Consider the following 57,671-nt stretch of genomic DNA (forward strand, 5'->3'; position numbering starts at 1 on the left):
TGCAAAGCAATCAACAGCGTCATTGCGACTATGAAACAGCGTTTAATCATGCAAGTGGTCCCGGAATTTGATCGTGAGCCTAGCAGAAAGGCAACCACATTGAAACGACTGGCCCACCCATGGTGTTACGTGAGTCAGTAGTGCGCTGCCCTGAGTGGCGGGCGATTGCACCGACCAACCGCAGTTCGTCTATGTGGCCGCCGCCGGGGGGCGGCCGGGCCGGGATCAATATGGCCGGCGGCGACGTTATGTTCGATCTTCGCGCCATGCCGGTGGTCATGGCGATGCGGACCAATATGACCGTGCAGGAATTGGCTGAAGAGCTGTTTCCCTACTGACCATGGTGGAAGGGCTCAAGCTCTGCGCCCAGACTTTTACCACGGATGTGATTCAATTGTCCTGTTGCGCCGGGTAAGGCTGCGTTCCCGGCTCAGTCGGCATTCCTGATCAGGCGCGGCAGCCAGCGCAGATACGCCACCATGCCGAACAACTCGACCAGGGACTGGAACACAATGACAACGATAGCGGCACGCCAGGGCTCCGGCAGTGACAGGGCCAGTGGCAGCATAACGAAGGAGTTTCGGGTACCAAAGCTGAACGTGAGTGTGCGGCCGATAGTGGGTGTGAACCCGAATAGCTCACTGAGCCCCTTGCCGATAACAGCAGCGGCAACCAGATAAAGTACAAAGACCACGAGCGCGGACCACAGCAGGGCGCCATTGTCGATCACCAGGCTGACCTGGGAGCCGGCAATCAGAAACACCACCAGCGCCAGCAATGGCACGGGCAGCCACCCAAGCCAGTCCACCAGTGTTTGCGCTCGCTGGTGCTTTTCCGTCAGCCGTTCGGTTAACCAGGCCAGGATCAGCGGAGTGACAATCAGTCCGAAGAAGGCTGGCAGCAAGTGGCTGCCAACCGCCAGTTCAATGGCGATATTGCCCATGAAGAGCCAGATGTAAACAGGCAGCAAAATGAGCTGCACAATCAGCAGGATCGGCGCGGCCGCGATGGCCCGGGCACCGTCCCCGCCACCGAGATGGGTAAAACTGATAAACCAGTCCGTACAGGGTACCAGCAGTACCAGCAGCACGCCGAGACGAATAGCGGGATCATCCGGTAACAACCACAATAGAAGACCAACGACCACTGGTATCAGAATAAAATTGCCCGTCAGCAAAGCGGCCAGAAAGCGGCGATCATGAAATGCCGACCTGAGATGTATCAGTGGTACCTGAGTGAAAGTGGTGTACAGGAGAACGCCCAGTGCGGGCCAAAGTAGCGCTTCCCAATGACGGGTCTGCTCTGGTGACATCCAGCCGATGGCCATGCCGGCCAAGATGGCTAGGAGATAAAGCCAGACTTGATATCGTTCCAGTTGTTCGCGCATTTAAGGCTGTTCCCGCTGTTTTTCGAGAGCACGATAGTATCATTGGTGCGCAATGAACTCCCGACACTTGCCCTGAGCATTTCGGCAGGCTTATCGAGGGGGACTGAAAACTCTTTAGGTTGGGTCGGGGGAGATACGGTAAAATGGTTAGCGTCAGCGTTATACCTTTTTGCCGACAGTAGCGGGGATGGGCGTCTCCACAGGGTTGGTGGTTTTTTTACCCGGTTTGGCTGGTTCTGACCCTGTTGAGAGGGGCTGTCAGTAAAAAAATGAAATTATTTTCAAGGAATTTCTGAGTATGGTATTTTTCATGGCATTACCGATTATCAGTAAAATAAGCTATTGAAAATAAAAGATAAAAAATTCTTATTGATAATAGAGTGGGAGTAGGGGAAAAAGGCGGCCGTAGGCCGCCTTTTTTGTTGCTGGATGCAGTTTTTCCTTCCTGCTTGATCTAGTATTAATAGACTGAATTCAGGAAATTGCTTATGGAAAAGCGATTGATCGTATTGCTTATCGCGTTGATGGCTGCGGTTGTCTCTGGCTGTGTTGTTGTGCCGACTACGGACTCTTCATATGTATCTCCATGCCAAACCCTGAGTAACAGGATGGCACTGATGCCGATCAATGTGGCCAGCGCAACTGGCAGCCATGACAGCTCAACCGGTATGGGGTCCCTCCTGTTGTTGCCGGCTACGGCACTGGTATCGGGGGTTGTTGTCGGGGTTAATAATCTCTACAACATGGGGGAAGAGAGGATTTCCTGCAAAGCATGATGGTGATTGCTTGAAAAGTGTCCAGATTTGCTTAAAATACGCCCCCTTGCCGGCATTCAGGCCCTGTTTGTGCAGTTGCCTAGAGTGAGAGGAGTCTCTCAACCGGCCAGAATTCATTCCGTTTCAGTCAGTTGCGTACGCCGGCCAGATAAGGGCCGGGGTTGTTGTGCCCGTTGTGGTGGCATACAATGCGCGCCTATTTACTGAGGCGGTGAGGCTACTCGCCTCGTTTTCGATCACAGATTGGAGGTTCACGACATTAAGCGTGGAGGCAAAGGCCGCGAGCAGCGCGCCAATACAAATCAGCAAATCCAGGCAACCGAAGTTCGGTTGATTGATGTGGACGGTGAGCAGGTCGGTATCGTCAGCCTGCAGGATGCCTTGGAAAAGGCCACCTCTAAACAGCTGGATCTGGTGGAGATCTCCCCTGGTGCAGAACCGCCGGTTTGCCGAATCATGGATTACGGCAAGCATCTGTTCGAGGCAAAACAGAAGGCCAAAGAGGGGCGTAAGAAACAGCGCCAGACTCAGGTCAAGGAAATCAAATTCCGTCCCGGCACCGACATTGGTGACTATGAGGTGAAACTGCGTAACCTCATTCGTTTCCTTGAGGCCGGCGACAAAGCGAAAATCACCGTCCGTTTCCGCGGTCGGGAGATGGCTCACCAGGAACTGGGCCGGGAACTGCTCGCACGTATCGAGAAGGACCTGGAAGAGTACGGTTCTGTTGAGCAACGTCCGAACATGGAAGGGCGCCAGATGATCATGGTGCTCGGCCCGGGCAAAAAGAAGAAACAGTCCTGATCGACTGTTTAATTTATTCACCAACTTGAGAAGGTACCATGCCTAAAATCAAGACAAATCGTGGGGCTGCCAAGCGTTTCAAGAAAACCGCCTCCGGTTTCAAGCGCAAGCAGGCATTCAAAAACCACATTCTGACCAAAAAGTCTTCCAAGACTATTCGTAAACTGCGTCCGAAGCAGGAAGTCCACGAGAATGATGTGGCTCTTGTTAAACGCATGATGCCCTACGCATAACTTTTACGGATCTGGAGACTAAAAAATGGCACGAGTAAAACGTGGTGTGCAGGCCCGTCGTCGGCACAAGAAGATTCTCAAGCAGGCTAAAGGCTACTACGGTGCCCGCAGCCGTGTATTCCGTGTAGCGGTACAGGCCGTTACCAAAGCCGGTCAGTACGCCTACCGCGACCGTAAGGTTCGCAAGCGTCAGTTCCGTCGTCTGTGGATTGTGCGTATCAACGCCGCTGCGCGTCTGAACGGCCTCTCTTACAGCCGTCTGATCAATGGGCTGAAGAAAGCGTCCATTGATATCGACCGTAAAGTACTGGCGGACATCGCTGTCCGTGATCAGGCAACCTTTAGCGCTTTGGCCGAAAAAGCCAAAGCGAGTCTCACCGCCTGATCGACTGTTACGCAGCTGCGTAGTAGTGCATTCAACGGGGGAAGAGTTCGCGCTCTTCCCCCGTTTTTGTTGGTAAAAGAGACGCAACAAGCGACACGCTTCATGCAACACGGGGAGAGGGCCTGCAGTGTTGTATGAAGCGTGCTGCGTGAGGCGGAGGAATCTAAATGGAAAATCTCAATGCCCTGGTTGACGCTGCCTTGGCAGAGGTCGAGCAGGCTGGCGACATTCGGGCGCTGGACGATGTGCGGGTGAAGTACCTGGGCAAAAAAGGTGAAATCAGTGCCTTGATGAAGGGGCTGGGCAAGCTGAGCGCAGAAGAGCGCCCGCAGGCCGGCGCCGTCATCAATGAAGGCAAGCAGAAGGTTCAGGACGCTATTGCCGGGCGCAAAAGTGCCATGGAAGAAGCTGCCTTGAATGAACAGTTAGCTAGCGAAACCGTGGACGTGACCTTGCCGGGTCGAGGTGAAATGCCTGGAGGTCTGCACCCGGTAAATCGTATGCGTCGCCGCATTGAAGATTTCTTTTTGCGTCTGGGGTTTGATATTTCCGAAGGTCCGGAAGTGGAAGATGACTTCCACAATTTTGAGGCCTTGAATATCCCCGGCCACCACCCGGCACGGGCCATGCACGATACCTTCTATTTCGGTGATGGGCGCCTGCTGCGCACCCATACATCACCGGTACAGGTACGGGTGATGGAGCAGGGCAAGCCGCCGTTCCGGATTATTGCGCCGGGCCGGGTGTATCGCTGTGATTCAGATCTGACCCACACTCCCATGTTCCATCAGGTGGAAGGCCTGTTGGTGGACAAGGGTATTACCTTCGCCGATCTGCGTGGCACTGTGGCGGAATTCCTGCGCTTTACCTTTGAAGTGGAAGACTTGCCGGTCCGTTTTCGGCCCAGCTATTTCCCGTTCACCGAGCCCAGCGCGGAAGTGGATGTGGGCTGCGTGAGTTGTGGTGGCGATGGCTGCCGGGTGTGCTCGCACACCGGCTGGATCGAAATCATGGGCTGCGGCATGGTGCACCCGAAGGTACTGGAAGCGGGTGGCGTTGATGCGGAAGAGTACAGCGGCTTTGCCTTTGGTATGGGGATCGAGCGTATCGCCATGCTCCGTTATGGCGTGAACGACTTGCGGTTGTTTTTTGAAAACGACACCCGCTTTTTGTCCCAGTTCAGCTAACGTCTCCCGCGAACAAGTTAAAGGAATCACGACATGCGTTTTAACGAAGCCTGGTTGCGGGAGTGGGTAAACCCCGCCGTGGATACCGACACCCTGGTGCAGCAATTGACCATGGCCGGCCTGGAAGTGGACGGGGTGGAACCGGCCGCCCCGGATTTTACCGGCGTGGTGGTCGGGCAGGTGGAAAGCTGCGAACCGCATCCGGATGCCGACAAACTCAGCGTCTGTCAGGTGACCAATGGCGCTGACACGGTGCAGGTGGTGTGTGGTGCAGCCAATGTGCGTGTGGGCCTGAAGATGCCCTTCGCCCAGGTCGGTGCGGTGCTGCCCGGTGACTTCAAGATCAAGAAAGCCAAGCTGCGCGGCCAGGAATCCAATGGCATGCTGTGCGGCGCGTCGGAACTGGGCCTGGAAGACCTGATCGATGGCCTCATGGAACTGCCGGAAGACGCCCCGGTAGGCACCGATTTCCGCGACTACCTGAGCCTCGACGACACCATCATCGAAGTGGATCTGACCCCTAACCGGGCTGACTGCCTGAGCCTGCGTGGTATCGCCCGGGAAGTGGGCGTCATGAACCTGAGCCCGCTCACCGAGGCGGCCATCAGCAAGGTGGCGCCGGCCATTGATGATGCATTGAGCGTAACGCTGGCGGATAACGCCGGCTGCCCCCGCTACCTGGGCCGGGTCATCAAGGGAGTGAATGTTAACGCTGCCACCCCGCTGTGGATGGTGGAGCGCCTGCGCCGTGCGGGCCTGCGTACCATCGACCCCATCGTAGATGTAACCAACTATGTGTTGGTGGAACTGGGGCAGCCGCTGCATGCGTTCGATCTGGCCAAGCTCAGCGGTGGCATCACCGTACGTAAGGCCAAAGCGGATGAGGCGCTTACCACCCTGGATGATCAGGAGCTGACGCTACGGGACGATACCCTGGTAATTGCTGACGACAACACGGCGCTTGCGCTCGCTGGAGTAATGGGCGGCAAACCGTCATCCGTGACCACGGATACCCAGGATATTTTCCTGGAATGTGCCTTCTTCGCCCCCCTGGCGATTGCCGGCAAGGCTCGCTCTTATGGGCTGCATACCGACTCCTCCCACCGCTTCGAGCGCGGTGTGGATCCGCAACTGCAGAGCGATGCCATTGAGTACGCTACTGCCCTGATCCAGCAAATTGCAGGTGGCCAGGCTGGCCCTGTCACCGAAGCGGTGGACGAAGCGCAGCTGCCCAAGCAGGCCGAGCTGACATTGCGCGCTGAGCGGATCGAAGGCTTATTGGGCATGGGTTTGCCCGCCCAGCAGGTGGAAGACATTCTCGGCCGTCTGGGCATGGATATCTCCTCGAATGAAGACGGCTTGGGGTGGACCGTGTTGGCTCCCAGCTGGCGCTTCGACATGGCCATCGAGCAGGATTTGATCGAAGAGTTGGCGCGCATTTATGGCTACGAAAAGCTGCCTAGTCGGGTGCCGGCGGGTTCGCCTTCCGGTGAGACCGTGCCGGAACGGATCGTGGCCGTGCGTCGTCTGGCGGACACCTTGATGGATCGCGGCTACCAGGAAGCGATTACCTACACCTTTGTGGAGCCGGGTCTGCTGGCGAAAGTCGAGCCCCGCGTGAAGCCGCTGCCGTTGCTCAATCCCATTTCTGCAGATTTGGGCGTTATGCGCACCACGCTGCTGGCGGGCCTGTTCAGCACTGCGCGCCACAACCTGAACCGGCAGGCTGACCGCCTGCGTTTGTTCGAAACGGGCCTGCGTTTTGTGCCCACCGATTCGCCAGACGTGGAAGGCGGCCTGGAGCAGACGCCGATGATCGCTGGCCTGCTCTACGGCAGTGCCCAACCGCAGAACTGGGAAGGCAAGCGCCCGGTGGATTTCTTCGACCTGAAAGGGGACGTGGAAGCGTTGCTGGGGTTGTCCGATGCGCAGGCGTTCAGCTTTGAGCCTGCCGAGTACCCGGCGCTGCATCCAGGCCAGACTGCGGCATTGAAGCGTGATGGTGAGGTGGTGGGTTTCCTGGGGCGGATTCACCCGCGCCTGGCCGCTGATCTGGATCTGCCGGGTCAATTGTATGCTTTCGAACTGGCGCAGGCGCCGTTGCAACGAGGTTGTCTGCCCAGCTTTGAGGCCGTGTCTGACCAGCCGCGGATGCGCCGTGATCTGGCCTTTGTGGTAGAAGACAACGTCCCCGCAGGGGATCTGATCGCTGCGGTTCGCTCTGCCTGTGACGACCGTCTCACCGGGGTCAAGATTTTCGATATATATCAAGGCGATAGCATTGGTGAAAATCGTAAAAGCCTTGCTTTGGGCTTGACCTTCCAGGACCGTTCACGCACTCTTAAGGATCAAGAGGTGAATGACCTGGTGGATGCCGTAGTATCCCAGTTAAAACAACAGTTTAACGCCGCCTTAAGGGACTGAATTAAGGAAGGGTAGGGAGCTATTAATGGGAGCGCTGACCAAAGCGGATATGGCCGAGCGTTTGTTCGAAGAGTTAGGCCTGAACAAACGTGAAGCAAAAGAAATGGTGGAAATGTTCTTTGAAGAGATCCGTCATTCACTGGAAAACAATATCCCGGTGAAGCTCTCCGGCTTCGGCAATTTCGATCTCAGGGACAAGAGCGAACGACCAGGACGCAACCCGAAAACCGGTGAGGAAATCCCCATCACCGCCCGTCGGGTTGTTACCTTTCGTCCAGGACAAAAATTAAAACAACGGGTTGAGGCCTATGCTGGAACCAAGTCATAACGACGAATTGCCGGCGATTCCAGGAAAACGCTATTTCACCATTGGTGAAGTCAGCGACCTGTGTGACGTAAAACCGCACGTGCTGCGCTATTGGGAACAGGAATTTCCCCAGCTCAAGCCCGTGAAACGCCGTGGTAACCGTCGTTACTATCAGCGCCAGGACGTGCTGATGATCCGCCAGATCCGCAGCCTGCTGTACGATCAGGGCTTCACCATCGGCGGTGCCCGTCAACAGCTATCCGGCGGTGCCAACGCGGAGCAGGCCACCCAGTATCATCAGCTCATCAAGCAGATGATCGTGGAGATGGAAGAGGTTCTCGACGTGCTCAAGGCCTCCTGATCCAGACAGATAGCGACTTGTTGCTTGTCGACAAGCAAAAAAAGCCCCGGTAGCTCTGCTCCCGGGGCTTTTTTATGTCCTCCCGGACCAACTCATAATCCCTATCACTGTAGGAAACCATGCTTGGCATGGTGAACTGCCTCTCCACAAAACCCCATCTTCTGTAGAAACGTAGAGAAGTGGGGTAACGCCCGGGAGTGCAGCGAGTAAGAGGGCCTGTCGAGGCGCCTAACCTGCCAGCGACAAACCCGACAACCCCCCATCGCTTAAACCCTGAGCAACCAACACGTTACTGGTTCCATCCCCCAATCAAATCCGCTATTATGCTCGCCGCTTTGGTTGCTCTGTCTGCCAAGCACATCTCGGGGCGTAGCGCAGCCTGGTAGCGCACTTGCATGGGGTGCAAGGGGTCGGAGGTTCGAATCCTCCCGTCCCGACCAATCGAGATACAAAAAAGCCCGGCTGGAAACAGTCGGGCTTTTTTGTGCCTGGCGTTTGGGGGCGGATTATTTTTCCAGAGGGGTATGCGGTGCGCCGCTTGAGACGCAGCCGATCAGGGTTTCCCCTTCGCTTTATACGCCGCTTTGCGTGCCTTCTTCTTTGCCTCTTTTTCTTCTTCTTTCTTGCGCCGAATCTCCGCAACCTTCACATGCTCTTGCTCAGCCATGGCCGGGGTTTCCAGGGTGATGGGGCCCAGTTTGGCGCTGCGGTATTCGTTGATCAGCAGGGCGGCGGTGCGGTCGAAGTCCACGTGGCCGCCTTTGCCGATACAGCCACGTTGCTTGCCGATGGTTTCCAGGAAAGGTACGCCTTCATCCGGGAGAGCCTCCAGTTTGAAGCGCTCTTTCATTAACTCCGGGTAGGCCTGCATAAAGTATTCGGCGGCGAACAGGGCCACGTCGTCTTCCTGCATGGCGGTGGCTTTGATGGCGCCGGAGAGGGCCAGGCGATAGCCGCTGTCCGGGTTCTCGATTTTGGGCCAGAGGATGCCAGGGGTGTCGATGAGCACAAGGCCGTTGCGCAGGTCGATACGCTGTTGGCGCTGGGTCACTGCCGGTTCATTCCCCGCTTTGGCAATGATGCGGCTGGCCAGATTGTTGATCAGGGTGGATTTGCCCACGTTGGGTATCCCGGTGATCAGGGCGGTGACGCTGGTGGCTCGGTCCGTGCGTTTGCCAGCCATTTTCAGGGCGGTATCCACCAGTTTGCGGATTTGTTCCGGCTTTTCGGTGGTGATGGCCAGGGCGCGTACGCTTGGGTCCTGTTCCAGATGGGCGAGCCATTGTTCGGTAACGGCCGGGTCGGCCAGATCGCTTTTGCTAAGCAACTTGAGACAGGGCTTGTCGGCTCGGAATTGCTCGATGACCGGGTTGGCGCTGCTATAGGGCAGGCGGGCGTCTACCACTTCGATGATCAGGTCCACCTTGGGAAGAATGTCGCGGATTTCGCGGATGGCCTTGTTCATGTGGCCGGGGAACCAGTTGATGCTCATGGGCGCCGTATCGTGTTCATTGAATGTGGAGGGAGTATAAACCAGGTGGGCGGGAGAATGTTGAGGGTTGGCTGGGGGCATATTGGAAACAGATTTCCGGGGTTTTGACGGTTTTGGCCAGCCCGGTGACACGAATCGTCATTAGTGTCTCATATGGCCTCCCGTACACTGGCCTGATTGAGTCTATAAACAGTGGAGTGCGTCATGGATCTGCAGGTGCCGGAACAGGAAGCATCATTTCGGGATGAGGTGAGAACGTTCCTGGAGGAAAACCTCACCGATGAAATTCGAGAGGCAGGCAAGATGGTGACATCGGTGTTTTCACCGGTGAAAGAGGCCATGGCCTGGCAGACGATCCTGAACGACAAGGGCTGGGCGGCACCGCATTGGCCAAAAGAGTTTGGAGGCACCGGCTGGAGTGTGACCCAGCGGGCCATTTTCGCCGAAGAGCTGGTGCGTGCGGAAACGCCGCCACTGGTACCCATGGGCCTGCACATGTGCGGGCCCTGCCTGATTGGCTGCGGCACTCAAGAGCAGCAGAAGGAATACCTGCCAAAGATCCTCAGTGGTGAACATTTCTGGTGTCAGGGGTACTCCGAGCCCGGAGCCGGTTCCGATCTGGCATCACTGAAAACCTTTGCCGAGAAAGACGGTGATGACTACATCATCAATGGCACCAAGATCTGGACCACCTACGCCCACCATGCCAACAAGATGTTTGCGTTGGTGCGCACCCGTAAAGACGGCAAACCGCAACAGGGCATCACGTTTCTGTTGCTGGATATGGATCTGCCGGGCATTTCCATTGAGCCCATCGTGGGGCTGGATGAAGTCCCGGAGCAGTGCCAGGTATTCTTCGACAATGTCCGCGTACCGCAGAAGAACCGGGTCGGTGAAGAAAACGATGGCTGGACTGTCGCTAAATATCTGCTGACGTTCGAGCGTGGAGGTCAGGAGTATGCTCCCAGCCTTCATGTGCAGCTGGAGAAGATCAAGATGATGGCCTCCAGACAACAGACAGTGTTCGGTTCGTTGCAGGATGACCCGGTGTGGCAGTACAAGCTGGCTCAGCTGGAAGCGGATGTGCTGGCTCTGGAATTTACGGAAATGCGTATCAAGTCGGCGCTGTCAGCTGGCAAGGATCCTGGTGCACTGTCATCCATGACCAAGATACTGGGCACTGAATTGCTGCAGGCCATCACGGAGCTGCGCCTTGAAACTCTGGGGGCGCAGGCGACGATTTGGCAACCCCAGGCGCTGGTGCCCGGTGACGAGCAGCCGATTATCGGGCCGGAATATGCACTCACCGCCATGCCTCATTATCTCAATTCTCGAGCCTGCTCCATTTACGGCGGCTCCAACGAAGTCCAGCGCGGCATCATCGCCAAAGCTGTGCTGGGTTTGTAAACGTCCGCCAATAAAGGAGAGATCGTGATGAATTTTCAATTGAGTGAAGAGCAGCAGATGTTGGCGGACAGTGCCAAACGTTTTGTCCGTGACAACAGTAATGTGGAAACCCATCGGCAGAATAAAAAACTGATGCCTTTGAATGAAATGACCTGGCAGCAGCTTGCGGAGCTGGGCTGGCTGGCGGTGCCGTTTGAAGAGGAACACGGCGGCATGGGCATGGGGCCGTTGGAAACCATGGTGCTGTTGGAAGCCCTGGGCGAAGGTCTGATCATGTCGCCGTATATAGCCACTGTGGTGTTGGGCGGTGGTTTTCTGCGCCGGGCGGATGCTGGGACGCAAGCGAAAACCATTCCCGCCTTGATCGAAGGCCGCTTGCAGTTGGCGTTTGCCGCTGAAGAATACGAACGGGTTTTTAGCCTGGAAAATACGACGCTTCAGGGTGTAGTGAAAGGCGATGATGTGGTGCTGAATGGCACCAAGGCATCGGTCATGAATGGTGACCAGGCCGACTTGTTGGTGGTGCTGGCTCGCACCGCTGGGCAGCCGGGTGATCAGCAGGGCTTGTCCCTGTTCCTGGTGGATGCCAATGCCGAAGGAATTGAGCGTGTACCCCATCGCATGGTGGATGGTCGCCAGGGGGCGGAAATCCGCTTCGCTGACGTGAGCGTGTCTCAGGCTGAATGTATTGGTGAATTGAACAAGGGGTACGACGTGGCCAAGGCGGTTCTGCAGGAAGGCTTGCTGGCCTTGTCGGCGGAGAGCGTAGGGAGCATGTCCGTATTGCTTGATGATACGGTGGAATACACCAAGACGCGCAAACAGTTCGGCGTGTCTATCAGTAAGTTTCAGGTGTTGCAGTTCCGTATGACGGATATGTTCATCGCCATGGAGCAGACCCGCTCCCTGTTGCTGGCGTCGACACTGAAATACGTGGAAGGTCACGCTGATGCGGATAAGGCCGTGCATGCCATGAAGGCCCAGTTGGGCCGTGCCGGTCGCAAGATCGCTCAGGAAGCGATCCAGATCCATGGCGGTATGGGCATGACCGATGAGCTGGGCGTGGGCCATTTCGTGAAGCGTTTGACCGCAGCGGATGGACTGTTTGGTAACGCCGATGTGCATTTAAGGGAGATGGTAAAGCCTGCCTGAGTCGATGCCGCGGCCGGGGCCTGGCCGCCCCCGCCGTGTGTGATGATTGCGGGCCGGGGAGCCATAAGGTATATACCCCTGACGAGGGTGACGCTTAGGCTGCTCGTGTATCCGGTTTGAATCACAGGGGGTTGGAATGTCGCGCAAACACATCGCATCGGAGGCGCTGCTCAAGAATATTCAGGTTCCCCAGGGTGACAAAACCTACGAGAAAATTCTCGATGCCGGGCTGGCGCTGTTCGTGGAGTTCGGCTTGCGGCGCACCACCATGGAGGATGTGGCGACCCGGGCGGGCATTGGTCGGGCGACGGCCTATCGCCGTTTTGCGGACAAGGACCAGTTGATTCAGGTGGTGATTTTGCGTGAATGCCAGCAGCAACTGGCGATGATAGAGAGCGACCTGGAGAAAGTGGACGATGGTCTTGAGCGCGTTCTCGAGTCTTTTGTACTGGCGGTAACCCGAGCCCATCGGCACCCGTTGCTGAAGCGGTTGCTGACCTCGGAACCGGAAACCCTTTTACCGTTACTGACGCAACGGTTGTGGCAAATGATGGGATTCTTCCGCATCTATCTGGCCGGGCTGTTGCAAGTGGAGCAAGACAACGGCGCCATACGGCAACAGCCCATGGAGCCCATGGCCGAGCTGATGTTGCGGCTTATGCAATCCATGGTGCTGTCCCCTGATGGCATATTAAACCCGGCCGATGCGGCCAGCGTTCGTCAGGTAGCAGAAGACTACCTGCGCCCGCTTCTGGCACCTTGATAACCTTCCTGACCCTCTTTTTAACCCCATTCTTCCTGACTCAAAGTAACGGGTAATTGATCCTTTTGTTCTAAACATAATGCGGAAAGCTGTATGCATGGGTTGCTTTTCGGTCTGTGTGAGACGTATTTTTTTATTTGTCTCATTGCCAGTGATCGAATGCTTCATGACACAGACCGCCGAACAAACAGAACGACGCCTGGACCTTCAACCTTTAGGGCCTGATTCCCTGACCTGGCAGGATTTCGGTTCCTGGCGTTTTCATTTGATGCTGCCACAGGCTTTTGTGCTGCAGGTGGCGCACCCGATTATTGATGCGGGTGTGGGGGAACACTCCGTCTATAAAACGGACCCCTGGGGCCGCGCCAAACGGTCCACGGAATTGTTGTGGCCCATCGTGTATGCGCGCCCCCAGCGTGCGATCGAGATGGGTGTGAAACTGTACGACCTGCATCGCTCCATCAAGGGCGTCGACAAGCACGGCAAAAAATACTTCGCACTGGACCCGGAGGCCTACAGCTGGGTGCACATCACCGGTTACGACGCCACCCTTCGCATGCATGAGCTTTACGGCACGTCGCCCACCACCCGGCAGCGCCACGCGATGTTTGCCGAATGGCGGCAACTGGGAAAACTGATGGGCATCCGTGACAAGGACCTGCCCGCCACGGAGAGCGAATACTGGGATTACTTCCATGGCATGATCCGCGACAAGCTTGAGTGGGGAGCGGTGGTGCAGGATCTCATGCGCCCCGAGCATTATCTGGAAATCCCCAAGCCCCCAAACAGCAAGATACCCGATACCGCCTGGCGCATGATCCTCGCCGTGATGGGGCGCTTTATGCGATTCAATTTGCGCGCAACGCTGCCCGATGCGTTCCGCGAAACCTTCCATATTCCCTGGACGACTAATGACGAGCGCCTTTTCCGTCTGTGGTGTGGCACTTATCGCACCATGCATGCCCTGACACCGAAAAAGTGGCGATTGATTCCACTGGCCCGCAAAGCCTACACGGATGCGCAGCGCCACCCTGAAGCCTATAACAGCAATAACTGAAGGTGCTTTTTATGAAGTCGGATACTCGCCCCTGGTTGTCTACCTATGAATCGATGGGCTATGACTGGCACACCCTGCCAGAGCTGCCCGAGAAAACCCTGTCGGACTATGTGCGAGGGTATGCGGAGCAGTTTCCGGATCGCGAAGCGCTGGTGTTTCTGGGGCATGCCATGAGCTACCGGCAACTGGATGAGATGGCCGATCGCATGGCGGCGTTGTTTGTCGCGCAGGGCGCCAAAGCGGGCGACGTTCTGGGCCTGCAGATGCCAAACACCCCGCAATATGTGGTGGCCTTTATTGCGGCGGCGCGTCTGGGCATGGTCAGTACCAGCATCTCGCCTTTAATGACTCCGCCGGAAATTATTCACCAGGCCAGCGATGCCAGAGTAAAAATCCTGATGACGCTGATGCCGTTCTGGCAGACCTCCATTCCACCGGTATTGGGCAAGGTTGAAAGCCTGAGCACGGTGATTGTGTCCGGCCCCATGGACCTGGTCTCCGGTCAGGGGGAAAGCGTGGAGGAATCCCGGGACGGTGTGAATGTCATGTCGCTACATGATCACCTGCCGTCCAGTGTGGATCTGGTCGACACGAAGGTAGCCATGGATGAAGTGCTGTATCTGCAGTACACCGGTGGCACCACTGGTATGCCGAAAGGGGCCCGGCTCAGTTCGTTCAACCTGTTCATTAATAACCTGCAGGCCAATGTGTTCTACGGTTACCGCACCGGTGAAGAAACCGTCGCCTCGGCGTTTCCGTTGTTTCATATCGGTGGCGCCGCTGTGCTGTTTAACGCGCTGCGCACCGCCTCGACGTTTTTGTTGATTCCCGATCCCCGGGATATCGACCACTTTGTGGCAGAAATGCAGGCACGTACGCCAACAGTGCTGGCCGCCGTGCCGGCCCTGTATCAGATGCTGTGTGGCAATGAGACGTTCAAATCGCTGGATTTCAGCGGCTTGCGCATGGCCATTTCCGGTGCCGCACCGTTTGCCAAGGAAGAAGTACAGAAACTGGAAAGCGTGGTCGGTGCCGGCAAGTTTTGCGAAGTGTACGGCATGACCGAAACCAGCCCGGTGATCACGCTGAATCCGGCATCACACTTCAAGGAAGCCCACGTGGGGATTCCGCTGCCGGGCACGGATGTGCGCATCGTGGATGCTGAAGACGGCACACGCCCCATGCCACAGGGCGAAGCCGGGGAGATCATCGCTTCCGGCCCGCAGGTGATGCAGGGGTATCTGGCGATGCCGGAAGCGAGCCGGAAAGCGCTGCGGGTGATGGATGGTCAGACGTGGATGCACACCGGTGACATTGGCGTCATGGATGAAGATGGTTTTATTCGCGTCTGTGACCGCAGCAAGGACATGTTGATCGTCGGCGGCTACAAGGTGTTTTCCGTGGAAGTGGAAAGCAAGGTGCAGAGTCTGCCATGGGTTGCCATGTGCGCAGTTGTCGGTCGCCCGGATCATGACCGGCCGGGTAATGATGTGGTGCAGCTGTATATCCAGCGGATGCCGGACAATCAGGCGTCCGAGTCAGACCTTAAAGCCGAGTTGTCTACGTTCTACAAAGCCAACATGTCACCTTACAAGGTACCCAGAGAGGTGTTCTTTATTGATGCCATTCCTCTTACCTCCGTGGGCAAGATTGACAAGAAAGCCTTGCGACAAACCGCATAAAAGCAGCCCGAATACCAACAACAATCAGGTGAATGATGATGATCTCCTTGCTGCCTCAACAGGGTAAAAAAATGCTGTTGGTCCTGCTGCTTGGCCTGCAGGGCTGCTCTTCTCTGCAAGAATCAAACTATGTACCCACCTCTCCGGAAACACTGAATGAGTGGATGGTAGAAGGTCAGTTTGTGTTGCGTGCGGATGGCATAAAAAGCAAAAGCTATTTTTACTTCAAGCAGCTGGGAGAAAATTACCAGCTGGCCGTGTTGATGGATGATCCAGTGGGTGCCCCTAAGGCGGTGATCAGCGGCAATGTCTATGCGCCGCAAGAGGAAACGCTGGATGTGATCGGTGGGGCGAGCGCCAAGAAAGTGGCTGAGCACCTGCATGCCCAGCTCCAGGCGGGAGATCTGTCCTATTGGGTGCGGGGGCTGCCTGCCACCGCCAATGCGGTGATCTATCAGGAGAATCTATACCTGCCGGAGTCCATCGAAGAAAACGGGTGGAAGATTGCTTACCAGGATTACATGTCCGTGCAGGGTGGCTATCGCTTGCCTGCAGATATGGAAATGAAATCTGAGGGCGCGTCTCTGGATCTGGAACTGGTGCGAGCGGAAACCGGGTTTCTCACCAGCCCCTGTGATCAGGCCATAGCCGATGATCAGGAAACGGATAGCCCTGACGGTGCCTATGACTATGCCAGCGATGATGCGGTGAAGCGGTTAGTGCCGGAGGATGGCAGCGCGCCGTTGCCGCTGTGGATTGATGAAGTGGCCTTCTGCAAACAGCTGGCCAAGATCCATAACAACAAAATGCCGAATCCCCGCGAGGGGCTTTTCGGCCCGGATTCCATGATGTGGAAACTGGATGGCTTGAGTGCACCACCGGCCTTTGGGGCCGGTCGTGCACTTTTGCTGCAGGTAGCGCACCCCTGGATAACAGCGGGCATTGATCAACACTCGGAAGTGCGTAATGACCCCATGGGGCGTGCCCGTCGTACTTTCTATCATATCTCCAGCATGGTGTTTGGCAGCATGCCCCAGGCGATGGCCTCGGCTAACCAGGTGCGAGACATCCATGAGGAAATCGAGGGTGAAATGACCGAAGAGGCCGGCGCCTTCCATCGGGGCTCCGAATACCGGGCTAACGAAATCAACGCCATGATCTGGGTGCATGCAACACTGTGGGAAACCATCGTTCACATGTACGAAAAGCTGGAAGATGATCTGACCCCGGATGAGAAAAACCAGTTCTATGAAGAAACCAAACTGTTTGCCATGTTATTCGGGATTCCGGAAAGCGCCTTGCCTGCGGACTGGGATGCATTCATGGATTATAACCGTGCCATGTGGGCAAGCCCGCAGCTGACGGTGACTCCCAATGCCATGCAATTGAAGGAAGACCTGTTTGACGCCAAATCTATCTGGATGATCGCGCCACTCTGGGGGCAGAAAATCATCACCGCCGCCGAATTGCCACCGCGTATTCGGGATCAGTACGACATGAAGTATGGCTGGTGGCAGAAATTCAACTATGGCTGGATTCGTGGCGCCACCTGGACCGCCCAGGTGCTAATGCCGAAGAGTATGGAGCATCACCCGATTTATCATGAGGCACAGGCGCGCCTGGAAGGTGAACGGCTGGGCGGTTATAACCAGTGGTTGATTGAAGCCTTCTTCGATAAGGAGCGGCTGGTCAATTGAAGAGGCGCGGCATCAATCTGGTGATGACGGCGCTGTGGCTGGTCATGAGTGCGCAGGCATTGGCGATCAGCGGCTATGACGAAACCGAGTTTATGACGGTGGATGCGTTTTTATCCCAGGTCTATGGCGAGCCATTGCCGGGGATGTCTCTGTTGCCGTTACGTGGCAACTTGCGTGACCAGGTAGAGGCCGCATTGGGGCACCGGTATCGCGGCCTGCGATTGCGTTACTGGCGACAGGGGAATGTGACAACCTGGGTGATTGACGAAAAAAGCAAAGACATGCCGATGACGCTGGCCGTGGCCGTGGGGCCTACCGGCATTACTCACCTGAACGTGCTGGTGTATCGCGAACCTCGGGGCGGGGAAGTGCACCAGGCGTTTTTTCGTCAGCAATTTATCGGGATGACCCTGCAGGATGACCTGAGCCTGTCCCGTGAGGTGGATGGCGTTACCGGCGCCACCCTGTCGGTGGATGCCGTTAGCCGCGTGGCGGTCATGGCCCTGCTGCTCCATCAACACGTTATGGCCTTACAGGCAGAACCGGCCGCAGACTGAATCCCAGGCTTTCCAAACCCGCCCTGACGTCTCACTATCGAACCATTGACGCTGCCGGCCCTCTAACGTTTATGGTTCGATTCTCCTCGCGCATGCTTCGCCGCTGGGCATATGGCTTGTTGTTACTGCTGGCCACCGTGCTGCTACTGATTCTGGTGGCGGTAGGCTGGGCCTATGGTGCAGGCGTGCGCGTCAGTGAACCGGGTTGGCAGCAAGGCCTGACACTGGGGCAGTGGCGCCTGATACGCGACGACTGTGTGGCTGCCCGTGGCACCGACCTGACGCTCCAGGGCGTCTGGCCGCTCAAGGTCAAGCAGCGGGTGCTTGCCGTCTACAATTGCGGTGCCGGGAACGCCCCGGGGGCTTCCGGATCCCCCGACGGACTTCCCTGGACGCCACCCTTTGATCTGCAAGTTGCCGAACTGGACCTGTCAGCATTGATTACCTCCCTTCCCGTCATGGCGATGCAGCTTCACCAACAGGAGCAGTATTGGCAGCTGCAAGTGTCTGCACCGCAGGCGGCGCTCCAGGCGCAATACCAAGGTGCCGAGGGGCAATGGACTTTCAACAGTGAAGGGGCGCTAAGCGTGTTGTTGCCGGATTGGCAGGGCCACTGGCAACTGCATGGCGAAGGCAGCTGGCAAGGAGAGCCAGGCGGTGACATACAGCTGGAGATGCACTCGGCCGGACCGATAACGCAATCGCAACGGGCGGACCTGGCCGCGCAAGCCCACTTTCAGGGCGCCGACTGGCATATAGTCGCGGATCTGGTCCAGCCATTGGTGCTGAATAATGACTGGAAACTGACCGCCGCAGAGCCCCTTGCGGTGGCGGGCAACGGCCTCGCGCTGACGAACGCCAGGGGTAAGCTGCAACTGGCAGGCCCGCCGGGCACGATGACATTGCAGGCTCATAATGATCCCGGCGCAACCAACCCGGCAGGGCTTGAACAGGGCGGGGGGACGTTGCTGTTGCAGGGTGACAGCCTGGGCGGCCAGGTGGACTTTCATTGGCAGGATCGCATGCTGGTGCTTGAGCCGGCGTCGCTGACCTTGCCGCAAAATCTCACCGCGCAGTGGCAGGAGCCACTGCAGATACCCATGGCCCCCTCCGGCCGGGCCGATCTGCCGCTGCGGTTGGGTTACGACGGCTTGAACGTGAAAACCGGTGCCAGCCAGATTCAGTGGCAACGGGCAGGGGCTGAAGACGCGAGTCAGCTCGATTGGCAGTGGGCCGGCGATCTGTCGCTGCAGGGCCTGTGGCAGGGCTACCAATGGCAAGGCGAGTGGCAGGGCGCTGTCGGCAGTCATGGGTTGGAGGGTGAGCCCATCAAGCTCATCGCGCGGCAAGGGAGCGATCGTCTGAGCTTTCTGATGCCGGTCAATACCTTGCAGCAGGCGCCGTATGGTGCCGAGGCCAGGGTGAGCGGCAAGATCTCCGGTTATCCGCTGGACGGCACCCTGGCTTTTGCCCAGTCCGGCGCCGGCTGGGCCGGAACGCTCCAGGCCAGCACCACCTTGCCGCAGTTCGAGCGTGGCGGGCAGGTGGCGATAAAGGCCCCCTGGTCGTTGGCAGATGGCACGATCAGCGTGGCGGCAGGCAGTCAGGCGTCAATCATCGAAGGGCTTATCGGGCAGGCCCTGATCCGGCCGATATCGCTGCGTGCATCGGGGCCGTTGCAGATCAATGAACAGGGTATCACCGGCACCGTGGCCATTCATGGCGGTGGTTTGCTGGCCGCCCGCTGGCGACTGCCGCCGATATCAGGAACGGCGACGATGACAGGCAAGCGGGTGCAGGGCCGGCTAACCGTCAGTGAGTGGCAAAGCGAATTGCGGGCCAATGGGGCGCTTGAGAATAACGGTGGTGCGAGCGGCACCTTGAGCATGCGTAGCGCGCTGGTGCCTGCCATGGGGGTGGGCCTGGACGCCACTCCACGGCAAGGTCAGCTGGAAGGCAAAGGCCGCTGGCAATGGCGGCAGACGCTTAAAGCTTCCGGGGATATCACCCTTACCGGTGCGGATCTGGACTGGGGCAGCGTGACGGCCCGTGGTGCTGCCGGGGTGCTTCATGTTGAATACGATAACGGTGAATACGATAACGGCCAAGTGCAGCTCAGCAGCACCGGCCCCGTGACGGTGGACACCCTGGATATCGGCACGCCGATCACTGATCTGGCTCTCACCGTGAAGAGTGACCTGTCACAATGGCAATTTACCGATATCCGGGCCGATCTGCTGGGCGGTTATTTACGATCCCCGGCACTGGACTGGCCTTCGGCCCGCCCGCAGCCGGTGGTGATCAGCCGTATTGATCTCGCCGAAGTGGCCGCATTGCAAAACCCGCCACCGGTGTCCCTGTCCGGGCGAATCGGCGGCTATGTCCCCTTGCAGTTGGGAGCGGATTTTCTGGTCATTGAACAGGGGCGATTAGCCAACGAAGAGCCCCTGTCGTTGATCATTCCTGCCTCGTCCAGCGTGCAGGCCATGGCGGACTCCAATCAGGCGGTGAAATTGGCGCTGGACAGCCTTAGCACCCTGTTGATCAGCGACTTCCAGGCGCGCATGGCCATGGATAAAGTGGGTTGGCTGGATGCGGCGATCACCATTAAAGGGATAAACCCGCAAAGAAAAAGTCTGCCGGTAGTGTTTAACTACACACACCGGGAAAACGTGTTGGCGTTGATGCGTAGCTTGCGCATTGGCGATGAAATCACTGAACAACTGCGCACGGAGAATCGACAATGAAAAAACTCGGGCTGGGTACGGTGTTGCTGGCCGGTTGGCTGTTGGCGGCTTGTACGCCCACAGTGGCCCTGAAAGCGCCGGAAGATCCCATCACTATTAACCTGAATGTGAAAATTGATCATGAAATCCGTTTGAAAGTGGAAAAGGATATCGATCAGTTGTTCAGTGAAGACAGCGACCTGTTTTAAGGAGTGGGTATGAAAATGTTGAAATCTGCATTGGCCATGGTGGCGCTGCTGTTCAGTATGGGCGCGTTTGCGCTGGATCTGGACGCTGCGAAAAGCCAGGGTCTGGTCGGTGAACAGACGGATGGTTACCTGGGCGTAGTGAAAGCGACACCGGCGGCGGTGGAGCTGGCAGCGGATATTAATCAGAAACGTCGGGCCGCTTACGAGCGCATTGCCAAACAAAACGGTATCACGCTGGAGCAGGTGGCCAGGTTGGCGGGCCAAAAAGCGATTGATAAAACCGAAGCCGGGCAGTACGTGAAGACGCCGGGTGGCCAGTGGGTTGAAAAATAATTGTATAAAAAAAGTTTTTCTACCAAAGCATTGGGATGAAAGTTCCAGGTAATATTTTCGTACTAGATTAATGTAAACCGTTGATAGTAGAGGGGTTAAATTTCGGTAAATTCAGAGGTCGAGCGCCTCTTTGTGGCTGCTTGTTTTCCTTTCCAGTGTTTAAATTCCCTAAGAAATTCGGGAACAACTGGAAAGGAATCTGCCATGAAAACCTTTTTGCGTATGACCGCTGCGGTGCCTCTGCTGATCAGCCCCTTTGCATTCGCTGGGGAAAATGTGCCTGACCAATACGGGTACATCGGTGGGCATGCCAGCTACTATACTTTTTATGACAATGACGTCATCGGTAATGGTGGTGATGGCCTGGACGATGTGCCGTTTTATGGCGCTCAGCTGGGTTGGCGTTTCGCTCCAAACTGGTCCGTGCAGGGTTGGTACGAAGAAGTCGACGGTGACGCGGAGAGTAAATACAACTCCGGTCGTCGTCTGGACATGAAAAATTATTACGTTAGTGGCCGTTACCACTTTGATGACCATGGCCTGCTGGGTTTCGAACCCTATGCCGGTATCAATGTGGGCGAGCAGCTGATTGAAAGCCTGAATAACCCCAACAGTGACGATAACGACGAGCTGATGACCGGTGTGGAATTGGGTGTGCAGCGTGCGTTCTTCAAACACGTGATTCTGGACTTGGGTACCCGTCAGGCATATAGCCAGGACCGCGAATACTGGGAAGGCCAGGTCTATGCCGGGGTTAATCTGGCGTTTGGTATCAGCGATGACGACGGTGGCAGCAATGACGACGAAGTAGTGGCTGCTACCCCCGCGGAAGTCGTGACCGGCGACAGCGATGGCGATGGTGTTAACGATGACAAGGACCGCTGCCCGAACACCGCTTCCGGTGCAGTAGTGGATGCGGACGGCTGTCAGGTTTACGAGTCAATGCAGAATCGTGAAACCTCGGTGATCTACTTTGGTTTTGATCGCGACACCATTCAGGGTCAGTTCAGCGATGAAATCAAAGGTGTGGCGGATCGCCTGAATGCGGGCGAGCAAGGGCGCATCCGTGTGGAAGGCCATGCTGACAGCACAGGCCCGGCCGATTACAACCAGGGGCTGTCTGAGCGTCGTGCCCAGTCAGTGAAAGATCGCCTCATGAAAGACTTCTCGGTTGGTGCTGACAAGATCACTACCGAAGGTTTCGGTGAGAGCAAGCCGGTGGGCGACAACAGCACTGCTGACGGTCGTGCCAAGAACCGCCGCGCAGACATCATCGTGGAAACCGAAGAGAAAGAAGCGCAGTTCAAATAAGCGCGAGATGGTGAAACAAAAAACGGGATGCTTCGGCATCCCGTTTCTTTTATGCCGCTCTGCGGCTGCAACGCGCGTCACGCAACAGGCAACACGCTATGCGCCTGCTGTGCTTTTCAATTTTGAATTTTATATTTTCAACTCAACCGCTCTGCCAACCCCGACGCCCGCCAGGTCCGTTTCTTCACTGCACTGTCCAGCACTGCCGGTTTGCCGAATTCCAGCAAGGTGAAGCGATCGCGTGCACGGGTCACCGCGGTGTAGATCAGTTCCCGGGTGAGGAGCGGATGGGAAGCGTCTGGCAGCACCAACAGGGTATGCCTGAATTCCGAGCCCTGTGACTTGTGCACCGTCATGGCATAGACGGTTTCCACGCCGTCCAGGCGACTGGGTAGGACCCACTTGATACGACCGTCTGGCAACTGGAATGCCACTCTCAGCAGCAACTCCGGTTTCCCTGATTTTTCCTCAAGCAAGGGTAGCGTCAGCCCCACATCGCCGTTCATCAAGCCCAGCTGGTAATCGTTGCGGGTCATCATTACCGGGCGGCCGGGGTACCAATCCCGTTCCGGCGCCAGCTCCTGTTGTTGCAGGTGGCGGGTGATGCGCTGGTTGAGCTGTTCCACACCAAAGGGCCCGCTGCGCAGACCGCTGAGTAACTGTTGATGAGTAAGTTGCCTGAGCAGCCCCGCAGCCCAGTCATCGAAGTCCTGCCGTTGCCCGGGAGGTGTGGCTACGGCGTTAAACAGCGCGCGCAATCCACCGTGATCACCGCTGCCGTTCAGCAGCAAGGTTTCCAGCTGTTGGCTATCGCTGCTCAGGGGTCGGCGATGCAGGCTGTCCGGGTACTGCTGAAACGTCTTGCGCACCTGCGGCAGATTGTCTTCGTTCACAGCTCGGGCCAGTGCGCCGATCCCCGGGCTGTCTTTGGAGCGCCAGTTGGTCCGCAGCATGGCAGTTTGTTGGGCCAGGGCGTTGCCGGGTTGCTGATCTGTTTCACGGTAGTCGCTGATGTCGGCATCGCAGGTGCTGCTAATGAAATCGATGGTGTCCTGTTGATAACGGCCTTCGTGGGCATGTCGACACAAGTCCCCCATCACCGCGCCGGCCTCCACGCTGGCAAGCTGGTCCTTGTCACCCAGCAGGATCAGCCGCGTATGTGGGCCCAGGGCTTCCAGCAGACTGGCCATCATGTCCATGTCGATCATGCTGGCCTCGTCCACCACTACCAGGTCAGCGTGTAGCGGATTGTCAGCATGGTGACGGAAGTGACGGCTGTCCGGGCGGGTGCCGAGCAGGCGGTGCAGGGTGGTGACTTCCGTGGGGATGGCGTCGCGTACGGTAGTGTCCACATCGAGTTGTTCTACCTGTTCGCTGATGGATTCGGTAAGCCTCGCTGCGGCCTTGCCGGTGGGGGCGGCGAGGCGAATGCGCAGCCGCTGGTTGTCTGCCATGGCCAGGCTTTGCAGCAGACCCAGCAGGCGAACCACGGTGGTGGTTTTGCCGGTACCGGGGCCGCCGGTGATGATGCCGATACCGCTGCGGCTGGCCAGGGCGCAAGCTATCTGCTGCCAGTCGGTTTGGCCGTTGGTGCTCGGGAATAATCGGGCCAGGGCGTCGCGCAGGCGCTCGGCGGGTAACGGGTTGGTTGTGGCCAGTCGTTGGTCGATGGCTTCGGCGACGGCCACTTCCCGGGCCCAGTTACGGCGCAGGTAAAGGCGGCTGCCGTTAAGCACCAGTGGTGTGCTGCCGTTCTGGCTTACCAGCGGACTTTGCTGTAAATCATGGAGCCAATCGTCCGGCTTGCCGGGCAGCAGGGAGACCAGTTCCGGCGGCGGGCTGGTGCCCCACAGCTGAGTGGCCAGCTCCCGATTTTTCAGGTCCAGACACAGGTGGCCGCTGGCTTGTTGATTGCTGGTAAAGGCGGCAAGTAGCAGGACGGGATAACTTGCCTGCGGACATTGCTGTTTAAGAAAGCGGGCAATGGCCACGTCCAGATCGCGGAGCAAATGGTTGTCACGCAGCAGAAGCAGGGCATCTTCCCAAGTGAGGGCGGAGAACAGGTCAGTTTGCATGAACTCTCCTGGCGATTGGCCGATTGAGAGGCCGGATAGCAATGCGCTTCGTAGCGTCACCCTCTCCCTGTCCCTCTCCCCTCAAGGGAGAGGGGACCCTCCAGAAGGGGGCATGGTTAGCTCCCCTCTCCCTTGAGGGGAGAGGGGTTGGGGGAGAGGGTGAGACGCTCCATGCGTTGAGATGTTTTGTCATCGCGCTCATTCGTTCCCTCCAAACATCTCATCCAACGCTTCAATCAACCCTGTCGCCGGTCTATCGAACACGGTGCCTGCCGCCGGACCCTGTAAACCACGCAGGAACACATAAACCGCACCGCCCAGGTGTTGGTCAGGATCATAATCAGGCAGGCGACTTTTCAGCAGGCGGTGCAGGGCCAGCAGGTAGAGTACGTATTGCACTTCGTAGCGTTTTTCCAGCACGGCGTCGGTCATGGCCTCCAGGGTGTAGGCGCTGTCATCCACGCCCAGCCAGTTGGATTTGTAGTCAAGCACGTAATACTTGCCGTCGTGTTCGAACACCAGGTCGATAAAGCCCTTGAGCATGCCGTTGAGGGTATCCGCTTCCAGTCGCGGGCGCGGATGCTGTGGATGAATGTGCTGGCGGATCAGCGTGTCCATCTCGGCCACTTTCACCTGGTGGGCGGGGAACAGGAATTCCAGTTCTGGCACATAGGTGTGCAGGGTATTAAGGGCGATCTCAGCGTGTTTCAGCGGCAAGGGCGTGGTCACCGCCTGTTTCCACCAGTGCCGGATCACCTCCATATAATCTTGCCAGCCACGGGCCTGCAATCTTTCTTCCACGCTGATTTCAAACTCGACGGGGTCGGCCAGGGTTTGTGTGAAGCGCTGGTTGGCGGCCTGCTCGAGCACATCATGGAGCAGGGTGCCCGGGGCGGCGCCACGAGGGAACGCGTGGATGGTATCGGGCAGCGGTTCGGCGTCATCGATAACGGTTTCGTCCTGTTGCTCGGCCAGTTGATCGCCGCGTGGGTCCGCCGGGGCCAGGGTTTCCTGTACCTGTTTGAGTGCGCTATAGCTGGCAATCCACCAGGGTTGCCGTTGTCGGGCCACAGGCGTCAGAGGTGCGCGCAGGGTCCGCGATTTGGCTTTGGGTTGATAGCATTCCGCGTTGCTGTCTGGCGCGTCGATAATGGTAATCGCATCATGGACCATCGGTGTCAGCGCGGCACTCAGGCCGTTGTTGGCCACGCCGCTGCCGAACAGCAAACGGCCGATGGCGCTTTTCTCCAGCTGGTTCTGTTTGCCGCGGCCCTTGATGTAGGGCGCGATTCCCAGGGTGCAGGTGTGGCAAGCGCGGGTCAGGGCCACGTAGAGCAGACGCATGTCTTCAGCGAGTCGTTCGTGGTCCGCCTTGTTTTCTATCGTCTCGTCGGGTTCCAGCGACACATTGAGATGATCGTTTTCGTGGTAGCGCAGCGGCGGCTTGTTCTTGTCCGCGGGGCGGAAGCTGCAGATAAAGGGCAGGTATACCAGCGGGTACTCCAGCCCTTTGGATTTGTGGATGGTGATGACCTTGACCCGGTCGTCATCACTTTCCAGGCGCAGGATGCTTTCCTTGCTGCTGCTACGACCTTCCTCAACGGTACTTTCGACAACGTCCTCCAGATAGCGGATCAATGACTGTTCGCCATCCAGCTGGGTGGCGGCCTGTTGCAACAGTTCCGCCAGATGCAGCAGGTTGGTCAGGGCCCGTTCGCCGTCCAGGCTCTGGCTGAGCCGGGCGGGCACATGAAAATCCATCAACAGGCTGCGCAGCATGGGTAGCACGCCCTGGGCCTGCCATTGCTGGCGATAGCCGTGAAACTGCTCCACGGTTTCTTCCCAGCGCACTTCATCCTGATTGAGAGCATCCAGTTCCGCGTAGGCCAGGTCCAACACCGCACAGGCCAGGGCGCTGCGTACCCGGGTGTCGGATTCCGGGCTGGCGCAGGCATGCAGGATCAGCAGCAGGTCATGGGCTTCGGGCTGGGCAAACACGGAATCCTGATCGGATAGATAAACGCTGCGTACCTGACGCTCCATCAGTGCATCACGGATGGCTTTGGCTTCGGTGCGGTCGCGGACCAGGATGGCAATATCGTTGGGGTGCAGGGGGCGGAAGCTGTCGGCTTTCTGAAAGCCGGTGACACCTTTTACGGCCCCGTTAAGCAGATGGGCAATTTCGCTGGCACAGCGCGCCGCCTGCTCATCCCGGTACTGACCGGCGCTCACGGGTTTTTCTTGCTCGTCCACCCACAGGGTAATGCCGGATTGTTCTTTCTTGTCGACCAGAAGAACATCCTTGCGGCCATTGGCCTTTACTGCTTCAAAGGGGATGGCGTTGTCCATCATGAACACATCGCCGAAAGTGCTCTGGCTGTAGCGGAATAGATGGTTCACCGCCTCTACCATGGTGCTGGAAGAGCGGAAATTGGTATCCAGAGTGTAGTGGTTACCTTCTGTGGCCCGGCGGGCTTTCAGGTAAGTAAAAACATCGGCGCCGCGGAAGGCGTAGATGGCCTGCTTGGGGTCGCCGATCATGAACCAGCCAGTGTCTTGCTGCCCTTCGTAAAGCGCGGAAAAAATGCCGTACTGGGTGGGATCGGTATCCTGGAATTCGTCGATCAGTGCCACCGGAAACTGATCGCGGATGACTTGGGCCAGTCGCTCACCGTTGCCGCCTTTCAAGGCATCGTGCAGGCGGCTGAGCATGTCGTCGAATCCCATGGTGGCGGTCTGGCGACGGACCTGGTCCACGCGCCGGTCGATCCAGGCGGCGGCATGGGCGAGCAGGTCGGTACGGGGCAGAGAGGTGTTTGCCCGGCCTTCCATAACCGTATCGAGCTGTTGGCAGAAAACAAAATCCGAACGGTGATCTTGGCCGGCCTTGGTGAGTTTCATGCCCTCATGGGAAAACTTGGCCAGTATGTCATAGGCTTTGCCGTTGAGTCGTTCGCCGTTGGCGTAGCGCTGCAGGGTCTGCAGCATGCCTGGCAGGCTGGTGGTGCGGTAGCTGTTGCCGTTCAGCCACTTGTTGTCGCGAGCGGCGCGCACCCATTCGAGAAAGTCCGGCAGTTCGTCCGCCAGTTGCTGGCGTGCCTGCTGGTCCTTGTTCGCTTGCGGGCCGGTTTGTGCGAGCCAGTGTGTGACGCTTTGCGGTAACGCCTGCGGGTCGGCTTCTTTCAAACCGAGCAAAGGACGACAGGCTTCCAGCAGGGCGTCCGGGTTGCCCAGATTGTCGCTTTGCAGGGCATTGGCGGCGCTCACCGGGAAGGCGGCAATCACAGAGCGCCAGTAATCCCGTGCGGCCATTTGTTGTTCATCGCTGGCGTCTTCTTGCAGCTCCAGACTGAACAGGCTGCCGGAATCGAAGGCGTGCTGTTTGAGCATACGGTTGCAGAAACCGTGAATGGTGTAGATGGCGGCTTCATCCATCCACTGGGCAGCGGCATCCAGGCGCTGGGCACAGCGGGCCCGGTCCTCCGGATCGCTGTAGTCGTTGAGCAGTTCTGCCAGTACGGCATCGTCGGCTTGCGCTGCGGTATTGGCAAAGAGTCGGGCGGCATCAGCCAGGCGATCGCGGATTCGTTCGCGCAGCTCTTCCGTGGCGGCTTCGGTAAAGGTCACCACCAGAATTTCTGGCGGTAGAAGCGGGCGTGAGAACGCATTATCGTCGCCGTGGTCATTACCGTGACCCAGCACCAGACGCAGATACAGCGCAGCCAGGGTAAAGGTCTTGCCGGTGCCGGCACTGGCTTCGATCAGCCGGGTGCCGTGCAGCGGGAACGTGATCGGGAGCGGACGTTCAATGTTCATGCGTCATCTCCCGGCTCGCGCCATTGGGCGTGCTGATAGAGCGGGGCATAGAGTTGCTCAGTCCAGTAGGCGAAGGCGTTGGCATCGCCATGGGTAGCGGCCATCAAGGTGTCAAAGTCTGTCCAGGCGCGGGCAATGGCCGGCTCTTTTTCCTGTTCGCCGGTGTGCATGAAGCCGGATTCGAATGCCTTGCGTGCTTCGCTTTCTCCTCGTTCCTTTTCTTCGCCTTTAAGCCAGGCAAAAGCGGTGGCACAGGCAATGGGCAGCGGTTCGCACAGGGCTTGCTGCCAGGCATACCCGAGCTGATCCAGACATTGCTGGGCGTCACTGCGATTCAGGTGCGGCAAGGTAAAGAGGCCGTCCTGGCCCTGAATATGGGTAGTGAGCGGCTGCCCGACGGCGCAGGCGGCCAGGTGCAGCACCCAGTCCCGGGTGAGTTTGTCGAAGCGGCCATTGAGCTTGCCGGTGTGCAGCACCAGCCGTTGGGCGTTGGCCGCGGGGCCGCGCAAATCGGTGAGCCAGTCTTCGATCTGCAGTGGGCCGGTGTTGAGGCGGATTTCCTGTTGCGGTTGCGGTGCGCCGCACTCGGCCAGCAGGGAAAAGTAGTGTTCCAGTGGCTGCGACAGGGGCATCAGCAGGCTGTCACGGCTGCCCTCGTCAAAGGGCGCCAGGGGCAGGTCGCCGCTGCCGGCCAGCCGATCCATGGCCTCCGTCATGGCGTCGCCGGCATGCTCGGGGCCGGCGCGCAGGGCTTCAGTGAGCAACTGGTCCTGTAACTGGAAACGCTGCAGGCCGTCGAAGGAAAAGGGTTCGCTGTCGTCCAGTACCTGCCGCTGTTGTTTCAGGCGAGCCTTCAGGCGTTGCTCGAAAAAATGCGCCACGGGCTGCTTGAGAAAACGGCCGAGAGCGGCACAGCTAATCGGTTCATCGTTTTCCAGTGGCGGCAGGGGCTGGTCGTTGCTGACAGCAGGCGCTTGTCCATCGTGGAGGGCTCGCCATTCGTTGGCGTAGGTGTGTAATGAATCGCTGTGAGGCAAGCCGGAATCGTTGGCCAACTCCTGGTCGGCATGGAAAAAATAGCGGGCGCTGAACGGTTGCAGCGGATGGGCCATGGTGAGGGCCTCCACGGGGTCGCCCTGCTCGGTGTGCCAGCGCTGGTTGATGTGGTCGCGCAGTTGCGCCACTAACACTGAGGGCGGGCGTTCGCTGTTGTCGCGCACGTTGCGACCGGTCCAACTGATGTAGAAGCTGTCGCGGGCGCTGAGCATGGCTTCGAGAAACAGGTAACGGTCGTCGTCGCGTCGGGAACGATCGCCGGGGCGGTAGTTGCCCCATTGGCGCATTAAATCGAAATCCATGGGTTGCTGTTGGCGCGGGTAGTCGCCGTCTTTCATGCCCAGCAGGCAGACATGGCGAAAGGGAATGGCGCGCATGGGCATCAGGGTGCAGACGTTGATGCGCCCGGCCATAAAACGTTGCGACAGGCTTTCTGCATTCAGGGCATCGAGTAACGGTCGGCGTGCCACGGTGAGCGGCAGAGGGCTGTCGAAGTCGGCTTCGGCGCAGGCGGCCAGCCAGTCGTTGAGAGCATCGCGCAGGCCCGCATCCAGGGCCTGGTCCGCTTCGTCCACGGGAGCGAACAGGTCATCCAGCAGTTGGATAAAGCGTTGTTGCCACTCCCTGGCGCTGGCGTCCTGACGGCTTTGTTGCCAGTGCTGTTCCAGGGTGTCGAGCAGGCGAGACAGGCGTCCGGCCAGTTCCGCGCCCAGCCCGGCCACTTCGTCCAGGGGCTCAATGCCCATCCAGGCCGGGCCGTCGCCGAGCAGGTAGCCTGCCAGCATCCGCTTCAGGCCGAAGGCCCAGCTGTTCTGTTCGAAACCGGGTACGTCCAGGGTGTTACGCTGCTGGCTGTTCAGGCCCCAGCGAATGCGGGCCTGGTCAATCCAGCGGGCCAGTTGTGGCAGGTCGCCTTCGTCGATGCCGAAGCGTTCGCGCACTGCGGGCACATCCAGCAAGTCGAGAATATCGGTGGCGGTGAAGCGCCACTGGGGCAGATGCAGCAGGGACTCCACCGCCTGCGCCAGGGGTGAGGCGGCGCCAGCGCTGCGGTCGCTGAGGGTGTAGGGCAGATAGCGCGGATCGTCCCGTTCCAGACGACCGAAAACCGCATCAATGTGCGGCGCGTAAGCTTCGATGTCGGGCACCATCACGATCACGTCCCGGGGCTGCAGGCTCGGGTCGTTGCTGAACCGGTCCAGCAATTCATCCTGCAGAATTTCCACTTCCCGCTGGGCGCTGTGGCCGATACGGAACTGGAGAGAATCGTCCATTTCCAGAGGCGGACGCCGGTCCGGTGTCGGTAGGGGTTCCAGATCGAGGATGTCCTGTTGCAGCTGCTGCAACAAAGTGTGCGGTTCGCGGTTTTCAAACAGGTCGATCTGGTTCTGGAAGGCGCTGCGATAACTGTCTGGATCGTCGTGGTCGTAGAGCAGACCGATAAAGTCCCGGCCCTGTTTGCCCCAGGCGGCCAGCAGTGGATTGACGCGATTTTCCGGCAGGGCGGTCAGGTGGCGTTTGCGGTTGTCCAGCTGGCGCCGCAGCAGTTGTTTGTCTTCGACGATATCTGCCCAGTAATGCTGACAGGGGTTCTGTACCAGCATCAGGATCTGGCAGTGCTGGCTGAGCGCGGCCAACGCTTCCAGAGCCTGCTGGGGCAGGGCGCTGATGCCGAAGATGATCAGGCGTCGCGGCAGGCCGGGCGGTGGCATGCCCTGTTCCTGATGTTGAGTCAGTGCGGCCATGAAATCCCGGTGGATGGCGCTGCGGCTGAGGCCCTGTTTGCTGTCATCCATGTCTGCCAGCAGGGCGCGCCACAGGTGTGCCTGCCAGAGCTGGCTGGTGGGAAACTCATCAAAGGCGTCGCGATCCTGGGCCTTGCGCAGACGGTCGTTGCCGCTTTCCCAGTCCGCCAGCCAGTCTGCCCGATACACCTGATAGGCATCGAACAGATCTGCCAGTCGCTCGGCCAGCTGATGGCGTTTGCGGCCATCCACATCGTCGGCGAGAAAATGCCGCAGGGGGCCGAAGTGCTCGTTGTTGAGCAAGGCAGGCAGTAGCCGGTACAGGCGCCAAAGCAAACGGGACTTGTCGAACGGTGACGTACGTGGGACCTGGTCTTCACCGAGCACGGTGCGGTAGGCCCCCCACAGGAAACGGGCGGGCATCTGGAACTGGAAACCGGCGCTGATACCCAGGGCATCCGCCAGTTGCAGTTTCAGCCACTGGGCCATGCCGTTGGACTGTACCAGAAAGGTTTCCGTTTCCAGTGGCGGCAGTGGCTCACGTTGCAGCCAGTCCGCCACCAGCTCGGTAAGGGTTTCCAGACGGTTGCCGTGCAGCACCATCAGCCCGTTTTGCATGGAGATTCCTTGCGCGAAATTGCGTTTGTGCGAAAGGGTCTAGCCTAAGGGAGAAGCGCTTGCCGTGCTACAACAGCTAGCCATATCTGGTGCAAAGGATGGGAGGGGCTGAACGAGGGGTGTAGCCAGATTTTGTTGTGGGGAAATAGTTGGGTGGTAGAAGCGAGTAACGAGTTTCGAGTCTCGAAAAGCAAAAACCATTCTTCGGTTGAAGGTTTTGACTTTCGCAACTCGCTCCTCGTCACTCGCTACTGAATCGCTACAGCACACTCATCCACCAGTTGAGGCGTTCCCGCTTCGGGGGCGGTGCGGGTTTTTCCTGCTGCTCTTTGGCGGTCTGGCTTTCGGTTTCACTGGCCTGGCTGGGCTGAATGCCGAAGGTAGGGTACAGCGAAGCCACCAGCAGAGCGGCCATGGTGCGATTGAATGTGAGCAGGCGCTGTCCTTCCTGGAGCCAGTTTTTCAGCACCACACCGAACAGGTTCCAGCTACTGATCAGGGGCAGCCCCACAATCAGGAAGGCACCGGCAACGATGGCGACGCTGACGGTAAAATCGCCGGGGCGGGTAAAGGTGGCGACACCGGTGAGGATCATCATCCATGCCTTGGGGTTTACCCACTGAAACAGGGCCGCCTGCATAAAGGTCAGCGGTTTGGCGTTATAGCGATCGTCATTCAACGAGCGGGCGCGTACGAGCTGCCAGGCCAGATAGAGTAGATACAGGGCGCCGCTGATTCGCAGGGCTGTAACGGCTTGGGGAAAACGGATTAGCAGTTGCCCAAGCCCCAACGCTACGCACAAGAGAATCACCTGGCAGCCGATGGCGATGCCCAGAATGTGCGGCAAGGAGCGACGAAAACCGGCATTGGCACCGGAGGCCATAAGCATCAGGTTATTGGGGCCAGGGGTGCCGGTCATGATAGTGACAAAGCCGATCAGAGCGACTAGCTGTTCCGTTGGCATGACGACGTTCCTTTTCTGAAGCTGGTTCAATAGGGTAGGTGGACAACGTTGGCCATTACAGATATAAGAAAAAAATATTGAGGCGGTACAGATTAGATGAACAGCAATCTGTGCCGCTTGTTATGCTAAAAACTGTATCGGATATTTATCTCATGACGTTGTATCAAAGCCTGGCTGACCGGTTGCAGGTCCTGATTCGTGATCAGGTATATCCGGTGGGCAGCCGTTTGCCCGGTGTGCGGGTGCTGGCGGAACAGCAACAGGTCAGTGTGTCCACGGCGGTGAATGCCTGCCGGGAACTGGAGCAGCGCGGTGTGTTGGAAGCCCGCCCCCGGTCCGGGTATTACGTACGCCAGCCGCCGGTGGTGCGTGAGCCTCCCCGGGTGACCACGGCAAGCCGGCGGCCGCGCCGGATTACCGGTCAGGAGCGGGTGCTGCAGATACTACAGAATGTGAATAATCCTTCAGTGGTGAACCTGGGAGCGGCGGTGCCGGCGCCGGAATATATGCCGGTGGCAGCCATGGAAAGGGTGTTTCACAGCGTATTGCGGGAGGAGCGTCGCCGCTGCGTGGGCTACGCCTTTCCTCCCGGGGCCCCGGAACTGTGTACCCAGGTTGCCCGTCGGCTGGCGGGATTGCAGTGCGAGGTCAGCCCGGAAGATGTGTTGATTACCAATAGTTGCCAGGAATCTGTAGCCATTGCGCTCAAGCTGACCACCCAGCCTGGCGACACCGTGGCGATTGAATCGCCCACTTATTATGGGCTGTTACAGGTGATCGACTCGCTGGGTCTGAAGGCATTGGAAATTCCTACTGATCCCGAGGAGGGGATTTCCCTGGAGGCCCTGACCCTGGCGCTGGAACGCTGGAAAGTTTCGGCCTGTGTGGTGGTGTCGAATTTTTCCAACCCGCTCGGGGTGCGGCTTTCCGATACGCGTAAACAAGCGCTGCTGGCACTGTTGTCGAAGCACAAGGTGCCGCTGGTGGAGGATGATATCTACGGGGATTTGCCGTTGAGCGGGCCGCGGCCGCGGCCAGTGAAAAGCTGGGACCGTACGGGCTTGGTGTATTACTGCTCGTCCTCGTCGAAAACCCTGTCTGCGGGGTTGCGGGTGGGGTGGTTGGTGACGCCGGAGCGTCATCGGGAAAAGGCCCAGTATCTGCAATTTATCAATACGGTATCGGTGGCCACGCCATCACAGCTGGTGCTGGCACGCTATCTGGAGCGTGGCCATTACGACAGGTTTCTGCGCCAGCTGTGCGGTGAGCACGCCCGGGGTGTGGCAAGAATGACTGAGCGGGTGACGCAGTTGTTTCCGCAACAGACCCGGGTGAGCCGGCCTGCGGGTGGGTTCGTGTTGTGGGTGGAGTTGCCGGGGGAAGTGGACACCACCGAACTGATGGAAAAAGCGCTGGAAGCCGGGGTGAGTTTTGCGCCGGGTTCGCTGTTTTCCGCCTCCGGAAAATTCGCCAACTGTTTGCGACTGAATTGCGCGGTGAAATGGGACAACCGGGTGGAGCAGGCGCTGGTGACGCTGTCGCGGTTATTGTAGCGGCGGAATTGAACGCTACTTTGTCGTTACAAGTTACGAGCAGCGAGAAGATAAAACCGGTTTTGCATTTCGCTTCTCGTAACTCGCAACTCGGGTTTTCATGCCTTCGGCGATGCCGCCTGGGTTTGGCTTACATCATCACCGAGCCAAGCACTTCACGGTTACCATCCTGAAGCTTGATGACCTGGCCGTCCTGTTTGATCAGGGTGTAGCTTTGCTGGGCGGCCATCACGGTGATGGAGCCGTCCGCGTTGTAGGTCAGTTCGGCTTTATTGCCCAGCCCGTCGGTCACGGTTTCGGTGGTGCCAGCCACCTTGGCCCCTTCCTTGCTGATCGGGTTGGTGCCAGTCCAGAACTCGATGGAGTTAAAAATAATGATATCGCCAAGCAAAGACAGGCCGTAAACGGGAATCCACCAGAAGGCAAAGGAAATACCCTGATTGACGTATTTGTTGTTGGTGGCGTCGGCGTTCCAGTCCTGCACGGTATCGAACAGGGCATTCTGGCCAAGACAGCCGGTCAGCAGAGCGGCAGCAGATGCACTGGCGAGAATTTTCTTCATCGGACTCTCCTTGGGTTGGGTGAATTCATTATTGCTGCCATTCAGCGGTAAGAGGAAGGGGGGGGCAATGAATAGTGAATAATTAATAGTTAATAACGACGCGATTTAAGTGTCGTGTTGTTTGAAACGCAAGAGGCCGCGCCCGAATATCCGGCGCGGCCTCTTGCGTTTCAAAATCAACAACGCGCTCTCGCACCGTTATTAACTATTCACTATTAATTATTAATTGGCGTTATTCGCTTTCCATTTCTGCCAGCTCGTCTTCGAAGAAAAACGTGTCTTCACCGAAGGCCGGCTCCAGGTGATTCAGCCAGGTGGCTTCCTCGTTGTACTTGGCGAAGAAAGGCCGTTGCACCCAGTCGTGGTTGCGGCCCTGAATAAAGCGCAGGGCGAACACTTTCTCGCCGTTGATTTCGGTAACGCCCTGGATTTCCACCTTGCCCGGGTGGCTGGACATGCTCGGGCCGCGCGCGGTGCGGGCGATGCCGGATACCTGTTTCATGGCATCGCGATAGATCTCCCAGGCCTTGGCAAGCGGTACTTCAAAGTAATGCCGGGCGCCGGTGTCGCGCTCCACAAACATGTAATAAGGAATGATGCCCAGCTCGACCTGGGTCTGCCACAGGCGTGCCCAGTCGTCGGCGTTGTCGTTGATGTGCGCCAGCAGCGGGCCCTGGGCGCGAATTACTGCGCCGGTTGCACGTACCCGTTTTACCGCTTCACGGGCGATGTCGGTTTCCAGTTCCTGCCAGTGGTTGTAGTGCGCCATCAGCGCCAGGTGTTTGCCGCTGGCGATCACTTCCTCGAACAGGTCGAGCAGGTCTTTGGCGTCGGCGTCGGAGACCACACGCTGGGGCCAGAAGGTGAGGGCCTTGGAACCGATACGGATGGTGCGGATCTGTTCCAGTTCCAGCAGCGGTTCGATATGCGCCCGCAGGTTTTTGGTTTTCATTACCAGCGGGTCGCCGCCGGTGATCAGCACATCGGAAATTTCCGGGTGGGCCTGAATGTACTTCTTCAGTTGCCCGGCTTCCTTGGTGGCAATTTTCAGGTCGTTGTCACCGATGAACTGGGCCCAGCGGAAACAGAAGGTGCAGTAGCTGTGGCAGACCTGGCCCTGGCTGGGAAAAAACAGCACGGTTTCATTGTACTTGTGCTGAATACCTTCAATCTTTTCGCCATCCACTTCCGGGATGTTGTGTTCCATTTGCCCGGCGGGATGCGGGTTCAGCGCTTCGCGGACTTCGGCGATGGAGGCCTTGATGACGGCTTTGTCGCCTCCGCGCATGGCCTCGGCGACCTTGTCGAAGTGTTCCGGTGCCAGCATGCCTTTCTGGGGAAAGGTGAGCTGGTAGATGGGATCATTGGGAACCTTGTCCCAGTTGATCAGCTCATTGATGACGTATTCATTGACCCGAAACGGCAGCACATTCGCGACCACGTCCATGGCAAAGCGGGTCTCGTCGTCCAGGCGCTTGAGTGGCTCGATCTTGTCGAGCTGGCGCGCCGTGTAGACCTTGAACCGGCGGGGTTCGTCGTAGGCTTGTTCGGCAGATTGAGCCAGCTTGTCGGTGCTCTCACGGGTGTCCTGGTGCAGCGGAATAACCGTATTGGTTTCGGGCATGGTATCGCTCCTCATCATGCGCCGGCATGACGATAACGCCGTCAACACCGGTACACTGGTTGCCTAAACCAGCGGAATTAGTCGTTACTACTGATGGCCAGCGGCGGCTGGCGCTGAGTCGGGCTTGTCTGGCCCGTTTAACGTGCGTCGGCAAGGCGACGCAGAGGACTTGGAACGAATCGCCCCCCAGCCTGATCGGGGAGGAGAGTGGTCATTTGCTGCACGCTGTTTAATAGACGCGAGCCGACCGGTGTTCCAAAAGAGAGCGTATTCTAGGGAAGCGGCGCGCAAAGCGCAAAGCGCAACGGATGCTGGCCTCGCCGGTTATGCTATCGTTGAGCGGATACCTGTTTCAGAGACGGAACTGAATGCCTTTGGATGTCACTTACTGGACCGCTGAAATTGACGCCTTACTGACGATGCTGGACCCCTATTGGCCCTATGCGGCGGCGGCCATCAGTATTGGGTTGGCGGTGACGGTGACGGTGCATGTCGCTCAGAATAAGCGCGATGCCCGTGCGGCGGCGGCCTGGACCGGGCTTGTCTGGCTGGTGCCGGTGCTGGGGGCGCTGCTCTATTACATCCTGGGCGTCAATCGGATTCGCCGGCGGGCACGCCAGCTGACCGGTGGCCTGATTGACAGCAATGATGGCTGGCGCGTTGCGGCCGAGCCTGAACCGGACCTGAAGCATCTGAAAATCCTCAGTCGCCTGGTGGGGCGGCTGACCCACTTGCCGCTCACCGACGGCAACCGCATTACCCTGCTGGATGCCCCCGGCGCTTACCAGGCCATGTTAGACGCCATCGACAATGCCAATGAAAGCATTTATCTGGCCACCTATATTTTCGGCAACGATGCCGCCGGTAAACCGCTGGCTGATGCGCTCTCTGCGGCGGTGGCGCGGGGAGTGAAGGTGCGGGTGCTGGTGGACGGTGTCGGCGCTCTGTATTCCCTGCCGTCAGTGGTCTGGCGGCTGCGCCGTGGCAAGGTGCCGGTGGAGCGTTTTCTGTATTCCCTGGCTCCCTGGCGCATGCCGTACCTGAATCTGCGCAATCATCGTAAATTCATGGTGGTGGACCGCCGTTATGGCTTTACCGGTGGCATGAACATTCGCGCCGGCTATATACAACAACCGCCGAAGATTACCGACCTGCATGCTGGCATCGAAGGGCCGGTGGTGGGGCAGTTATTGCGCAGCTTTGCCGCAGACTGGTATTTCACCAGTGGCGAGTTGCTGGACACCAGTTACCGCGGCCCGGCCTGGCTGGGCGATGTGCAGTCCCGGGGCATCAGTGCCGGCCCGGATGCGGATTTCGACAAGCGTCGCATGACGCTGCTGGCGGCCATTGGCAGCGCGGAATCCCGTATTCGCATCGTCACCCCGTATTTCGTGCCCGATCTGACCTTGCTGGCCACACTGCAACTGGCGCTGCTGAAAGGGGTGCGGGTACAGATTGTCATCCCGCGCAAGAACAACCTGCGCCTGGTGCACTGGGCCAGTCTGCATGCCCTGCGCTGGCTGGTTGCCGAAGGGGCTGAGCTCTATCTGTCGCCGCCGCCATTTGATCACAGCAAAGTGATGACAGTAGATCAGCACTGGGTCATGTTGGGGTCGGGTAACTGGGATGCGCGCAGCCTGCGGCTGAATTTCGAGTTTGATCTGGAGTGCTACGGGGAGGCGCTGGCGGAGCAGATTGATGAAGCGCTGGATGAGAGGATTGCGCTTTCGCAGCGGCTGGATCAAGCCGGCTTTCGGCAAATGGCGCCCTGGCGACGGGTGCGCAATGCGCTGGCGCATATGATGGAGCCTTATCTGTAGGCACGCAGACAGGGTGTGGGGCTGGGGGGGAAATCGTTATAGCAAAATGCCATTATTTGTGTGGTCTTGATCACGGTCTCCCGGTTTTAAGGGATACATCACCTGAACTCTTGGTTATAAAGTAGCCGATTAAACAGGGTGTTTAATCGCCACCAAATATTGAACATTGCGTTACAGCGTGGATGTTGCGCGCAACACTGTCAGGACAATCATGATAAAAAAACTGACAACACTGCTATTGCTGGTGCTGATAGCTATGCCGGCCCTGGCCAGCGACGGGGAATGGGTGCTGGTGACCGACCGGGACGGCATTCAGGTATTTCGCCAGGATGACGTGGACTCACGCCTGAAAACCTTCCGGGGCGTGGCGGATCTGCAGGTGAACGACTTCAACGCCATCGGTGCCTTGCTGGATGATTACGACGCGGTGGCGTCGTTTATGCACATGGTGTCGGAAATCCGTGACCTGAAACGTAACTCGCCCTATCAACGGGACGTTTACGTGACGACACGCCTGCCGTGGCCGGTGAAAGACCGTGATGCCCCCCTGCGGGTAACCTTTTATCAGGAGCCGGTTACGCTGGATTTGGTGATGCCCTTTGCGTTGCACGCAGCGGCTTACCCGGAGCAGTCGCACTATGTGCGCATGCCGCAAATGGAAGGGTATTACCGGTTTTCCCCGGGCGAGGTGGGCAAGGTGCAGGTGACTATCGAAGTGGTGCTGGATCCAGGTGGGGCCTTGCCGGCCTGGCTGGCCAACATCATTCTGAGGGATATACCGTATTTTTCCCTGCGGCGTTTGCAGCGGGTGATCAATCAACCCCGCTTCCAGGGAATCGCCCACGGTTACTACCAGACGCCAGGCGCCTGGCAGCAAGCCGGTGAGGCTCGCGAGGTGGCCGATGCCTCCCGCGAAGCCAAGGCTAGCGCTTCAGGGGTGAGCCCGGCCCCATCAGAGCCCAGATAATCAGGCCGATCAGCGGCACAATCAGCACCAGTAGCACCCACAGCACCTTGGCGCCGGTCTCTGCGGACGATTGGATAATCATTACGATGGCGTAAATCGCCACGGCCAGTTGTAACAGTCCCAGTAATTTCATCGAAATTCCCTTTTTATCCGACGTGAGTCCTTAATCTAGAGGACTTGTGGGAAAGGGTAAATCACCGGGGTGTAAAACCCGGTCAACTTTCCTGGCGATGGGGATGCTGGCGGCGTGCCCCGGCCAGCATCAAGCCGCTATAGAGCAGAGCCACCACTGCCAGCCCGGCCCCCAGCAGAACAACGCCCCACCAGCCCTGGTGATCGTAGGCAGCGGCAGACGCCAGTGAACCGGAGGCGCCCCCCAGGAAATACACAAACATGTAGCCGGAGTTGAGTCGGTTGCGGGCGTTTTCATCCAGTGAAAACACCATGTTCATATTGGTGATGTGCACGGCCTGAAGCGCCAGATCCAGCAGCACGATCCCGGCGAGCAGTGCAATAAGCGAGGTGCCGCCCAGCCCCAGTAACCCCCAGGACAGCAGCAGAATCACGATACCAATGATTGTCAGCCGTTGGCCGTGGCCACGGTCGGCCAGCACGCCGGCGTGGCGGGCCGACAGGGCGCCCGCTGCACCGGCCAGGCCAAACAGGCCGATAGTGGCATCGTTGAAGCCCCAGGGTTCGGCGGACAACAGGAAGGCCAGGGATGTCCACAGCACGCTGAACATGGCAAAGCCCAGAAAGCCGAGTACGGAGCGCTGGCGATACATCTTGTACCGCAGAAACAGCCCTGCGATGGAGGTAATCAGCTGGCCATAGTGCAGCGAGGCGGGCTGGTGGTAGCGGGGCAGCAAGCGCCACAGGGCCAGCGTATTGAGCAACATCAACGCAGCGGCCACCCAGTAAACGGTATGCCAATCACCCAGAGAGGACAGTGCGCCCGCCACGGTACGTGCCAGCAGAATGCCCAGTAACAGGCCACTCATGACCGTGCCGACGACTTTGCCGCGGGTTTCCAGTGGCGCCAGCGTGGCGGCAAACGGCACCAGCACTTGTGCCACTACAGAAAACGCTCCGGTGATGGCGGTGCCGGCCAGCAGCATCGGCAGAGAGCGTGCGCTGGCGCTGATCAGCAACCCGACCATGGCCAGCAGCATCATGATAACAATCAAGCGGCGCCGCTCGACCAGATCACCCAGTGGCACCAGTAGAATCAGCCCCACGGCGTAGCTGGCCTGGGCGGTGGTGACAATAATGCCGGCTTTGGCGTAGCTCAGGCTGAGCTGGTCCGCGATGGTGTGCAGCAAAGGTTGGGCGTAATAGTTGCTGGCGACCACCAACCCGGTGGTGGTCGCCATCAGTAACACCAGCAGCGGACTGAGAGGGGAAGAGGAGGGCGTATCGTGGGTCATGCTGAATCCTGGTATCGGTGCGCGGCGACAGTGTCTGGCAAAGAAGGGCGTTGAGCCAGAGCAATAAGCTGATTGGATTGATGCAAAAAAACGATGCAGGAAAAACGGAAAGGTGGTGCCCCGGAGACGATTCGAACGTCCGACCTAGCGCTTAGGAGGCGCTTGCTCTATCCAACTGAGCTACCGGGGCTTTGCAGGGGGCCAATTGTAAGGACTTTTAGTCGTGGTGCCAGTCTTGAGCAATCAAGAGGTTATTTTATGGACTTTGCTGGAGCTCTGGCGTTTGTAGTTGGGCGCATCAGAGGTAGCCGTAATCCGACATTCCGGTGTTGGACTAGGCTGTTGCGCGGTGCATTTTATCTACGGGGCTGGAGGTTCTGACTGTCTTGTTAGCCGCTTTCACGTAACGTTTGCGACAAGCCTGCATCCAATTGATAGCATTAAGGAAATGGAAACAGGTGAAGTATGCAGGACACCCACGATTTATTGGTGCGCAGCAGCACGGATTTTCCGCCGCTGCGTCGCCATGCCACTTCCGTGTTGCAGGTCAACCTGGGTTACCTGTGCAACCTGAGTTGTGTGCACTGCCATGTGAATGCTGGCCCCACCCGCACCGAGCTGATGGACAAGGCCACCATCGACCTGATTCTTCAGGTGATCCGCAAGCGGGACATCAAGGTGATCGACCTGACCGGCGGAGCGCCGGAGATGAATCCCCACTTTCGCTACCTGGTGCGTGAATGTCATGCACTGGGTGTGGAAGTCATCGACCGCTGTAATCTGACCATTCTGCTCGAGCCGGGTTACGAAGATTTGCCGCAGTTTTTGGCTGATCACGACGTGCATGTGGTGGCCTCCCTGCCGTGCTATTCCGAAGAAAACGTGAACAAGCAACGGGGCAAGGGCGTGTTTCAGGGCAGCCTTGAAGCCATTCGCCGCCTGAACGAGAAAGGCTACGGGGACGACAAGGTGCTGGACCTTGTCTATAACCCCACCGGCGCATCGTTACCGCCTCCACAGGCTGCCCTGGAAGCTGATTACAAGCGTGAATTGATGACGCATTTCGGTTTGCGCTTCAATCATCTGCTGACGATTACCAACATGCCTATCAGTCGTTTTGGTGCGGTGTTGCTGGCCCATGATCAGTTCAACGATTACATGCAGCTGCTGCGCGACAGCTACAATCGCGAGACCTTACCCGCTTTGATGTGCCGCTCCATGGTGAGCGTGGACTATCAGGGGTACCTCTACGATTGTGATTTCAACCAGATGCTGGACATGCCACAAGGTCACCATGAGGGCCATCAGCATTTGTCGAGCTTGCTGAAAGACGACATTGAGGGCGAGCCGATTTATGTGGCCGATCACTGCTTTGGTTGCACGGCGGGCGCAGGAAGCAGCTGTGGTGGCTCGCTGGAATGAGCCGGGTGAGTGTCATCGTGCCGGTGCTTAATGAGGCGGATACCCTGGCCGAGTCGCTGGCGCGGCTACGAGCGGCACTCGCCGACGGCGATGAATTGATAGTGGTAGATGGCGGCAGTACCGACCACAGTATCGACATTGCCCGTGAAGCCGCCGATACGGTACTCACCAGTGATCAGGGGCGTAGCCTTCAGATGAATACCGGCGCGGTATGCGCACGGGGTGTGTGGCTCTGGTTCATCCATGCGGATACGGTGCTCCATGCCCGCCATCGCGAGGCGCTGGGTAGCCTGGCCGGTCGCACCCTGTGGGGGCGTTTTGACGTTCGGCTGAGCCAGTCCCGGCCGCTGTTTCGTGTTATCGCGTTCATGATGAACTGGCGTTCGCGCCTGACCGGAATCGCCACCGGTGATCAAGCCCTGTTTGTACGCCGCGATGTGTTTCGTGAGCAGGGCGGCTTTCCCGAGCAGCCATTGATGGAAGATATTGCCCTGTCGCGAACCTTGCGCGCTCTGGCGCGCCCGGCCTGTCTGCGCCCGCCGGTGATCACCAGTAGCCGGCGCTGGGAACACAAAGGGCCATGGCGCACCATTTGGCTGATGTGGTCCCTGCGCTTTCGTTACTGGCGCGGGGCCAGCCCGGAAGCGTTGCACCGGGAGTATTACCGGGGGGATGCCGGGTGAACGACACCCCCTTGCTGATTATTTTCGCCCGCGCCCTGCATGCCGGTCAGGTGAAAACCCGCCTGATCCCCGCTTTCGGGGCCGAGGGCGCTCTGCAGATTTATCGGCAGCTACTGTGGCAGACGCTTGCTGCCGCAGAGGCGTTTCCTGGTGATGTGCAGCTGTGGCTCGACAAGCCGGATGCACAGTTGCAGCAGGAGGCAGCGGCGCGGGGCTGGTCCAGTTTTTTGCAGGAAGGCGAGGATCTGGGGCAACGCATGGCTGGGGCGTTATCACAGGGATTGTGCCACGCTCCCCGGGTTTTGCTCATCGGCAGCGATTGCCTGTTGCTGGATCGGCCTTATTTCGAGCAGGCGCTGGATGCGCTGGGGCACACCCCTGTGGTGTTCGGCGCCAGTGAAGACGGTGGCTATGTGCTGCTGGGCAGCAGCCGGGCAGCGCTCTGGTCTTCTGACCGTTTTAGAGGTGTACGCTTCGGTGGTCCCCATGCGTTACAGGATAGCCGGGCCTGTTTTGCCCCGGAGCAAACCGGGGTGTTGGCGCCCCTGTGGGATGTGGATGAGCCGGACGATGTGGCACGGGCCCGTTCATCCGGACTTTTACCGCCTGTCACTTTTTCCTGATTTGACGGGTGTCAGCGGTGCCCGTGCTTGCTTAAATTTCCAGCTTGTAACACATAACAGGGTTTCTGTAGCTGCTATGGTAGCCGCCGTAAAGGATGACGGAGCAGGTTGATGCACGATAGATCGGTCCTCGATGTCGAGGTCGTTTCCGAATTGCAGGATATTATGGGCCAGGATTTCCAGATGCTGGTCGAATCGTTCCAACGCGATGGCGAGCAGCGTTTGGCCGCGCTGGATCAGGCGTTTGCGGCTGGCGATGCGGAGACCCTGCGCAGCCAGGCGCACAGTTTCAAGGGCAGCAGCAGCAACCTGGGGGCAATTCATGTTGCCAGTCTGTGCATGGAGCTGGAAACGTTGGCTTCCAGCGGTGACCTTTCCTGCGCGCCCGCTTTGCTTCACTCCCTGAAACAGCATTTCCAGCAGGCCTGTGCGGCGTTAAACGCCACCTTGGCGTGAAATGGGGCCGTCCAGCGGCCAATTTCAGGCAAAAAAAACCCTCTTCCGAAATTGGGGTGGAAGAGGGGGGTTGTGAGCGCTATTGCTAGCGCCTTGGGGGGATACTGGTTGGCTTGGTGATGCTGTATAACACCACGTTTTCCATGGAATTAATGCTACCCAGAAGTGTGACGCGGTGCTGTAAAAAGCAGTGAGGAAATGTAAAAGCTTGGGCGCCTTTTAGCGTCGGGATGTAGCCCTCCGGGGCACGGGCCTGGCGTGGTGAGACGAGCTTGTAAGAGATCTCTTACAAGGCTGTAGGAAAAAACAGTTTTTTTCTGCTTTTTTTGGCGTTCAAAAACAAAACTTCAAAGCTTAACCTGCTGTTTTTCCTTATATTTTTCTGTTTTGTGTGGTTTTTACCCAGACTTTTAATATTTATTTTACCCACAGAGCAAAATACGGTTGATATAGTGTTTCCGTGCTTCAGGGAATTGAGCACAAGGATTTGCAAGGAATGCAGTACAGGGATGTTGCGGTGAGCGCAAAAGGGTCAGGATGACTCGACGCAAAAAGGGCGGCAGGATGCCGCCCTTTTATTTTGCCTGGAGAAAAGTGATCCGCGTTTAGCGGACCAGCTTCTCCCGCTTGTTCGGCACACCGTCCCACTCTTCAGCGTCGTCCGGCGCATCTTTCATTTCGGTAATGTTCGGCCACTTCTCTGCCAGATCCGCGTTGATCTCCAGGAAGTCCTGCTGGTCGTCCGGCAGTTCATCTTCCGAGAAGATGGCGTTAACCGGGCACTCCGGTTCACACAGTGCACAGTCGATACACTCGTCCGGGTGGATAACCAGAAAATTTTCGCCTTCGTAGAAACAGTCTACCGGGCACACTTCCACACAATCGGTGTGTTTGCAGTTAATGCAATTCTCACCTACTACGAACGTCATAGCCTGTCCTCGCCAGGTGTCTTCATTTTGTACAGCGCCAAGGGCTGATTATAACAGCAATAGGCGCGGTCTCGCTTGGGGTGGCGCTAGTCTAGCGATATGCCCAGAGGCAGGCAAACGCAGCGTTGATATAAGGTTATAGCGGCAGCAGGCCGCAGGAGACAACGGCCACCGCTTTTGGGTTGCAGCTATGCTCCCACGGTATTCAGACCAGTCCTTTCAGCTTATACAGTGCCTCCAGCGCCTGCTTGGGGGTCAGCTCATCCGGGTCTATGCCGGTAAGGGCCTGCTCTACAGCACTGGGCTCATTGAACAGGCTGGCCTGGGCCGGTGTCGCCGCGGCGGGCGTGGTGCCAACGGCAGGGGCGTTTCCCGCAGAGCTGGATGCTGCCAAGGGTTTGCCTTCTTCCAGCTCGCGCAGTTTATTGCCTGCTTCATGGATCACGCTGGCCGGCACACCCGCCAGTTGGGCCACCTGCAAGCCGTAGCTGCGGCTGGCTGGACCTTCCTGTACCCGATGCAGGAACACGATTCGGTTGTCATGTTCGCTGGCGGTGAGGTGGGCGTTGTAGATGCCGGGCAGTTGCTCCGGTAGCTGGGTCAGCTCGAAATAGTGGGTGGCGAACAGCGTGAACGCCTTGAGATTGCGCGCCAGGTGCTCAGCGGCGGCCCAGGCCAGGCTCAGGCCATCAAAGGTGCTGGTGCCCCGGCCGATCTCGTCCATCAGCACCAGGCTCTGGGCGGTGGCATTGTTGAGAATGTTGGCGGTTTCCGACATTTCCACCATAAAGGTGGAGCGCCCACCGGCCAGATCATCTGAAGAGCCGATGCGGGTGAAGATCCGGTCCAGGCTGCCAATGCGAGCACTGGCCGCGGGCACACAGCTGCCCAGGTGGGCAAGCAGGGCGATCAGCGCAGTCTGGCGCATGTAGGTGGATTTACCGCCCATGTTTGGGCCGGTAATGATTACCATGCGGCGAGCGTCATCCAGATGCAGGCTGTTGGGCACGAACGCATCGTCCAGCACTTGCTCTACGACTGGGTGGCGGCCATCCACGATCTCGATGATGGCGTCGTCGTCGACCAGCTGTGGGCGCACCCAGTTGAGGGCTTCGGCACGCTCGGCCAGGGAGGCGAGCACATCCAGCTCGGCGACGGCGGCAGCGCTGCGCTGCAGGGCATGCAGATCGGCGGCCACTTTTTCCAGCAATGCTTCGTAGAGGCGCTTTTCCAGCGCCAGCGCCTTGCTGGAGGCAGACAGGGCCTTGTCTTCAAACTCTTTCAGTTCCGGGGTGATAAAACGTTCGGCATTTTTCAGGGTTTGGCGGCGTTGATAATCCGCTGGCGCCTGATCGGACTCGCGTCGCGACAATTCAATGTAATAGCCGTGTACCCGGTTGTACTTCACCCGCAGGGTGGAAAGCTGGGTGCGTTCGCGCTCACGGGTTTCAATGTCGACTAAAATAGCGCCGGCGTTTTCGCTGATGGAGCGCAGCTCATCCAGCTCTTCGCTGTAACCGGGGGCAATCACGCCGCCGTCGCGAATCAGCATGGGCGGATTTTCAATCACCGCGGTGCCCAGCAATGCCACCTGATTCGGAAACTGGCCGATACGCTCGATTAATTCGTAGAAGCAGTCGGCGGCGGGTAAAGTGCCAATCAACGGCGGTAGTGCCTTCAGGCTGGCATGCAAGCGAGTCAGGTCGCGGGGGCGAGCAGAACGCAGAGCTACCCGGCCGAGGATCCGCTCCATGTCGCCGATATCATTCAACACATCGCGGGCGGATTCGAAACACCAGCCCTGGCGCAGGGCGTCGATCTGGTCCTGTCGTTGGGTAAGGGTGGTGCGGTTGCGCAGCGGCTGGTGCACCCAGCGCTTGAGCAGGCGCGCGCCCATGGCGGTTTGGGTGCTGTCCAGCACCCAGGCCAGGGTGTGCTGTTCCTGGCCATCCAGGGTTTCGGTCAGTTCCAGGTTGCGGCGGGTGGCCGCGTCCATGGCCACTGCGTCGTCAAAACTTTCTACGGCCAGGCCGGTAATGTGCGGTAGCTCACCGCGCTGGGTCTCCTTGGCATAGCCAAGCAGGGCGCCGGCGGCGGAGACCGCCACGGCGGTGGGTTCACCGAAGCCGGCCAGATCCTGTACCTGGAATTGCTGACACAACTGGCGGCGGGCGGCGTCCTCGTCAAATTCCCAGCCGGGCCGTTTGCGCGTGCCGGGGCGTTCAGCCCAGCGGCCCGGCAGGCCGTGTTCCTCGCTGAGCAGAAGCTCCGCCGGTGACCAGCGTTCCAGCAGGGCCTGCAGTTGTTCGGCACCTTCTACCTGGGTGACCACGAAGCGCCCGGCGGCCAGGTCCAGGCTGGCGCAGCCGTACTGGTTGTTGTGGTCGAAAACCGCGCACAGCAAATTGTCACGGCGCTCTTCCAGCAGCGCCTCGTCACTCACCGTGCCCGGAGTAACAATGCGCACCACCTTGCGTTCCACCGGCCCTTTGGCCAGGGCGGGGTCACCGATCTGCTCGGCAATGGCCACGGATTCGCCCAGCTTCACCAGCCGAGCCAGGTAGTTCTCCGCCGCATGATAGGGAATCCCTGCCATGGGAATCGGCTTGCCGGCACTCTGGCCCCGTTGGGTCAGGGTAATGTCCAGCAACCGCGCCGCCTTCTGTGCATCCCCAAAGAACAACTCGTAGAAATCGCCCATGCGGTAGAACACCAGCTGATCCGGGTGCTCGGCCTTGATACCGAGGTATTGCTGCATCATCGGCGTATGTTGGCTCAGGTCCGCGCTCACAGGGCCTCCATGGGGGTAATGAATCAATGGGCGCTCATGATATAGCGATATGGGAGAGGAATCATGGTGGATTTGGGGGAGTTGGGTGAGGGGTGGTTTCGGGCTGATTATTCCTGGGGGCATATATGGATTGAGGCGTCTTTATGAGGAGCACAGCGATGGGGGCATGCGCCCCCGATGTTGCCGCCGGTGCTCTTCGCAATGGTTGTTACCAGTGGTAGTTAACCGTGCCGATAACGCTCCGTGTTTCCCCGTAATAACATTCGGAGTCATTGCAGTTAGACAGATACTCCTTGTCGGTCAGGTTGCGGGCGTTAACGGCTAATTCCCAGGGGCCGATTTCATAACCGATCAGCGCATCGAGCAATGTGTAGTCAGGTATTTTTGCCGGTGCTTCTTCATTGGCACCATAGGTCGATCCCGTATAGCGGGCTCCTGCGCCAAGCTTCAAACCAAAACCAAAGGTGTAGTCAGACCATAACGAGAACTGGTGCTCGGCGTAGTTAAAGGAACGCTTGCCGATTTCGCTTGGGTTGGCGCTGTCGGTGACATCGGCTTCCGGCGTCCAGCTGTATGCAGCCTTGAGGTTCGTATTGGGTAGCACTTCTGCCACGGCTTCCAGTTCGATTCCTCGCACGGTGACTTCACCGGTGTTGCGGGGGGCAAAGCCGGTATCGTAGGTGACGTAGTTTTGTCTCATCAGATCGAATGCCGCAATGCTGTAGGTGCTGTTGGCCCCCGGGGGCTGGTAGCGCATGCCCACTTCATATTGCCGCCCGGTTTCGGGATCAAAGGGGTTGCCAGTGGCAGGATCGATTGTTGCGGTTGGAGAAAAGGATTCCGAGTAACTGATATAGGGGGCGAGACCGTTACCTACCAGATAAACCAATCCGGCGCGGCCGCTAAAATTTTCATCGGTCTGTTTGTCGTTTGAGCCGCTCAATTGATCATCGTTTTCGATGACGGCACGGTCAAAACGTCCGCCAAGGGCAAGCACCCAGTGCTCGTCGAACTTGATCTGATCCTGGAGATAAAAGCCGGTCTGTTTGAGTACGGTATTGGCATCGATGAACGGTGATGCGGTTAACGTGACTGGCGAGCCGTAGACCGGGTTGTAAACATCAATGGGATCGACTGTGCCACCCCAGTAAGCGGTGACATCAAAATCAGACCGTTGATAATCCAGCCCGAATAACAGTGTGTGCTGCCAGCGTCCGGAGCGCCAGTGAGCTTCTACCTGGTTGTCCAGAGTGAGCTGGCTGGCGGATTCGTCACTGCCAAAGGGTGTGCGGTCTAACAGACGGAAGTTCTCGGGAGCGCTTGGGTCTCCGGCATTGACGGTAACAAAACGCGGGTTATAGAAGCTCTGATAGTCGGTATCGAATTCCCCGTAGCGCGCGTTCTGACGAAGGGTCCAGGTGTCGTTAAGATGATGCTCGAACAGATAGCCGATCATCCACTGTTCCTGATTATAGCGGCTGAAATCCGGTTCCCCCCAGAAGGTGGAGGCGGGGATGTTGCCATTCGGGTTGGGCAGCAAGGTGCCTTGAACGGGGAAATTGCTCCAGTTGGAGGCTACGTTCATGTCCAGGTATTCGGCCAACAACGTTAGTTGGGTGTCATTGGAGGGGCGCCAGGTCAGAGAAGGCGCAATGTAGGTCCTGTCATTGGGCAGGTCGTCGCCGACGGACAGGTCAGCATCCCGTTCCAAAGCGGTTAACCGGTAAAGCCATTTGCCATCGCTGTCTGCTTGCCCTGACAGGTCTGTCGCGATTTGCCTGCGATTGTCTGTACCAATCTGGGCGCTGATTTCACGAATCGGGGTGCGGGTCGGCCGCTTGCTGACCACATTGATCAAGCCGCCAGCGGAGTTCTGTCCATACAATACGGAGGATGGACCTCGCAGATATTCAATGCGTTCGATACCGTAATTCTCGGTTTGCCACACGGCCCAGTTCCCGCTATTGCGTAATTGCAGACCATCCTGATAAAAGCCCGGGGAATAGGCGTCAAAACCTCGTAGATAAATCCAGTCGTATTGCGAGTCGTTGCCCCAGGGGGTTGCGCTGACACCGGGGGTGTAGCTCAACGCTTCCTTGAGCGTGGTGGCGCCGGTGGTTTTGACCTGATCGGCGGTGATTACCGAAATGGATTGCGGGATTTCCAGAATCGGGGTGTCCGTTTTGGAGCCTGTCGCGCTTCGTTTCGCGGTAAACCCTTCTACCGGCCCGTAAGCGGATTCACCGATTCCTTCTGCATTGACGGTGACCGGTGCCAGGGTGACGGCGCTGTTTGTGGCTCCCACCAAGGTCACAGTATTGCTGCCGGAAAACTGAAACCGGATGCCCGAGCCTGCCAGTAACTGTTGCAGCCCTTGCTGAACCGTATATTCCCCGGTCAGTCCGTTACTTTTTTTACCCTGCGTCAGTTCTCCCGCGCCCGCCAGATAAAGCCCTGTTTGTGCTGCAAAACGGTTCAAGGCATTGGATAGGGGGCCTGCGGGAATATTGAACGTGGTACGGGTTTGTGACGCGGCAAGGTTTTGTGCGTTGGCGGATTGGGGCGAGAGTATCGGGCCTGCCAGCGTAATAGCGATGACGAGCCCGGCGCTCGCCAGTTGGATGGCCCGCCCGGTGGGGCGAGTGTTATGCCGTAAATCGGTGGGGTGATACGGGTTGCCAACGGGCATGTTAGGGACTCCCTCAATCGGTAAAAATTCTCGTTCTTTCCTTAACACGGGCGAACGGAAAAAAGGGGAAGCCTTGATGAGCACTTTTTTGACTCGGGGAAATTCAGTGACCGGGTTCCAGGGTTACCCACCACGGCAGCACGCGCCGGGCACGTATCGGTAGCGCATTTTCCAGCATGGCCAGAGTGTGGTCGGGCTTGTCGATGGGGTAGGTGCCTATCACTTTTAAATCGGCCACCGATGTATCCACGGCCAGGTAGCCGTGGCGGTACCGGCTCAGCTCGTCCACCAGCTCTTGCAGCGAGATGTTGTCGGCAACAATCAGGCCTTGTTGCCAGGCGACACGTGAAGATTGCGCCTTTATCGGCTCATCGATTGCGTTGGCGCTGAAGGCCGTGTGCTCCCCGGCTTGCAGGGTGAGTCTTTGTTCGCTGGTGGTGTTGATTTCCACGGCACCTTCATAAACCGAGATCTGCGTATCCCCGTATCCTTGCTGCACGCTGAAGCGGGTGCCAAGAGCGCGTAAGCTGCCTTGAAGCGTAGTCACCACAAAGGGGCGCGCGAGGGCGTCTTTGGCTGTTTCAATGAGGATTTCGCCGTCCCTCAGTTTGATGTGACGAATCGTATCGGTGTAGCTGATATCCACGGCGGTGGCGGTGTTGAGCCATAGTTGCCCGCCATCACTGAGTGTCAGTTGGCGTTGTTCGCCGGTGGCAGTGCGGTAATCCGCTGACAGGGCATGGGCCAGCTGGCGGGCCGTGGCGGGCAGCGTTGTCTGGCTCCAGATCAGCCAGGTTGCCACGCTCGCCAGGCCGCCGCCCACAAGGGTCCGGCGCGTAATTCGGCTGCTGCGGGTGCCATCAATGATTTGCCGGGCACCGGTTGTACCGGCCTGTTGTTGAGCATGCTGAAAGCGTTGGCCTACCTGTTCCACATAGCGCCAGGCTCTCTGGTGCTCCGGGTGATCGTTCAACCATGCTTCCCACTGATCTCGTTCCTGCTGGCTCACATCTTCGGCAAGCATAGTGGCAAACCACTGTGCGGCTTGTTGCAATATATGATGGGCGGGCAGGTCGGGTTGTGACATCTAGCTCACCGAATGATGGAAACGGGCTTCGATTAGCATGCACTCCAGCATTGCTTTGGCCATGTAGTTTTTGATCGTACGCTCTGACACATCCAGCTGTGCCGCAATCTGTTTATAGGTGAGCCCGTCGATTTGTGAAAGCACGAAGGTTTTCGCTACTTTTTCCGGTAACCGGTGAAGCATTTCATCAATTTCGCAGAAAGTCTCCACAATGATCGCGTGCTCTTCCGGCGAAATGTCCAGCGCTTCCGGACGGGCCGCGACCACGTCCAGCCAGGCTTGCTCCACGGATTGGCGGCGCCAAAGGTCGATACACAGGCGGCCTGCTACGGTACGCAGGTAACTGCGGGCGGCGCCCAGATTATTGAGGGGACGCGGATTGGCGAGCAGGCGGACAAAAGTGTCCTGGGCCAGATCCGCCGCCAGGGCAGGGCAGCCGAGCCGGCGGTTAAGCCAGCTTTGTAGCCAGCCATGATTCTCGTTGTACAGCGTTTCCACCGGCAGCGATCCTGTTGTCGCCGACATAAGGTCGCCCCCAGCGTAAGTGATCGAATAATAAGCGGCGAGAGTAAATGAGAATAGATATCATTACAATATCGAGGCGTCTTGCGCTTGGCTGTTTGAAAGCAATCCAGTTCAACGTGATTGAGGGCGGGTGCCGACGGGATGGCCTCCCGCAAGTCGCTGCCGTTAACTGATACAGACTTGCCGCTTGATTCATATTACCGGGCCAGGAAAACGCAAGAGTGCTTGCCATAACCCGTGTCTGCTCCACCCTCAGGTATTTCCTCAATTCCACATGCCCTTCTGATTTGAAGTGCGGTGCGGGAATAGTGCTTCCATCGGCGCGTTATCCCTGCCATTGCTCCGGCGCCACCCAATTTTGCTGCGTCACCGTATAGGTCTGGTCCAGATCGGTTTTCGTTCTTCCTCTGGGTTACGAAAAGACTACAAATTGATCAATACAAACAATCTGGACAAATGACCAAATTTAATGATTGACTGAGGTCATGCCTGTGAGGACTCCGTGGATCAGGCCATAAAACAGCAAAACAATAATTCGGGAGAGTATGATGAAATTTGACTACGTCATCGTCGGCGGAGGTTCAGCGGGAGCTGTGCTGGCCGCTCGTCTAAGTGAGGATCCCTCGGTATCTGTCTGTCTGCTGGAAGCTGGTGGCAAGGGAGATCACATTCTGATTCGCGCCCCTGCCGGGGTGGTGGCAATGATGCCTGGCCACGGCAAGATCAGTAACTGGGCCTTTAATACCGAGCCACAGCCGGGGCTGAATGGCCGGTTGGGTTACCAGCCACGTGGCAAGGCGCTGGGTGGTTCCAGCGCCATCAATGCCATGCTGTACGTGCGCGGCCATCGTGAGGATTACGATGGATGGGCCGAGCAGGGGTGTGAGGGTTGGTCCTGGGACGAGGTGCTCCCGTATTTCCGCAAATCGGAAAACAATGAGAATGGCAGCAATGAGTACCATGGTGACAATGGTCCGCTGCATGTTAGCAACCAGAAAAGCCCGCGCCCGATGACCCATGCCTTTGTTGAATCTGCCTGCCAGGCGGGGTATGCCGCCAAGGCAGACTTTAATACCGGTGATAACGAAGGGGTAGGGATCTACCAGGTTACCCAGTTTCACGGTCAGCCTAAAAACGGTGAGCGTTGCTCTACCGCAGCGGCCTTTCTCCACCCGGTGATGGAGCGCAAAAATCTGACTGTTCTGACTGGGGCCCATGCCACCCGGATTATGTTCGAGGGCAAGCGTGCCAGCGGTGTGCGTTACAGGTGCAAAGGCGAGGATGCCGTGGTGAATGCCAACCGTGAGGTGCTGTTGTGTGGTGGGGCATTCAATTCTCCCCAGCTGCTGCAGCTGTCTGGTGTAGGGCGCCCGCAGGACATTACCCCTCATGGTATCGAGATGGTTCACGAACTGCCCGGCGTCGGTCAGAACTTGCAGGATCATCTGGACTTTATTCTCGCTTACAAAAGCAGGGACACCGATAACTTTGGTATCGGTGTGGCGGGGAGCGCCAATCTGCTCAAGCACATGGCCCAGTGGAAGAAAGACGGAACGGGCATGATCGCTACACCATTCGCGGAAGGGGCTGCGTTCCTGAAAACGGATGAGTCATTGTCGAAGCCGGATATCCAGCTGCACTTTGTTATTTCCGTGGTGGATGATCATGCTCGAAAGCTTCACATGGGGTATGGCTTCAGTTGTCACGTTTGTGCGGTGCGGCCGCATTCGCGCGGAAATGTCTTCCTCAAGAGTGCGGATCCGTTGGCGGATCCGGGTATCGATCCGAAATTCTTGTCGGATGAGCGGGATCTGGAAACCACCATCAAGGGAGCAAAGATGACCCGTCAGATTCTCGAGGGTCAGCCGATGGCGAAATACCGTCAGCAGGAACTGTTTGGTGTGCGTGACGGTTTGAGCGACAAGGAATGGGAAGCCCATATTCGCTCCCGGGCCGACACCATTTATCACCCGATTGGCACCTGCAAGATGGGTATCGACAGCATGGCTGTGGTCGACCCTCAATTAAAGGTTCATGGGCTGGAAGGGCTGCGAGTGGTGGATGCATCGGTGATGCCTACTCTTACCAGCGGTAATACCAACGCGCCCACCATAATGATTGCCGAGAAAGCGGTAGACATGATTCGCACCGCTGCTGCTAACGCCTGAGGAGAAAAGAATGAGTGAAGCCATGAACGGCACCATGATGTATCAGCCCCTGACGGTGGGCTCATTGATTGACCATGCCATGCAGTATCACGCGGGCACCGAAGTGGTGTCGGTGGAAACCAGCGGTGATGTGGAAACCCAAAATTGGGGTGTCGTCGCTGAGAATGCGCGGCGTCTTGCCGCTGTGCTGGACACGCTTGGTGTGGCGCAGGGTAGCCGCTGCGCAACGATCGCCTGGAATAATCGTCGTCATCTGGAAATTTATTACGGCGTTGCCGCCAGCGGCCGTATTACCCACACCATTAATCCGCGACTGCACCCGGACCAGCTCACCTTTATTGTGGAAGATGCTGATGACCAGGTGCTTTTTATTGACCGTACCTTTTTGCCGGCCGTCGCCAGCCTGAAACCCAGGCTGGGCAATATCCGTCATTTTGTCCTCATGGGGGGGCGGGATGCGGAAGCGGAGGCCATGCTTGATGGGCTGAAGTTTTATGATGAATTACTGGGTGAGGTAGAGCCGCTCAGCGAGTGGCCGGCGCTGGATGAAAACAGTGCGGCGGCTCTTTGTTATACCTCGGGAACCACGGGCAATCCCAAGGGTGTGCAATATACCCATCGCTCCCTGGTGCTGCATTCACTGGCAGGAAACCAACCCGACGGCATTGCCATCGCAGCACGGGATACCGTGTTGCCGGTGGTGCCCATGTTCCATGTTAATGCCTGGGGTGTGCCTTACATCGCTGCGGCGGTAGGCGCAAAACTGGTGTTGCCCGGCCCGAATCTGGATGGCGACAGCCTGGTGGCACTGCTTAATGACCAGGCTGTGACCCTGGCGTTGGGGGTGCCCACTATTTGGATGGGGCTGCTGGAAGCGCTTTCCCGAACGGGCAAGAAGCTGGATCACCTGGTTCGTACCGTGGTGGGGGGCTCTGCATTGCCGCCCTCAATGCTGCGAGAGTTTCGCGATAAATACGACGTGGAACTGATCCACGCTTGGGGCATGACAGAAACGTCGCCGCTGGGCACTGTCAATCAGCTGCTGCAAAAGCACGATGCTCTCAATGATGATGAGAAGGCTCGTTTGCGTGAGGGGCAGGGGCGCCCGCCCTATGGGGTGAGCCTGCGTCTGGTGGACGAGGCAGGCAAATGCTTGCCCCATGATGGCGAAACCCAGGGAGACTTGCAGATTCGTGGCCACTGGATTGTGGAAAGTTACTTCGGAAAAAAACAGACCGCTCTCACTGATGATGGCTGGTTTGATACCGGAGATGTGGCCACAGTGGATGGTGATGGTTTCATGATTATCCGTGACCGGTCCAAGGATATTATCAAATCTGGCGGCGAGTGGATTTCCACTGTGGAGCTGGAAAACATAGCCATCGCCCACCCGGGCATTGCCAATGCTGCCGCCATTGCCGCCCGCCATCCCAAGTGGGATGAGCGACCGATCCTGGTTGCCATTCGTGATGAAAACAGCAATGTCACCGAGAAGGAAATTCTCGATTTCTATGAGGGTAAAGTGGCCAGCTGGCAAGTGCCGGATAAGGTCATCTTTGTTGATGCATTGCCGTTGGGCGCCACCGGCAAGGTTATGAAAAATCAGCTGCGCGAACACTACGGTGACGCGTTGCTCAAGGAGGGTGCATAGCATGGAAGCACAACAGAGTACGGCTGAACTTTTTTCACCTTCCCAGGCTGCGCTGACAGCCCTTGATGCGGCGAAGGATCAATGGGCACAAACCACTGTCGCTGAGCGCCTGACCATTTTGCAGGAAATCAAGGATGCTCTGGTCCAGGTTGCACCAGGCTGGGTGGCGGCAGCCACCCGGGCCAAGCAGCTACCAGCGGACTCGCCGTTGCAGGGTGAAGAGTGGCTGTCTGGCCCCTATGCTCTTATGGGGGCATGTAATGGTTTGATGCAGACCCTGTCGGAAATGGATGGCAAGGCCTTTCTCGATGGTTTGCCGAAACGCAAGCTGGTGACGGGACAAACGGCGGTAAAAGTAACGCCGCATTCTATATGGGATCGGTTGCTGCTTTCCGGCGTTAAGGCAGAAATCTGGATGCAACCGGGGGTGACGGAAGAGAATTTGCCGGCACACGCGGCGACCTTGTATGACTCCCCCCGGGCCGACCGCAAGGGCAAGGTTTCGTTGGTACTGGGGGCGGGCAATATTGCGGCTATTGCTCCACTGGATGCCTTTCAGAAACTGTTTGTGGAAAACCAGGTGGTGATTCTGAAAATGAATCCGGTGAATGACTACCTGACCGATTACCTGTGCGCGGCCCTGCGGCCTCTGATAGACCGCGATGCATTGCGGATTGTGAAAGGTGGCGGAGATGTGGGCGCCTGGTTGACTGAGCATCCGGTGGTAGAAGAGATCCACATTACCGGTTCCGAAGTTACCCATGACGCCATTATCTGGGGCGTGGGAGAGGAAGGTCGCGCCAACCGGGAAGCACGAACGCCGCGGGTGGACAAGCGGATCACCTCGGAACTGGGCGCGGTATGCCCGACGATTGTGGTGCCGGGCAACTGGTCCGAGGCGGATATCCGTTTTCAGGCGGAAAACCTGGCCACCCAGAAATTGCACAATTCCGGTTTCAACTGCGTGGCATGCCAGGCATTGCTGATGCCTCGCGGCTGGAAACAAGGTGAGGCCCTGCTTCAGGCACTACAGAAAGTAATGGGTGAATCACAGCGTTTGGCGTATTACCCGGGTGCAGAGGATCGCCTGGGGGCTTTCCGGGGGCATGGCCAGCGGATCTCCAGCGTGCCTCGTGGCAAGGCTCCTCCGGTGATCTTTACCCGTCTGGAAGACGATCCCTGGTTTTGCGAAAACGAGGTATTCGCCCCGGCGCTGTCAACCCATGAGCTGGAAGCGCAGAGTGCGGAGCAGTATTTGAAATCGGCTATCGATTATGCCAATGAGAATCTGCACGGCACCCTCGGTGCCAATATCGTTATTCACCCCTCGACCCTGAAAGAGATTGGCCGTGAGCGTTTCGAGGCGTTGATCGGTGAGCTGCGCTACGGCACCATCGCCATCAATGCCTGGACCGGGCTGGGCTTCTTGATGACGGTCTGCCCCTGGGGCGCGTTCCCCGGCCATACCCTGGAGGATGTGCAAAGTGGTATTGGAACCGTGCACAACACCTTCATGCTGGAAGGGGTGGAGCGCACGGTGGTAGAGGCGCCGTTCCGGCCATTTCCCCGCTCTGCCATGGCTGGCAGCCCGACCCTGCTACCCCGGCCGCCGTGGTTTATCACCAATCGCCGACAGCATGAAGTGGGCCGGCTTTTGACGTTGTTCCAGTATCGACCGGGTTGGCTCAAGCTGCCCCGTATTTTCCTGAATGCCCTTTTGGGCTAAGGTGCGCCCGGGCTTGTCGGGGAAATCCCCGGCAAGCCGCACCTGTCACTGCATAGAGACCATCATGACGGCAAAGGCACCAGCCAAACTTGAAGAACGCGCAAGGCGCAATGCCCGCAAGCGCACCGAGAAAAAGGCGATGATCGCCGAGAGTGCGGTGCAGACGCTTCAAGAGCTGGGCTATGCCAATACCAGCCTGCGTGATATTGCCAGCCAGGCCGACCTTTCCCTGGGCATGCTGCATTATTACTTCGAAGACAAGGCCGAATTGATCACCTTCTGCGTTACGGCTTACAAGGCGGAATTTACCGCTTTGTTGCAAAGCGCTCTGGAAGGGGTGAGCGGTCGTGAGGCGGTTATCGAGCGTTTTTCCGACGCACTGGCGGGCTCTATCTTCAACGATGGTGCGACCCACCGTTTGTGGTATGACATTCGTACCCAGGC

General features: G+C 58.0%; 45 protein-coding genes and 2 tRNA genes (1 of these 47 running past the window's edge). 31 read left to right on the forward strand and 16 right to left on the reverse strand.

Going from position 1 to position 57,671, the window contains the following annotated elements; all coding sequences use genetic code 11:
• Positions 1–430 precede the first annotated feature (430 nt).
• Positions 431–1,387 carry an arsenic resistance protein gene (locus CL546_RS08525; protein ID WP_290494126.1) on the reverse strand — a complete coding sequence of 319 codons (957 nt, stop codon included), beginning with the start codon at positions 1,385–1,387 and terminating at the stop codon, positions 431–433.
• A gap of 488 nt (positions 1,388–1,875) precedes the next feature.
• On the opposite strand from CL546_RS08525, the gene CL546_RS08530 reads away from it, so the two are divergent.
• From CL546_RS08530 to CL546_RS08570, 9 genes are all read left to right on the forward strand, one after another.
• A complete protein-coding gene (locus tag CL546_RS08530) occupies positions 1,876–2,163 on the forward strand; it encodes a hypothetical protein (RefSeq protein WP_290494127.1) in 288 nt (95 codons plus the stop codon).
• A 243-nt stretch (positions 2,164–2,406) separates the two neighbouring features.
• Positions 2,407–2,967: a translation initiation factor IF-3 gene (gene infC / locus CL546_RS08535; RefSeq protein WP_290494128.1), complete on the forward strand. Its 561-nt coding sequence runs from the start codon at positions 2,407–2,409 to the stop codon at positions 2,965–2,967.
• Positions 2,968–3,005: 38 nt separating this feature from the next.
• Positions 3,006–3,200, forward strand: coding sequence for a 50S ribosomal protein L35 (gene rpmI / locus CL546_RS08540; RefSeq protein ID WP_007149690.1), 195 nt, complete (start codon positions 3,006–3,008; stop codon positions 3,198–3,200).
• Between the two features lie 25 nt (positions 3,201–3,225).
• Positions 3,226–3,585: a 50S ribosomal protein L20 gene (gene rplT / locus CL546_RS08545; RefSeq protein WP_007151143.1), complete on the forward strand. Its 360-nt coding sequence runs from the start codon at positions 3,226–3,228 to the stop codon at positions 3,583–3,585.
• 167 nt (positions 3,586–3,752) lie between these two features.
• On the forward strand, positions 3,753–4,772 hold the full coding sequence (gene pheS, locus CL546_RS08550) for a phenylalanine--tRNA ligase subunit alpha (RefSeq protein ID WP_290494129.1): 1,020 nt from the start codon (positions 3,753–3,755) through the stop codon (positions 4,770–4,772).
• A 33-nt stretch (positions 4,773–4,805) separates the two neighbouring features.
• A complete protein-coding gene (pheT, locus tag CL546_RS08555; protein ID WP_290494130.1) occupies positions 4,806–7,196 on the forward strand; it encodes a phenylalanine--tRNA ligase subunit beta in 2,391 nt (796 codons plus the stop codon).
• Between the two features lie 25 nt (positions 7,197–7,221).
• A complete protein-coding gene (gene ihfA / locus CL546_RS08560) occupies positions 7,222–7,524 on the forward strand; it encodes an integration host factor subunit alpha (protein ID WP_007151347.1) in 303 nt (100 codons plus the stop codon).
• Complete coding sequence (locus CL546_RS08565; RefSeq protein ID WP_007149838.1) at positions 7,505–7,864, forward strand: MerR family transcriptional regulator; 360 nt, start codon at positions 7,505–7,507, stop codon at positions 7,862–7,864. The genes ihfA and CL546_RS08565 overlap by 20 nt, the downstream gene beginning before the upstream one ends.
• Before the next feature lie 363 nt (positions 7,865–8,227).
• Positions 8,228–8,304: transfer RNA gene (locus CL546_RS08570), tRNA-Pro, on the forward strand.
• A gap of 113 nt (positions 8,305–8,417) precedes the next feature.
• On the opposite strand, the gene ylqF is transcribed toward CL546_RS08570, so the two are convergent.
• A complete protein-coding gene (ylqF, locus tag CL546_RS08575; RefSeq protein ID WP_290494131.1) occupies positions 8,418–9,356 on the reverse strand; it encodes a ribosome biogenesis GTPase YlqF in 939 nt (312 codons plus the stop codon).
• A gap of 204 nt (positions 9,357–9,560) precedes the next feature.
• Here ylqF and CL546_RS08580 point away from each other — a divergent pair, with 204 nt between their 5' ends.
• The 11 genes from CL546_RS08580 to CL546_RS08630 all read left to right on the forward strand — a co-directional run bounded on the left by CL546_RS08580 (position 9,561) and on the right by CL546_RS08630 (position 22,250).
• Positions 9,561–10,763 carry an acyl-CoA dehydrogenase family protein gene (locus CL546_RS08580; protein WP_290494132.1) on the forward strand — a complete coding sequence of 401 codons (1,203 nt, stop codon included), beginning with the start codon at positions 9,561–9,563 and terminating at the stop codon, positions 10,761–10,763.
• A gap of 27 nt (positions 10,764–10,790) precedes the next feature.
• Entirely contained in the window at positions 10,791–11,915 is a 1,125-nt protein-coding gene (locus tag CL546_RS08585; protein ID WP_290494133.1) for an acyl-CoA dehydrogenase family protein, read from the forward strand.
• 136 nt (positions 11,916–12,051) lie between these two features.
• Positions 12,052–12,678, forward strand: coding sequence for a TetR/AcrR family transcriptional regulator (locus CL546_RS08590; protein WP_290494134.1), 627 nt, complete (start codon positions 12,052–12,054; stop codon positions 12,676–12,678).
• A gap of 166 nt (positions 12,679–12,844) precedes the next feature.
• Entirely contained in the window at positions 12,845–13,735 is an 891-nt protein-coding gene (locus CL546_RS08595) for an oxygenase MpaB family protein (RefSeq protein WP_290494135.1), read from the forward strand.
• An 11-nt stretch (positions 13,736–13,746) separates the two neighbouring features.
• Complete coding sequence (locus tag CL546_RS08600) at positions 13,747–15,417, forward strand: class I adenylate-forming enzyme family protein (protein ID WP_290494136.1); 1,671 nt, start codon at positions 13,747–13,749, stop codon at positions 15,415–15,417.
• Positions 15,418–15,455: 38 nt separating this feature from the next.
• Complete coding sequence (locus CL546_RS08605) at positions 15,456–17,114, forward strand: lipoprotein insertase outer membrane protein LolB (protein WP_290494137.1); 1,659 nt, start codon at positions 15,456–15,458, stop codon at positions 17,112–17,114.
• A complete protein-coding gene (locus CL546_RS08610; protein ID WP_290494138.1) occupies positions 17,111–17,671 on the forward strand; it encodes an FMN-binding protein in 561 nt (186 codons plus the stop codon). The genes CL546_RS08605 and CL546_RS08610 overlap by 4 nt, the downstream gene beginning before the upstream one ends.
• Before the next feature lie 92 nt (positions 17,672–17,763).
• Positions 17,764–20,418 carry an intermembrane phospholipid transport YdbH family protein gene (locus CL546_RS08615; RefSeq protein ID WP_290494139.1) on the forward strand — a complete coding sequence of 885 codons (2,655 nt, stop codon included), beginning with the start codon at positions 17,764–17,766 and terminating at the stop codon, positions 20,416–20,418.
• A complete protein-coding gene (locus CL546_RS08620) occupies positions 20,415–20,606 on the forward strand; it encodes a YnbE family lipoprotein (RefSeq protein WP_198005033.1) in 192 nt (63 codons plus the stop codon). Before CL546_RS08615 ends, CL546_RS08620 begins: the two co-directional genes overlap by 4 nt.
• A 9-nt stretch (positions 20,607–20,615) precedes the next feature.
• Positions 20,616–20,939, forward strand: coding sequence for a YdbL family probable chaperone protein (locus CL546_RS08625; RefSeq protein ID WP_290494140.1), 324 nt, complete (start codon positions 20,616–20,618; stop codon positions 20,937–20,939).
• A gap of 204 nt (positions 20,940–21,143) precedes the next feature.
• On the forward strand, positions 21,144–22,250 hold the full coding sequence (locus CL546_RS08630; RefSeq protein WP_290494141.1) for an OmpA family protein: 1,107 nt from the start codon (positions 21,144–21,146) through the stop codon (positions 22,248–22,250).
• A 137-nt stretch (positions 22,251–22,387) separates the two neighbouring features.
• Here CL546_RS08630 and recD read toward each other — a convergent pair whose 3' ends face one another.
• The 4 genes from recD to CL546_RS08650 form a co-directional block, all read right to left on the reverse strand.
• The gene (gene recD, locus CL546_RS08635) at positions 22,388–24,325 is read right to left on the reverse strand and encodes an exodeoxyribonuclease V subunit alpha (protein WP_290494142.1); all 1,938 of its coding nucleotides are present in this window, start codon (positions 24,323–24,325) and stop codon (positions 22,388–22,390) included.
• A gap of 198 nt (positions 24,326–24,523) precedes the next feature.
• Positions 24,524–28,141 carry an exodeoxyribonuclease V subunit beta gene (recB, locus tag CL546_RS08640; protein WP_290494143.1) on the reverse strand — a complete coding sequence of 1,206 codons (3,618 nt, stop codon included), beginning with the start codon at positions 28,139–28,141 and terminating at the stop codon, positions 24,524–24,526.
• Complete coding sequence (recC, locus tag CL546_RS08645) at positions 28,138–31,560, reverse strand: exodeoxyribonuclease V subunit gamma (RefSeq protein ID WP_290494144.1); 3,423 nt, start codon at positions 31,558–31,560, stop codon at positions 28,138–28,140. Before recC ends, recB begins: the two co-directional genes overlap by 4 nt.
• 259 nt (positions 31,561–31,819) lie before the next feature.
• Positions 31,820–32,524 (reverse strand): LysE family translocator, encoded by a 705-nt coding sequence (locus tag CL546_RS08650; RefSeq protein ID WP_290494145.1) that lies wholly within the window; start codon positions 32,522–32,524, stop codon positions 31,820–31,822.
• A gap of 152 nt (positions 32,525–32,676) precedes the next feature.
• Between CL546_RS08650 and CL546_RS08655 the strand changes: the two genes are divergently transcribed.
• Complete coding sequence (locus CL546_RS08655; protein ID WP_290494146.1) at positions 32,677–34,077, forward strand: aminotransferase-like domain-containing protein; 1,401 nt, start codon at positions 32,677–32,679, stop codon at positions 34,075–34,077.
• A gap of 130 nt (positions 34,078–34,207) precedes the next feature.
• On the opposite strand, the gene CL546_RS08660 is transcribed toward CL546_RS08655, so the two are convergent.
• Positions 34,208–34,639, reverse strand: coding sequence for a DUF3332 family protein (locus CL546_RS08660; protein WP_290494147.1), 432 nt, complete (start codon positions 34,637–34,639; stop codon positions 34,208–34,210).
• A gap of 232 nt (positions 34,640–34,871) precedes the next feature.
• The gene (locus CL546_RS08665) at positions 34,872–36,263 is read right to left on the reverse strand and encodes a KamA family radical SAM protein (RefSeq protein ID WP_290494148.1); all 1,392 of its coding nucleotides are present in this window, start codon (positions 36,261–36,263) and stop codon (positions 34,872–34,874) included.
• 368 nt (positions 36,264–36,631) lie between these two features.
• On the opposite strand from CL546_RS08665, the gene CL546_RS08670 reads away from it, so the two are divergent.
• The gene (locus CL546_RS08670) at positions 36,632–38,083 is read left to right on the forward strand and encodes a phospholipase D-like domain-containing protein (RefSeq protein WP_290494149.1); all 1,452 of its coding nucleotides are present in this window, start codon (positions 36,632–36,634) and stop codon (positions 38,081–38,083) included.
• A 211-nt stretch (positions 38,084–38,294) separates the two neighbouring features.
• Complete coding sequence (locus CL546_RS08675) at positions 38,295–39,050, forward strand: START domain-containing protein (RefSeq protein ID WP_290494150.1); 756 nt, start codon at positions 38,295–38,297, stop codon at positions 39,048–39,050.
• On the opposite strand, the gene CL546_RS08680 is transcribed toward CL546_RS08675, so the two are convergent.
• The 3 genes from CL546_RS08680 to CL546_RS08690 form a co-directional block, all read right to left on the reverse strand.
• Positions 39,007–39,183: a PLDc N-terminal domain-containing protein gene (locus CL546_RS08680; protein ID WP_007149801.1), complete on the reverse strand. Its 177-nt coding sequence runs from the start codon at positions 39,181–39,183 to the stop codon at positions 39,007–39,009. The genes CL546_RS08675 and CL546_RS08680 overlap by 44 nt on opposite strands.
• 82 nt (positions 39,184–39,265) lie before the next feature.
• Positions 39,266–40,477: an MFS transporter gene (locus CL546_RS08685; protein ID WP_290494151.1), complete on the reverse strand. Its 1,212-nt coding sequence runs from the start codon at positions 40,475–40,477 to the stop codon at positions 39,266–39,268.
• A gap of 113 nt (positions 40,478–40,590) precedes the next feature.
• A tRNA-Arg gene (locus CL546_RS08690) sits at positions 40,591–40,667 on the reverse strand.
• A 275-nt stretch (positions 40,668–40,942) separates the two neighbouring features.
• On the opposite strand from CL546_RS08690, the gene arsS reads away from it, so the two are divergent.
• The 4 genes from arsS (at position 40,943) to CL546_RS08710 (ending at position 43,661) form a co-directional block, all read left to right on the forward strand.
• Positions 40,943–41,899 carry an arsenosugar biosynthesis radical SAM (seleno)protein ArsS gene (gene arsS, locus CL546_RS08695; protein ID WP_290494152.1) on the forward strand — a complete coding sequence of 319 codons (957 nt, stop codon included), beginning with the start codon at positions 40,943–40,945 and terminating at the stop codon, positions 41,897–41,899.
• Positions 41,896–42,582: a TIGR04283 family arsenosugar biosynthesis glycosyltransferase gene (locus CL546_RS08700; protein ID WP_290494153.1), complete on the forward strand. Its 687-nt coding sequence runs from the start codon at positions 41,896–41,898 to the stop codon at positions 42,580–42,582. Before arsS ends, CL546_RS08700 begins: the two co-directional genes overlap by 4 nt.
• Positions 42,579–43,205, forward strand: a complete 627-nt coding sequence (locus CL546_RS08705; protein WP_290494154.1) for a TIGR04282 family arsenosugar biosynthesis glycosyltransferase — start codon at positions 42,579–42,581, stop codon at positions 43,203–43,205. The genes CL546_RS08700 and CL546_RS08705 overlap by 4 nt, the downstream gene beginning before the upstream one ends.
• Before the next feature lie 111 nt (positions 43,206–43,316).
• Positions 43,317–43,661, forward strand: coding sequence for an Hpt domain-containing protein (locus CL546_RS08710; RefSeq protein ID WP_290494155.1), 345 nt, complete (start codon positions 43,317–43,319; stop codon positions 43,659–43,661).
• 605 nt (positions 43,662–44,266) lie between these two features.
• Here the strand turns inward: CL546_RS08710 and fdxA are convergent.
• The 5 genes from fdxA to CL546_RS08735 all read right to left on the reverse strand — a co-directional run bounded on the left by fdxA (position 44,267) and on the right by CL546_RS08735 (position 51,682).
• Complete coding sequence (fdxA, locus tag CL546_RS08715; protein ID WP_039926233.1) at positions 44,267–44,590, reverse strand: ferredoxin FdxA; 324 nt, start codon at positions 44,588–44,590, stop codon at positions 44,267–44,269.
• A 205-nt stretch (positions 44,591–44,795) separates the two neighbouring features.
• Positions 44,796–47,381 (reverse strand): DNA mismatch repair protein MutS, encoded by a 2,586-nt coding sequence (mutS, locus tag CL546_RS08720; protein WP_290494156.1) that lies wholly within the window; start codon positions 47,379–47,381, stop codon positions 44,796–44,798.
• 208 nt (positions 47,382–47,589) lie between these two features.
• Positions 47,590–50,070 carry a TonB-dependent siderophore receptor gene (locus CL546_RS08725; RefSeq protein ID WP_290494157.1) on the reverse strand — a complete coding sequence of 827 codons (2,481 nt, stop codon included), beginning with the start codon at positions 50,068–50,070 and terminating at the stop codon, positions 47,590–47,592.
• Between the two features lie 103 nt (positions 50,071–50,173).
• Positions 50,174–51,157 carry a FecR domain-containing protein gene (locus CL546_RS08730; RefSeq protein WP_290494158.1) on the reverse strand — a complete coding sequence of 328 codons (984 nt, stop codon included), beginning with the start codon at positions 51,155–51,157 and terminating at the stop codon, positions 50,174–50,176.
• On the reverse strand, positions 51,158–51,682 hold the full coding sequence (locus tag CL546_RS08735) for a sigma-70 family RNA polymerase sigma factor (RefSeq protein WP_290494159.1): 525 nt from the start codon (positions 51,680–51,682) through the stop codon (positions 51,158–51,160).
• Between the two features lie 548 nt (positions 51,683–52,230).
• Here CL546_RS08735 and CL546_RS08740 point away from each other — a divergent pair.
• The 4 genes from CL546_RS08740 to CL546_RS08755 form a co-directional block, all read left to right on the forward strand.
• Positions 52,231–53,850 (forward strand): GMC family oxidoreductase, encoded by a 1,620-nt coding sequence (locus CL546_RS08740; RefSeq protein ID WP_290494160.1) that lies wholly within the window; start codon positions 52,231–52,233, stop codon positions 53,848–53,850.
• A 10-nt stretch (positions 53,851–53,860) separates the two neighbouring features.
• On the forward strand, positions 53,861–55,501 hold the full coding sequence (locus CL546_RS08745; protein WP_290494161.1) for a long-chain fatty acid--CoA ligase: 1,641 nt from the start codon (positions 53,861–53,863) through the stop codon (positions 55,499–55,501).
• A 1-nt stretch (position 55,502) separates the two neighbouring features.
• Positions 55,503–57,227 carry an aldehyde dehydrogenase family protein gene (locus CL546_RS08750; RefSeq protein WP_290494162.1) on the forward strand — a complete coding sequence of 575 codons (1,725 nt, stop codon included), beginning with the start codon at positions 55,503–55,505 and terminating at the stop codon, positions 57,225–57,227.
• A 64-nt stretch (positions 57,228–57,291) separates the two neighbouring features.
• Positions 57,292–57,671, forward strand: partial view of a TetR/AcrR family transcriptional regulator gene (locus tag CL546_RS08755; protein WP_290494164.1) — the 5' portion only. It continues 235 nt past the right edge of the window; only the first 380 of its 615 coding nucleotides appear in the window; the start codon lies at positions 57,292–57,294; its stop codon lies off the right edge, out of view.

This window comes from Alcanivorax sp., from assembly GCF_002726155.1.
Taxonomy (GTDB): domain Bacteria; phylum Pseudomonadota; class Gammaproteobacteria; order Pseudomonadales; family Alcanivoracaceae; genus Alcanivorax.

Coding starts and splice junctions, on each gene's coding strand:
- CL546_RS08710 (WP_290494155.1), top strand. CDS start 43,317: ATGCACGATAGATCGGTCCTCGATGTCGAGGTCGTTTCCGAATTGCAG.
- CL546_RS08670 (WP_290494149.1), top strand. CDS start 36,632: ATGCCTTTGGATGTCACTTACTGGACCGCTGAAATTGACGCCTTACTG.
- CL546_RS08525 (WP_290494126.1), bottom strand. CDS start 1,387: ATGCGCGAACAACTGGAACGATATCAAGTCTGGCTTTATCTCCTAGCC.
- CL546_RS08685 (WP_290494151.1), bottom strand. CDS start 40,477: ATGACCCACGATACGCCCTCCTCTTCCCCTCTCAGTCCGCTGCTGGTG.
- CL546_RS08665 (WP_290494148.1), bottom strand. CDS start 36,263: ATGCCCGAAACCAATACGGTTATTCCGCTGCACCAGGACACCCGTGAG.
- CL546_RS08675 (WP_290494150.1), top strand. CDS start 38,295: ATGATAAAAAAACTGACAACACTGCTATTGCTGGTGCTGATAGCTATG.
- CL546_RS08650 (WP_290494145.1), bottom strand. CDS start 32,524: ATGCCAACGGAACAGCTAGTCGCTCTGATCGGCTTTGTCACTATCATG.
- CL546_RS08530 (WP_290494127.1), top strand. CDS start 1,876: ATGGAAAAGCGATTGATCGTATTGCTTATCGCGTTGATGGCTGCGGTT.
- CL546_RS08655 (WP_290494146.1), top strand. CDS start 32,677: ATGACGTTGTATCAAAGCCTGGCTGACCGGTTGCAGGTCCTGATTCGT.
- CL546_RS08580 (WP_290494132.1), top strand. CDS start 9,561: ATGGATCTGCAGGTGCCGGAACAGGAAGCATCATTTCGGGATGAGGTG.
- CL546_RS08740 (WP_290494160.1), top strand. CDS start 52,231: ATGAAATTTGACTACGTCATCGTCGGCGGAGGTTCAGCGGGAGCTGTG.
- rpmI (WP_007149690.1), top strand. CDS start 3,006: ATGCCTAAAATCAAGACAAATCGTGGGGCTGCCAAGCGTTTCAAGAAA.
- CL546_RS08565 (WP_007149838.1), top strand. CDS start 7,505: ATGCTGGAACCAAGTCATAACGACGAATTGCCGGCGATTCCAGGAAAA.
- CL546_RS08615 (WP_290494139.1), top strand. CDS start 17,764: ATGCTTCGCCGCTGGGCATATGGCTTGTTGTTACTGCTGGCCACCGTG.
- recB (WP_290494143.1), bottom strand. CDS start 28,141: ATGAACATTGAACGTCCGCTCCCGATCACGTTCCCGCTGCACGGCACC.
- pheS (WP_290494129.1), top strand. CDS start 3,753: ATGGAAAATCTCAATGCCCTGGTTGACGCTGCCTTGGCAGAGGTCGAG.
- CL546_RS08745 (WP_290494161.1), top strand. CDS start 53,861: ATGAGTGAAGCCATGAACGGCACCATGATGTATCAGCCCCTGACGGTG.
- CL546_RS08750 (WP_290494162.1), top strand. CDS start 55,503: ATGGAAGCACAACAGAGTACGGCTGAACTTTTTTCACCTTCCCAGGCT.
- rplT (WP_007151143.1), top strand. CDS start 3,226: ATGGCACGAGTAAAACGTGGTGTGCAGGCCCGTCGTCGGCACAAGAAG.
- CL546_RS08680 (WP_007149801.1), bottom strand. CDS start 39,183: ATGAAATTACTGGGACTGTTACAACTGGCCGTGGCGATTTACGCCATC.
- CL546_RS08620 (WP_198005033.1), top strand. CDS start 20,415: ATGAAAAAACTCGGGCTGGGTACGGTGTTGCTGGCCGGTTGGCTGTTG.
- pheT (WP_290494130.1), top strand. CDS start 4,806: ATGCGTTTTAACGAAGCCTGGTTGCGGGAGTGGGTAAACCCCGCCGTG.
- CL546_RS08725 (WP_290494157.1), bottom strand. CDS start 50,070: ATGCCCGTTGGCAACCCGTATCACCCCACCGATTTACGGCATAACACT.
- CL546_RS08585 (WP_290494133.1), top strand. CDS start 10,791: ATGAATTTTCAATTGAGTGAAGAGCAGCAGATGTTGGCGGACAGTGCC.
- CL546_RS08590 (WP_290494134.1), top strand. CDS start 12,052: ATGTCGCGCAAACACATCGCATCGGAGGCGCTGCTCAAGAATATTCAG.
- fdxA (WP_039926233.1), bottom strand. CDS start 44,590: ATGACGTTCGTAGTAGGTGAGAATTGCATTAACTGCAAACACACCGAT.
- CL546_RS08730 (WP_290494158.1), bottom strand. CDS start 51,157: ATGTCACAACCCGACCTGCCCGCCCATCATATATTGCAACAAGCCGCA.
- recC (WP_290494144.1), bottom strand. CDS start 31,560: ATGCAAAACGGGCTGATGGTGCTGCACGGCAACCGTCTGGAAACCCTT.
- recD (WP_290494142.1), bottom strand. CDS start 24,325: ATGCAAACTGACCTGTTCTCCGCCCTCACTTGGGAAGATGCCCTGCTT.
- ihfA (WP_007151347.1), top strand. CDS start 7,222: ATGGGAGCGCTGACCAAAGCGGATATGGCCGAGCGTTTGTTCGAAGAG.
- CL546_RS08660 (WP_290494147.1), bottom strand. CDS start 34,639: ATGAAGAAAATTCTCGCCAGTGCATCTGCTGCCGCTCTGCTGACCGGC.
- ylqF (WP_290494131.1), bottom strand. CDS start 9,356: ATGAGCATCAACTGGTTCCCCGGCCACATGAACAAGGCCATCCGCGAA.
- CL546_RS08630 (WP_290494141.1), top strand. CDS start 21,144: ATGAAAACCTTTTTGCGTATGACCGCTGCGGTGCCTCTGCTGATCAGC.
- arsS (WP_290494152.1), top strand. CDS start 40,943: ATGCAGGACACCCACGATTTATTGGTGCGCAGCAGCACGGATTTTCCG.
- CL546_RS08700 (WP_290494153.1), top strand. CDS start 41,896: ATGAGCCGGGTGAGTGTCATCGTGCCGGTGCTTAATGAGGCGGATACC.
- CL546_RS08625 (WP_290494140.1), top strand. CDS start 20,616: ATGAAAATGTTGAAATCTGCATTGGCCATGGTGGCGCTGCTGTTCAGT.
- CL546_RS08595 (WP_290494135.1), top strand. CDS start 12,845: ATGACACAGACCGCCGAACAAACAGAACGACGCCTGGACCTTCAACCT.
- CL546_RS08605 (WP_290494137.1), top strand. CDS start 15,456: ATGATCTCCTTGCTGCCTCAACAGGGTAAAAAAATGCTGTTGGTCCTG.
- CL546_RS08735 (WP_290494159.1), bottom strand. CDS start 51,682: ATGTCGGCGACAACAGGATCGCTGCCGGTGGAAACGCTGTACAACGAG.
- CL546_RS08600 (WP_290494136.1), top strand. CDS start 13,747: ATGAAGTCGGATACTCGCCCCTGGTTGTCTACCTATGAATCGATGGGC.